Here is a 43,529-nt window from a genome sequence, read left to right as displayed (position 1 = left end):
CTTTGACGATCTTCTCGCCAGGGCTTTTGCGTGTTCCAGTTGTCTGTCTCATCGGCCACTCCTCAGTGGTTATGATGAGCCAACAACACTCTCTTATCAAATAACGCTATTTGGACCCATAAGCGCTGACGTCAGACAGTCAACGTGGCCTCTGTTGCGGCTGGACCGCGAATTTTGAACAGCTACAATGAGGTCGGCGTCGGGAAGATCGAGACGGTCGTTGCGGCTGGACCGCGAATTTTGAACAGCTACAATGCAGACGTGATCGGCGTGGATGATAGACTAGTTGCGGCTGGACCGCGAATTTTGAACAGCTACAATGATTGTACTTATCTGACCGGCGCGGCGGCGGTTGCGGCTGGACCGCGAATTTTGAACAGCTACAATTCTGCTGGCATTGCTGCGATAAAGCGCAGGGTTGCGGCTGGACCGCGAATTTTGAACAGCTACAATATCGCGGCGTTTCGGGGCGGGTCATCCGCAGTTGCGGCTGGACCGCGAATTTTGAACAGCTACAATAATTGTCGTCGAGTGCCGGCGCGGTTTGGAGTTGCGGCTGGACCGCGAATTTTGAACAGCTACAATAATGCGTGGGAGGCTACCTTGCGTTCTAAGTTGCGGCTGGACCGCGAATTTTGAACAGCTACAATCACCGCCCAACTGTTCCAGCGTACCGCCCAGTTGCGGCTGGACCGCGAATTTTGAACAGCTACAATGTCGGCCAAGTTCAGATTGTCAGAGGTCAAGTTGCGGCTGGACCGCGAATTTTGAACAGCTACAATTCTTCTTCCACACGCCAGAATAGTACTTGCGTTGCGGCTGGACCGCGAATTTTGAACAGCTACAATTCAACCGTGTCTCAGCCTATACAACGCCAGGTTGCGGCTGGACCGCGAATTTTGAACAGCTACAATCCGAGGGCTGATAGGATGGCGGCGGTGTGGGTTGCGGCTGGACCGCGAATTTTGAACAGCTACAATCATATCGCGGTTGTGACGTGAACAGAACCAGTTGCGGCTGGACCGCGAATTTTGAACAGCTACAATCGGCGTAGGTAGCTCCACGGTCGCAACAACGTTGCGGCTGGACCGCGAATTTTGAACAGCTACAATGACGATCCTCATCAAAGGCGGCATCAACCTGTTGCGGCTGGACCGCGAATTTTGAACAGCTACAATTAAAGAGCGCAACGGGGTGTACGGCTATATGTTGCGGCTGGACCGCGAATTTTGAACAGCTACAATCAAGTCACCTGCAACCGATACAACCGGCGGGTTGCGGCTGGACCGCGAATTTTGAACAGCTACAATCCTAGCCATGCGCCGAGGCTAATCCCGCATGTTGCGGCTGGACCGCGAATTTTGAACAGCTACAATTGTACCTGCCAGGCGCTGTGACTATGCGACGTTGCGGCTGGACCGCGAATTTTGAACAGCTACAATAGCCGCATTATGCGAAAGATGGGTGGTGGGTTGCGGCTGGACCGCGAATTTTGAACAGCTACAATCGGAGTCTTGCGGGCCGTCTGGACGTCACAGTTGCGGCTGGACCGCGAATTTTGAACAGCTACAATAAGGCGGGCGCGAGCTGGACCGCATGGGGGGTTGCGGCTGGACCGCGAATTTTGAACAGCTACAATGAGAAAATAACACGTCCAGCCTGCACATCTGTTGCGGCTGGACCGCGAATTTTGAACAGCTACAATAATTCAACCTCTGCAAGAGTGCCTTTTTTGTTGCGGCTGGACCGCGAATTTTGAACAGCTACAATGCTGCCGTAGATTTCGATGGCGCGGAAGTCGTTGCGGCTGGACCGCGAATTTTGAACAGCTACAATGTGGGCGGGCAAGCCGAACCTCGTGCGTGCGTTGCGGCTGGACCGCGAATTTTGAACAGCTACAATAGATCCCCCGCTAAGCCTTTGTTATACATAAAGATTAGCGGGACTATGTTCGTAGTTTCCACAGCGAATCGCATCAGAACATCACTAGTTGCTCCGGATTCTTACGGTCGCGCTTGCGGCCCTGATCCGAGAATTGAATAATATCACGATATTGGCGGTCGGTGAAGTTCAAGATCTGGACGTCCCCCGCATCGGGCAAATGCCGCTCGATCCGGTTGACCCGTGTTGCAAAGGCTTCCTTGCCATTAACGAACCGCGTATAGACGGAAAACTGGCTCCGCTCAAAACCCTCGTCCAACAAAAAGTTGCGGAATGCCGTCGCAGCCTTGCGTTGGGGCTTGGTATCAGTCGGCAAATCGAACATTACAAGTATCCACATCAATCTGTATCCTGACAAATAGGTACCAGTATGGGTCATGCGCCTAGCCCCGCGAGCGTCAACGCATCGGGCGGGTGCGGCAGGGCAAGGGCAAGTTTGCCGGCCTCGAAACTTTGCCCCAGCGACGTGGCCAGTTTGATGAGAGCCACCGATACCGGTGTCACGCCATCGCCTAAGGGCAGGTCGGTCGCGATCAGGCGTGCAAGGGTTTGCTTGGCGTTGGTGTCGACCTGAACACCGGAGCGGGCGACGAGCGTTCTGACGGAGCAATCGACAAGCGGGCGGAACGGCTCCATTAGGTCGTCAGCCAGCGCGAAGGCGTTACCACGGTTGGCATGAAACAACCCGATCGTTGGATGTAAACCAGCGGAAACAACAGCCCGCGCCGTGGCCGCGCGCAAGACCGTGTAGCCGTAGTTTAGAAGCGCGTTTTCATCCCCGTGCCCAGCATCGCGGCGAAAGTCCGGCCCCATCATACGCGGCCAGTAATAGCGCGCGGCTTGGGCTTCAATGTTGGTGCTGTCGCCCGACGTGATCTTACGGATCATCATCGACAACGCTGCAGATTTTTCGCCAACTGCATCGAGCGCGGCGGCTTGCATGGCGACCTTTGCGGCAACCACCTGCTTCCAAGCCTGTTTGACAAGTGGCGCTTTCGCCTGCCACTGGGCGCGCATTCGGGCACCCTGCCAATGATGCCCTTCTAGCGGCAGTAAAACGGATTTTGGAGCATGGTTGGCAGCACACAAGACGACTGGTGCCCCACGGTCGGCCAGTTCCGTCAATAGCGACGTCGACCAAGTTGTTCCGTGTGCGTGCACAATCACGGCCGCGATCTGATCCAATTGCGTGCGGCCGATCTCTGTCCCGTTCTCGGAAACCTTCAGGAATCCACGGTCGCGCGACAGGTGTCGCCCGTCAGTCGCGATATCAATGATCTGGTCCACACGTTACCCCTTAACCCCCCCCCGCACGCGAATCGCTAACGCATTGATTATACTGCCGCCCTACCATTTCGCCAAATTCAGGCGTCTATAAAGGCGGCCCAGGATCGCGCAGGCGGCCCATTTCATCCACGATGACTCTGCGTGCTTTAGCTTTGAGGAGGGAGCCCGCCCCCAACTGAATGAGTTTGAAATCATCTTTGGGGTCTCTGTCTCTCGCATCGGCGTTTGCTTCGGTATGAGGCGCAACGAAAATGCTCCCGTTCTGCTTCATTTTCCGCACATAGCCAATAATGGTCTCACCATCCCGCTCAAGCATCACCATGTCACGCTTGAAGATGCGCATTAGCCGCTTCGCCGCCGGATGAGGTTTCTTTTCGGCACCGGACTGGTGTGCCTCGTAGGTTGTCACGACCTGTGGCTTGATCTTGCCATCGGGCAAGCACCAGATTTCATAGCAATGATTGCTGTCGCCCTTGTACGCCTTGTAGGGCCGCCCCTCTTGGTTCGCGACTTCGACACGCGCGCTTTCCTGCAAGGTTTCTTCAAGCCTGACACGGCGCAGGCCGAAATAGGGATTATCGGTGTTATCCGGCAAAATTGGCGAGGCGGCAAAGGCCAGCAGTGCGGCCTCGAACGCCTTGCCGTCCAGCCCACGGGTCACGCGCGCGAGGTGTCTTTGCAGGTCAACATCACGGAGATTTGCTCCCCGTTTGGTGACGGCAACATCGTTCGGGCTAAGCGACGCTAGGGGCTTACGGCTAACGACGGTGCCGTTCTGTCCAATTCCATAGGCGGTGTCGTTGTGCAGTTGGCCAGATGTGCTGTCACGCCCGGATTTGCGCGCGGTCGGGTCGATGCGTCCATGATCGGCGCGGTGGCTAACGATGATCTGCGCGACCTGCGCGCTGACGTCGTCGCGAAAGCCCTCCCATGGTGGTGGAACCGAGCGTGCGACCTCCTCAGCGCCGTTCAGTTCGTCCCGTCGTGCCATGTCGGCAACCCTCTTAATCAGACCACGGTCCGTGGCGGCTACAACGGCGGCGTCAATCGCGTGGTGGCGGTGGTCGGTGCGGTTTTTGGCCTTAACGGTTTGTGCGTCGCTATCGGTCAATACCGTCAATCCATTGAGCCCCCAATGTCGACGCAACGTCTCTGTCAGACGACCCGGCACGACCCAGACATGGCTTTTGCCATCGCCTCCGTCATATAGCGCATCCAAATAAGCCCGCGCGATCCGAGACAGATATTGCGTATCTTTCAAGGCGCGTGCACTGAAATCATTTTCCCCTTCGAACTGCTCCATCGCATCGGGCGCGAAGCGCCAGGCCTTGTTGACGGGCAAGTTCTTGAGGTTGGCGGCAATCGTCTCCCATTGGTCAGTCCCGCCCCATGCCTCCCACGGTGTCTTGTTGGTTTTCTGTCGGTTGGCCTCTTTCAAACAGAGCGTGCGATTGGCGAACCCATCGTCCAAGGTGCGGGAGAATGGAAGTATGTGATCGACGTCTACTTCGGGTGTGAAAATCATGGAAACAGAGATCGGCTGTCCTGTGTATGGGCAACGTCTCGGGCCAATCGCGGGGCCAAGGTCTTCCCAAATTCGAAGCTTCATTCGGTTCGTGCCCGTATTCGGAACGCCCAGTTCTTCCAGCTTCTTGCCTCGCGCAATCGCCGCTTCGGTGTTCTTCTTGATGTCGCGCTGGACGTCTTTTTTCTGATCCTCGGACAGCTTCAGGTCACGGGCCAGTTCCACGACGATCTCGTCCGGCCTGCCATACACCTCGATGATCCGGTTCACCAAGCGGCGCAGCTGGTTCAACCCGATATGCACTGTGGGATTGGTGATACGGCCATATCGCTTCACGTCATCATCATTTGGATCCCCCGTTCCGGGGATGACGTGGCGTTCAAGGATTTCGGCGTAGTATGGCAGGTTTTCCAACGCTTCTCCTGTACGGCCATCCGAATGATGCCATCCGCAGGCAGCAACTGCGGTACCGTAGGTCAAGACATCCGACTCAAGTGCCTCCAAAATCCGCGTGGTCGCCGTCAGGCCCAACCGCCCGTAGCCGTCGGGCAACGGTGCCTTCGCGGTCTCCTCTGCATGGGTTCGATCCAGCCTATGCACATCCATGAGCCAGCGAACCAGATCTGCGTGCTCGGCATCACTCTGCACGGCGCGAATGCGCTGCACCACATCCCACTGACCTGCGCTTTCCAGCGTCGACCACCGCGCGCCGAACCTGTCTGGATGGGATAGGCTGGCGCGTACTGGATCGCAGGCAATCGCATCACGGTTGGCCGTTTCCAGCGTGAAGCTTTGCTCAGGCCGCAGCTTGATCACCTTAGCGAGCGCCTTCAACTTCATCGTCATACCAGAGAGGGATTTCGTTTGTTTCTTGTTGTCCAAGGCATGCACGATCTGGTCCCGCTCCTCGCGCGTTAGCAGGCGCGACGGCTCTCCCCGTGCTGCAACCTTCAGATTATTGACCGTTTCTATCAGGATCCGTCGCTGGTTCAGCGGGTGGGCACTGGGAATGCGTTTGTCGCGCTCAGGAACGTCATGTTGCCCAGTAAACAGACACAGCCCGACTTCCGGCCTCTCCAAAGGGCGTTGGTGAAAGATGATCGTTGCAATTTCGTCGCGCAGATCGTCGGTCAGGACATCTGGTGCGTAATGGGCCTGCGTCGCCCACAGTTTGCCAAACTCCTCAGACAAGTGTTTTCGGTCAGGATAGAAATCATATCCTGCCTCTTCCTTGTCCGCGTTGTCGCGTCGCGCCACGGTCAGCCGCGTGCGCACGCTCGGCACACGCCTGGGGTCAGGGGCAGCAGCACGTCGCATATGTAGGAATTCCCCATAGGTGCGCGCACCCTTGGCCATCATTGCGTGATCCAATCGCGCAGTTGCATCCTTGATCTTGCCGCTTTCGTTGTCGCCTCGGTCCGTCTTGCGGTTGGACTTGAACCCCCGCCGCTGGTTGAGGTGAAACAGCGCACGACCGAGATGTGTAAGCGGTAGCGGTCCGTCTAAACCCCTTGCCCGCAATTCGTAAGGGTCCAACGCTTCAAGCGCCTTGGCCTCGACGGGGTCAGCAGGCATCAGCCCCACCTGCGCCATACGCTTCATCAACGCCGCCTTACGCCGCAGATACCTGTCACGCCGCCGCCGTTGCGCTCGTGCAGCCCTGCGATCCACTGCCAATGACGCCTTGGACTTTGGGTCCCGCCCGTCCGAGAAAATGCGCACGCCACCGTCCACCACCTCGGGAATCTGGCCTCGATTCATGCTATAAAGCCACCAGCCAATGGAATTCGTTCCAATATCAAGACCCAAGCGCATAGGCGCATCCCCACAAAAATGAGGATATTATACACTTGGAGCAGGGGTGCACAATCTAAAAGTGTGTTTGACAACTCGGACAAAATCCAAAATATTACTCCTGTTCAAAATTCGCGGTCGAGCCGTTAACAAGCATTCGATTGCACCACATTGAAGCGCAGGCTACGGCCTGCGCTTTTTGCTTGGAAGAATGTGAACAATTTAATTACCTGGCCTCTGGCGAATTATTAGTGCAATGGGCGTCCAACTTAAGAGTAACTTCGTGGCCCGAAGGTCTTCTAGAAGGTTGAGAGGCTTCAATCTTACTTTTGCAGCGAAGTCCGGTTTCCGTCAATTTCGTGGAAAAGACCTGTTCGCGGACGCAGAATTCTGTCGCTTGAGTTGGGCACGAGCGCCTTTCTTGTAGGGTTTTTCGCGGTTGCTGCCGTGCGGAAAGGATATTGGTCGGTTTGCCGTGGTTCTGGGCGGTAGCGGCGAGGAGGAATTCGTCATTCGCCCCGCATAGGCCACGTAATCGGAGCCTGCTCAGTCCTGGCATACCTCTTTGAGGGCGCGATACCGTGCCGTGCTCTTGCAAGTCGGCCTTCGATTGAGGGAGTTGAGCGCACAAATGCAGTGTCGTCTGACTTCGCCTTTGTCCGGAACACCATTAACCAAACTTGACATCGGGCAGGTGATTAGTGGATTTAGAACAAATAAAGAACATTTAGGATTCCCATGCCAGTTTACCCAGTTGATGAACCCGTCCACATACCATCCCAATCTGTTCGAATTGTCAGCACACCAGTAAGCGCCGGTTTTCCTTCGCCAGCAGGAGATGATCTTGAAGATGAGTGGATTGGACCTGTCCCGCTTTTGTGCCGCCCCAAGTGCACGTTTAGGCCACCTTCCGTTCGAAGGCGACCGGGCTTTTCCAACCTAATGCTGCATGGCGTCTTCGCGGATTGTAGAACCCATTTATATATTCGAAGATCGCCAACTCTGCCTGCCGTCGCGTTTCCCATGACCGCCGCCAGATCAGTTCAGCTTTGATTGTCTTGAAGAACGTCTCGACAGCAGTGTTGTCGTAACAATTTCCCTTCCCAGACATCGACACCTCGAACCCATGCTGGCGCAGGATTTTCTGATAGTCGTGAGAACAATATTGCGACCCGCGATCCGTGAGATGGATGTAGCCCCTGGGCGGTTGCCGGAACGCGATGGCCATCTTCAACGCTCGGATCGCGAGGTCACGTTTCATGCGATTGCTCACCGCCCAGCCGATGAGCCGCCGTGAATGCAGGTCCAGTATCACAGCCAGATACAACCAACCCTCGCGCGTCCATACATAGCTGATATCGCCTGCCCATTTCTGGTTAGGTTGTTTAGCTGCGAAGTCCCGATCCAGAAAGTTCGGCGCGATATCGAACTTGTGGTCGCTATCCGTCGTGACCTTGTGTTTGCGCGTTCGCACCACGGATATGCCGTTCTGGCGCATGAGGCGGCCAACCCGACGGTGCCCAACATCTAAACCGATCTCCTTCAGTTCCTCAGTCATCCGAGGCCGACCATGACTGCTGAGGCTGAGACGCGACTGTTCTTTGATGTGGGCCAGCGCGACCAAATCAGACCGCTGTCTGCGGCTGGCCGGGCGGCTGCGGAAAACACGTAATCTACGTGTGCTGACACCAACGACACTGCATGGACGGTTGGCCGGGAAATGTTCCCTGTGTTCTTCAATGAACCTAAATCTCATTGCTTTAGGCCCGCAAAGAACTGGGTGGCTTTTTTTAAGGTCTCCCTCTCCTCCTTGAGAAGCCGGACTTCACGTCGAAGTCGATCATTCTCTTTGACGAGCTCTAAATCCTCTTTCGAAACCAAATCTGTGTCTCGATGCACCGTGATCCACTTGTTCAGCGTCGACATTCCAATACCCAGATCGTCAGCCATCTGCGTGCGCGTAAGCCCACTTGTCAGCGCGATCCGCACTGCATCTTGGCGGAATTCGTCCCTCCGTTTCAGTCCCATAGTCAGTCTCCTTTGTTGCAGTAAATGCTATCAAAGGAGCGGCACCAAACCGCGACAGGTCCACTGAGCATAATTCGAACAACTCCACACTTCTTTTTAGGGGGGTGAACTGTAAAAAACGTTAAATTCACTCGGGGAAACTACGTGGATATTAATCGCTTTTTGCTTCGATATTTACTTGAAATTCCTGGCAAATGTTGTTTCGTCTCTGCTGATCGCTGAATGACATGTCAGCGCGAAGTTTGGGTGTGTGGACTTGAGGGTATCAACTTGGAGAGATTTGAAATTCCGCTGTTGTTCAACGAGAAGCCAAGCTGGCCCATCCTGCTGGATCCACCGAGCCTTCATTACACCTCAAGCGCTTACATGCGCGCCAATGGCGATGACCCATAACCCATCTTGAACGACCGACTGATCCTGAAGCCAGATATCGACCTCAACCGGTATCGATGTCACGCTGTTCTTGATTGGATCGAGGTTCAGATCGAGGCGATTGGCGTGCACCAAGCGATCAATATCCAGAGGGCGGCAAGCAAGATGCTCGCCGAAAGTGGATCGACGTCCAAAGTACATGTATCTGGACCAACCCGAAGTGGCGGGTATACGGGAAGAAGCTTTATCGTCCGGGTGCAACAACCAGGATTTCGCCATTTGGGGTCTCTCTGCGCAGAGCTTTTGAGAAAGTACCCAACATCTGTCAGATCTGTAGAGGGCTTGGCCACCTTGTTGTGCCTGGACAAATTAGCGCGCTCTTCCTGCAGCCAGTCATGGAGATTATCGGCCAGGGGACGGGAGAGTTCCTGACGGGCGGCAAGCCGGGCATGGGCATCCAGCCCATTGATCTCGCGCTCTATAGCGAAGATGGCGTCGATCCGTTTCCTCGCTTCCAGCGCGGTCGGCGAGATCTGATCGGCCGGTTTGCCCTTGCGGACATTCCCGGCTACATCCGCAAGTTCTCAGAACTTCCGGCGCGCATGTGACCAGCACAGCGCGCTGGTCACGGGGCCCGCATCACGGTCAGCGCGGTAAAGATCGTTGTATCCGCCATGGGCGCCGGCCTGCAGCACGCCTTGCCATCCGGCGAGATGCTGATTGGCATTGGTTGCCGCGCGATCACGGGAGAAGCGAAAGAACGCGGCCGGTGGCACGCCACCATTCCAGGGCTGGTCATCGCGCACATAGGTCCAGAGACGGGCCTTTTTTGCACCGCCCCGCGCCAGGAGCGGCACGGTCGTGTCGTCGCCATGCAGGCGGTGCGCGGCAAGCAAATGGTTCTCGATCAGGGCATGGATGGGCTGCAACGCGACTGTGGCATGCCCGACCAGGTCCGCCAGGGTCGACAGGCTCAATTCGACGCCTTCACGGGCGAAGCGTTCGGCCTGCCGGTTCAACGGCTGGTGCTGGCCATATTTCTCGAAGACCAGCATGGCGATCGGGCTGGGCTCGGCCCATCCGCGCGGGATCGGATGGAACGGGGCCGGTGGCTGGCTGATCTTCTCGCAGGCCCGGCAGGTGAACTTCTCGCGCACGGTCTGGATCACCGTCCACTGCCGCGGGATCACCTCCAGCGTCTCAGTGACATCTTCGCCCATCTTCACGATCCGATCCGAACCACAGCAGGTGCAGGCGGCAGGTGCCTCGACAACAACCCGCTCACGCGGCAGGTGATCAGAGAACGGCTTGCGCACAGGGTGGCGGCGCGTGAAGGCGCGCACCTTGCTGGCCTTTTCAGCCGCCTGTTCTGCGGCCAGGGCATCCTCGGTTGCCGCCGTTTCCAGTTCTTCGAGCTGCAGTTCCAGTTGATCAATCAACCGCGCGCGCCGTTCCGACGAGATGCCGTATTTGTCGCGGCGCAGCTTGGCAATCTCAAGCTTGAGTTCCTGGATCATCGCTTCCGAACAGGACACGACGGCGCGGGTCTGTGCCAGCTCGCTTTCCGCAACCTCTGCGCGGGCCTCCGCAGCGGCCAGGGCGGCGCGTAATCTCGCAAGCTCGGAAGCGGTATTCGACATGGCGGATGTCTATCATCCGTGTTCGAGGGGTGCCAATAAAAACAGGCTTGACGAAAAATTTATCCAGCCTTTGCAGGACGTTGCGTCCAGCGCGGATTGCGCCAGTCGATCCCCTCCAGAAGATAGCCCAGTTGTGCCGCAGAGATCTGCACCGCCTCGTCGGACCGGCTCACCGGCCAAATGAACTTTCCCGCCTCCAGGCGCTTCAGATACAGCGACATACCCACGCCATCATGCCACAGGATCTTGACCAGATCGCCCTTGCGGCCCCGGAAGCAAAAGAGCTCGCCCGCATGGGGATCGCGGCCGAGCCCTTCTTGCACCTACAACGCCAGGGTGTTCATGCCCCGCCTCATGTCGGTGACGCCGCCCGCAATCCACACCTTCACGCCAGCCGGAAACGCGATCATTGCCGATCCAACACTGCCAGAAGCCGTGCAAGTGCTTCGGGCTCCACGCCCACCGGCACGATGAGCCGGTGCCCATTCGGCAGGGCTATCTCAACCTGACAGTCCGGAGGCGGACAGGGATCAACCGGACTTGCCTGCGACGCGGTAGCTCCCTTTGCACGGTAACCGGCGCGAACGGCACCGGGCGAAAGGACCCAAGCTCACCGTTTCGATACTGCCGCCGCCAAGTGGTCAGGAGCGACCGGCAAAATGCCATGCCGTCGAGCTGTGGCTGCCGCTTGTCGGTGGCCGATAAAGCTCTCCTCCACGATGCGCAGTTTATCATCATCTGACCAATACCGGCGGCGATCACCATCGGCAGCGGAAAGAACTTCGATTTGAGGGCGATTATTGAAGTCGGACATAAGGCCGGACTTACCATCGGATCGATCCCGATATCAGGCGGCCGACGCCGGAGCCTTACGATTGTTGATCTCGATCTCCGACCCTTCATTGCCAAGCACGAAGGATCGCTGTGCGGCGATCTTCGTTCCGCTCACGATCGCGCCGTCAGTGGGCAGGAAGCCCGCCACAGGCAGGTCGGCGGACAGTGCCACGCGAGCCGAACCCATGGGCTCGACACGGACGTGCCATATGAACTCCTCAGCGAAGGTTGGGATCGGTGAGGTGTGGCCGTCGTATCCGCCCAAAAGCACCTTGAGATGGGCCCGCCCGCCCGGCAGGGGAACGACAGGCAGGTCTTCGGCCTGAACGGGCATGTATTCGGCTGGCTCTGCCTTATTGCGTGCGGGTAGGTTGATCCAGAACTGAAAGCTGTGCAGTCTGCCGCCGTGTTTGCGCAGATCCGTCGAGATCATTTCGTCATGGACGATGCCGTTGCCCGCCTTCATCCACTGCACCCCGCCATCAGAGATGGTGCCATGCCCGCCCGTGCTGTCGGCATGGGTCAGTGCGCCTTCGAGGACGTAGGTGAAGGTGGCGATGCCCCGGTGTGGATGCGCGAAGGACCCGTCGTGGTCAGGCAACACTCCCGGTGCGATGTCTTTTGGCGGCAGGTGATCGAGGAGCATGATCGGACCTACGAACTGCACCGCTTTGTTGGGCAGGGCGCGGGCGATTGTAAAGGGCCCGACCTTATCGGGCTGGATATCAAGTTGCGATATAACCTGTCTCATTTGTGAACTCCTTGTGCTGATCCAGAAGTAGGGGTGGGGACGACGGATTGAAATTTATATTTTATGCGTATCTATATAAGATATGCTTATGAAGTGGGGATGCAGATGAAGCTGGACCAGTTGAAGGTGCTGCGGGCCGTGGTCGAAAGCGGAACGATCAAATCCGCCGCCGAAAGCCTCAACCGCACCCAGCCGGCGGTGAGCCAGGCCCTGAAGGCGCTGGAATTTCAAACCGGCACCGAGCTCTTCGACCGCTCGGGCTATCGGCTCGAGCTGACGCCGGTGGGCCGACGGGTCTATCTGCAATCCCTGCGGGTACATTCCGAGGCCGAGGATCTGACGCAGTTGGTCCGCCATTTCGAGAAGGGGCAGGAAGAAACCATTACCATCGCCATCGACGCTGCCGCCGACCCGAATGTCATGATGCCCGTGCTGGCCAAGCTTCAGGTCGGCTTTCCCGACACGCGCGTCGTACTTCGTGCCGAGGTCCTGTCTGGTGCCATCGAGGCCGTGCGGTCCGGCGAAGCGGCGCTTGCCTTGGCTCCGGCCATCCCGGTCATGCTGGAAGAGGAAGGGTTCGACTACATGCCTCTGGCCGGTTCGGTGATGCGCAATGTCGCCGCACCAACGCTGCTCGATGCGATGGACGCGCCCCGCACACTGGCCGACCTTCGAAGATTCCACCAGGTGATCGCGCGCGACAGCGGCCAGGCCGCTGGCCTGTTCGACCGCGAGCTTGGCGTTCAGAAGGGACAGAGGCGATGGTATGTCAGCGACCTGCACATGAAGAAGCAACTGCTGGTGGCGGGGCTTGGCTGGGGCCGCCTGCCGCAGCACCTGATCGCCGAGGAACTGGCGCAGGACCGCTTGCGCGATATCGTTCTGCCCCATACCGATCTCAATTTCGAGATCGAGGTTTTCGTCTTTCGCCAACGCAGATCGGCGATGGGACCCGTGGCCACCCACCTATGGAAGGCGTTCGCCGATCAGGCGGCCTGAACCGTCGCGGCGTAATGCGCGAGGAACATGTCAACGCAGTCGGCAATGACGGCACCGGAGTCGAGATCAGCCTTTGCGCCCGGCAGGAACTCGGGCCACATCAGGAAATGCTTGATCATCGGCAGGAGCTGCCCGCCGGCCAAACCCAGTTCGGCCCGCCGCAGCGCGCCGGCCCGCATCGCCGCGCCGATCAGCGTCTGTATCGGGCCGTCCAGCATCGCCGCCTTGGCGAAGAAGGCCTGCGCCAGATCCAGGAAGCCGAAGCGGTCGTACGTCAAGCCTAGTCGAGGAAGGCGGCAGATACCAAGTCTGTCGCCGGGCAGTTGTCGCCGCTGAAGATTCCGGCCCGCATTGTCTTGGATGATGCCGATAAATTTCAAAATTTTGCGCATGGAGAGCGGCTCGTGAAAGGCGTTGGCGCACCGCTTCGGCGTATAAAAGGCGGATTGTATTTTGCGACGGAGGATCATTTTTCCAATGTAGCCGAGGATATCAACCCGCTGCGTCAAACCGTCAAGGTGGATCAACCCTGGTCGCCGTGCATCGAAGACCGACCGCGTCGCCGTATTAGCCGTTGATCAGCCATCAACAGCAAGGCGTAACCCCATCATCTGCCAGCGCTGATGCGGATAAAAGAAGGTGCGGTAGCTTGCCCGCATCTGCTCTTGCGCCGTCGCACAGGACCCACCGCGCATCACCATCTGATTGACCATGAACTTGCCGTTGTACTCACCCAAAGCACCCTCTGGTGCCTTAAAGCCGGGATAAGGCGTAAATGGTGACGCCGTCCATTCCCAGACATCCCCCCAGACACCTGTTCCCGGCATCGGGCGCAGGGTACCCTCGTCAAGGAAATTGCCGCGTATCTGGTGCTGTGCAAAAGCGTGCTCGTGCTCCGCTTCGGTCGGCAGGCGTGCGCCTGCCCAGCGGGCAAAGGCATCGGCCTCGTAGTAACTCACGTGGACTACGGGTGCATCCAACGCGACGGGCTGCGGGCCGCGCAAGGTGAACGTCCACCACTCGTCGTCCTGCCGCCACCAGTAAAGCGGATGCGTCCAGCCTTCCTTCTTGGCAACAGCATAGCCTTCCATCAACCAATGCCGCGGATCGCCATATCCACCGTCGTCCATAAACGCGATCCAATCCCGATTGGTGACAGCACGATCAGCGATGGCAAAGGGATAGACGTAAACCTTATGCCGAGGGCCTTCACAATCATAGGCAAACCCATTTCCGTCATGGCCGATTTCGATCACACCTCCGTCGTGGTGTGACCATGTCAGCGGTACTTCGGCAGTCACTGGCATCGGCTCTGGATCGCGGTAGACGGGCAACAACGGATTGAACGAAAGGCCGTGCAGCAGGTCTGTGACCAGCAGCTCCTGATGCTGCATCTCATGGTGGCAGCCCAATTCGATCAGATCGAAAATTTCCGGTGTGTTGTCTCTTTCAAGGTCGATAAGCTCTGCCATCGCGCCATCAACATGTTCTCGGTAAGCTCTCACGTCTGCGTGGTCAGGCCTGCTGACAAGACCGCGACGGTCGCGTGCATGGCGCGGTCCTGCGGTGACGTAGTAGCTGTTGAACAGAAATGCAAAACGGTCGTCCGGGCTCGTATAATCGGGCAAGAACGGTTTGAGGATGAACTCTTCGAAGAACCATGTGGTATGCGCCAAATGCCATTTTGCAGGAGACGCATCCTCCATTGATTGCAACATCATGTCCTCGGGCAGCAATGGTGACACCAAGTGCGTAGTCCGAGCGCGGGTCCGGTCAAAGAGGGTCGGTACGGAGGGCACTTGCTGTGCGACGGCGTCTATATGGTTCACGATGCGATTACCTGCCTGCAATTATTGGTCCAAGAACACCGGCGATGCAACGCGCAACCTAAAGGATTGGAGATACAGCCGGATATGGTCGGACTGGTAAAACACAGTACGCGTCAAAAAGTTCCGTTCGAACTCAAGTCGGAGTCGTTCAAGTGAGTACCGCTTACTGTGATCCAGGCTGCCCCCACGCGATTCAAAGCAGGGAAGTTGGTCAAAGCAGGGAAGTTGACCAGATCCCGACGGATCCGCCCGCTGCTGGTCGCTCCTTCATATGGAAAACTGCAGTTCATTGACGGGTTCCCGGAAATATCCCCGATCAGGGCTGGTTTTCCCGCGCTTTGCTTACGCAGTCGGGTTGGACACGTCTGGCAATTTCATGACCGCTGCTGGCACGTTGTCCCCGATCGCATGACGCGGTCTTCACGCGGCGTTTCGGTGTTTTGGTGCTGAGATGGGTGCGCAACCCATTGTATACGCGATAGGTCTTATTCGGATTGATCTTCCACCCGGAACCTGAACGGGCAAGGTTGGTATCGCCGGGCCAACATGGCCGACGCGCGCCCGAGGTGCTTTTGAACGCGGCGCTCATCGACCTCTGTTGCTGGCCAGATCCGTGCGCAAGCCGTGGCCGGATAATTCGGAATTCCATTTTTTCAGTCAGTTTGAGAGTGTTCCGCTTTCAGCGCTGTTTGCTTGATGAGGCGGGATACGAACCTGTCAGGCAGGCGGGTTTCTGCGCGGATTGATCGCGTTCCAGCGCGAGAGCCAAAATCTTGACATTTCATGATCCGTCATGATATTTTGATTGTAGAATTTGGAGCTGCGCTATAGCGACCAAAACCCGAGAGAAATTCGCAACCCACGTAAATTCGGAAATTCTGTCCGCAGTGCGTGACCTGACGCAGGACGAAGGGCGGTAGTTGCAAGCTCTGGTGGATAAGGCGCTGAGCGACCTGATCGAAGAGGCGGCGGCGCTGTGGGAAAGCCTCGCGCAAAACCGGCCTTTCGTCGATGGCAACAAACACACAGCTTTCGCTGTCACATATACCTTTCTTGCGATCAACGGCACACGGATCACTGCCGATGCCGAGGACACCTACGCCTTCATTACCGGCCTCTCAGAGACCGACATACACTCACTGGATCAACTGGCCGTATGGCTGCGCGCCAATGTCTCGGTTGATCCGCAACCCGCTCCGAAGTGAGCATACCGGCAGACTGAACTTGCGCCATGTCATCGTCTCATGCCTTTGATCATCGGCTTTCCGGCTTGATCGGTCGCTTTTACGATGCGGCGGCGGACAACGCTTTGTGGGCGGGCATGGCCGATGATGTGGCGGGATCGCTGGAGTCCACCAGTGCCGTGTTGAAGCTCCATGGCGCAGACGACACCGTCCAGCTTCTTGAAAGCACCGTAAATTTGCACGTTTCGGATCGCCAAGAATCCTGGGCGACGCATTGGCACAGGCAAGATTTATGGGTGGAGCGCGCCGCAAGTTTCGGCGTCTCGCGCGTTGTCACCGATCATGATCTCGTCTCGCCGATCGAACAGCGCAAAAGCGGCTTCTATCAGGAGTGGCTGCGCGAACTTGATATTCACCACATGGTTGGTGCCGTTTTTCCGGGTGGCAATGGTGCTCTCGGCGTCCTGGGGGTGCACCGGCCAAAACGGGCGGGTGCCTATGACGACACCGACCGCCATAAAGTCTCGATCCTCCTGCCGCACCTTCAACGCGCAATCTGGCTCGGCCAGCAACTCGCCATCACGGCGGCACGTCAGGCCGTGACCGAAGAGGTGCTCGCGCGGATCGATGCGGGTGTGTTTGCCGTGGATGTGCGGTGTCGGATCATGTCGCTGAATGCGGGCGGTGAGGCTCTGCTGGATGGGGCAAGCGGCCTTGCGGTCTCACACGGCCGCCTGAGACTGCAAGATGGTTTACTGGATCAGTGCATGGCGCAGATGGTACAGACGAGCGTGTCGACCGCATCGGGACACCCTGTGCCGCCAGGGGCCGCCATGGTGGTTCCGCGTGACGGCCGTCTGCCCCTGACGATGATCGTGACACCATTGCGGCCCTCAGGCATAGGCACCCAGACCCAGCCCCTGGCACTTGTCATCGTACGTGACCCGGAAGCGGCCACACTCAGTACAACGGGCTTGCGGGAACTCTTCGGCTTCACGCGGTCGGAAGCGGTGATCGCGCGTGACCTTGCCAGCGGTCTCTCTCTTGACGATGTGGCAGAGCAGCGCGGCATTGGGGCTGCTACCGCTCGCTCGCATCTCAAACGCATCCTCTCCAAAACCAATACGCACAGGCAAGCAGAAGCCGTGGCGCTGATTGCCCGCAGCGTGGCCGCCCTTGATCAACGAACCTGATTTTCTCCCCTGAACTGGGGGCGAAACCAAAGTTTGATCAGCGTATTCTACCGAGATATCGGCCCGCCGATGCGGTGCCGGTCTTTCAAGTCAGGATGGGGGGTGTTGCCATGGGCATGGGTCTTATTCTTCTTGTGGTGCTGGGTGTGGCAGGATTCTTCCTGGCAAAGAAGTTCGGACTGCTGGGGTTGCTTCTCACGCTGGGCAATTCGGGCAGAAGCCGCTTTCGTCGATCTGGATCTGCTGGAGAGACTGTCTTTCGCGTAACCCCAGCACGGCCTTCGCTTACTGCGCTGGCCGCGATTGCAGTGGGTCTGACCTTTCTGATGAACGTGGAGACGCTGGGGATTTTCGCGTTTTTCGGTCTGATGCCACTTACCATGGGGTTGCTTGCCTTCCCGATCGGGGCGCGATACCGGCAATCGGCCACCATCACGATCGCGGATGAGGCGGTCAGCAGTGGCGGTAAATCCTGGGGGCTTGGCGAGATTGCGGATTTCAACGTTCGGCAGGGAAGCCGGATCAATACGGACGAGCCACCACTGGGCATTCATCAAACGCCGGACGGCGGGCTGATCTATGGCAGGTCGTCTTTCGCGATGATGTCGCGCGTACTGAACAGGCGCATGATCGAGCGGTCCTACTTCGTCAGTTTGCGCACGCGCGCGGGTAGCGATGAAACGGTTCTAAGCGGTGGTCTGACGCTCGATTGCGCGCACGCCTTACAGCGCGATCTGCGCGAGGCCGTCTCTACAAATGCCAAGATTTCGATCGGAGGTGTCGCATGAAAACTATACTTACGGTTGCGGTGCTGATCGCGAGCGCCGGGTGCGCAGCGGCCCAGACGAAAGCATTTCCCGTGGTTCAGACAGAGACCGCCTTTCTTGATGTGTGCGAACAGGAACGGGTGCAGCGAGAGCCTGCTTCTGCCCCTTGGGCGCGGGCCGAGTGCCAGATCAAATGGCGATGGGCCCTGGCGGCGGGGCCGATGGCAGATGTCATAATCGCGATGAGCAAAGCCGATGGCGATGCGGCGCAAGGAACCGCTTCCATGTCAGGGTCGGCCATGCCTGCGGGCATTGCCGTATCGCACAATGCGGCGGGCATCCGCTTTGACTGGCAAAAGCCAGGCTCGGAGGGCCATTACAATGTCACCGGTGCCCTGCGCAGTCGTGGTGTCACTCTGCAATCACTCGGTTGCCCACAATACCCCGGTGCATCGATGGGCCGCGAAAAGGTCATGCTGGCGGGCGTGCCTGGCCGTCAGCCTTTTGTCGTTACGGTCTACAGTCGTGCGGCACCGACCGGTTTCGAGCCGGGCGTCTATGAAGTCGATGCTGATTTCAGCGGCAAAGTGCCTGACATGCGCGCGTTGCAGGCTGGCCGCTATCCGGGCGGTGGAGGCCGCGCCTTTGCGGTCGATCCGACCGGATGGGTCGCCGAATGCCCTGATCCGGAATAGACACCGGATCACGTGCTCGTCCTCTGAAAGAGGGCAAGCGGGCGCATGTTCTGCGCCTGTCTCTGCCATGTGGGGCGGGCTGCTCTAGGATGCAGGGTCAGGTGCATGGCGACATCAATGAAAATCGCGACTGGGGAAAAGCCGTTTGGCCTGTTCTCGGGGATGGCGGGCACTCGTATGCTGGCCGCGCGGGACATCATCGGTTCCGGGGCGGGTGATGCCAATCACCTCTTCCATCGGGTGGCCAAGGTCTGTCAGGCGATGTGACATGTCCTCAATGGACTGGGCGATCAGATGCACAACGATGCCTTCGCGTTGCAAATATCCATTCACATGCAGCAAGCGCCCACTCATCACAATGCGCCTGAATTTCTTATATATCTCTGCCCAGACAACAATATTTGACACCCCGGTTTCATCCTCAAGGGTCAAAAATATCACACCGGATGCGGTGCCGGGGCGTTGACGGGTGATGACAAGGCCGCAGACACTGGTGCGGCCCAGTGGCACGTGTTGCAACTGATCATGTGGCGTCAAACCGGGGATCGTAGGGCGCAAAAGCTCCATGGGGTGGGCGCGCAAGGTCAGGCGAGTAGAGAGATAATCCTCAACAACCTCTTCGCCCAGATGCATAGCGGGCAAGGTGACTTCTGGCTCGTGAATGCTTTCGCCATCAACCAGATCATTGAACAGCGGCAAAGGGGTTTGGCTGCGAATGGCTTTCACCTGCCAAAGCGCGTCACGGCGGGTTATACCCATACTAATGAACGCATCGGCTTCAGCCAACCGCTCCAGCACCGCAGGGGCAACACCAGCCCGCAACCAGACGGTTTCGGGGTCTTGATAGCCATTACGCCGCGCGGCCGCGATCCAATTGGCATCTTCTTCGCGAAATCCTTTTATCTGGCGAAAGCCAAGGCGTATGGCAAGCGCTCCATCAGTACGCCGTTCGAGGTGATTGTCCCATTTACTGGCGTTCACACAAACAGGCCGCACTTCAATCTGATGTTCACGGGCATCCCGGACAATTTGGGCGGGGGCATAAAACCCCATCGGCTGGGAATTAAGCAGCGCACAGGCGAAGATTGCGGGATGGTGGCATTTTAGCCATGCCGACACATAGGCAAGCATCGCAAAGGCGGCGGCGTGGCTTTCGGGGAAACCGTATTCACCAAACCCTTCGATCTGGCTGAAGCATTGATTGGCAAAATCCAGATCGTAATCACGCTCCAACATGCCATTTATAAACCGGTCCCTAAAGGTCCCAATAGTGCCCATCTTGCGAAAAGTAGCGAGCGAACGGCGTAGTTTATCGGCCTCTTCTGGGGTGAAGCCCGCGCCAACGACGGCAATTTGCATTGCCTGTTCCTGAAACAGAGGCACGCCAAGGGTTTTACCCAAAACCCCGCGCAGTTCTTCGGAAGGAAAGTTGACGTTTTCGCGCCCTTGGCGGCGATTGATATAGGGGTGCACCATGCCGCCCTGAATGGGGCCGGGGCGCACGATAGCGACCTCGATCACCAGATCATAAAATTCGCGTGGCTGCATGCGCGGCAAAAAATTCATCTGCGCGCGGCTTTCCACCTGAAACACCCCCACTGCATCGGCAACACAGAGCATATCGTAAGTTTTTGTGTCAGCCTGAGGCACGGTTGCGATGCTCAGGTTCAGATGCTCATGCTGCGTCAGAAGATCGAAGCTTTTTCGGATACAGGTCAGCATCCCAAGGCTAAGCACATCGACTTTCAGAATACCAAGGGCGGCGATGTCATCCTTGTCCCATTCGATAAGCGTACGGTCATCCATCGCGGCGTTTTCAATGGGGCACAATTCATCCAGTCGCCCTTTTGTGATGATAAACCCGCCCACATGTTGCGACAAATGTCGCGGAAACCCGATGATCTCGCCGATTAGGCGGATCGTTTGCGCAAGGCGACGATCATTCATGTCAAGGCCCAGCTCGCGAATATGCTCTGGGTCTGCGCCACCATCAGACATGCCCCAAATCTGACCTGAAAGCCTGGCGGTGACATCCTGCGATAGTCCCATAACTTTGCCGACTTCTTTAATGGCGGCACGAGAACGGAAATGGATGACGGTCGCGCAAAGCCCGGCGCGATGGCGTCCATAACGGTGATAAATCCACTGAATCACCTCTTCGCGGCGTTCATGTTCAAAATCGACGTCAATATCAGGTGGCTCGCCCCGATGTTCCGACACAAAACGTTCCACCACCATGGCGATCGTTTCAGGACGGACATCGGTGATACCCAGTAGATAGCAAATGATCGAATTCGCCGCTGATCCGCGCCCCTGACATAGGATTCCCTGCGACCGTGCATATTGCACAATGTCATGCACGGTCAGGAAGTAGGCTGGGAAATCGAGCTTGGCGACAAGTTTCAATTCTTTTTCAAGCAGCGCTTTGACCTTGACGCTGGCCCCATCGGGATAACGGCGTTTCAACCCTTCTCGTGCCAGACGCTCCAGCCGTGCCATGGGGCTTTCGCCATCCGCAATCTCATCTGGGTATTCATAGCTCAGCTCGCTCAGCTCAAAACTACAGCGCACGGCAATTTCCATCGTGCGCCTGATTGCTGCCGGGTGATGACGAAACAACCGCGCCATATCGACATGGCCTTTCAGGCGACGTTCTGCATTTGGGAGCGCACGGGTTCCGATCTGGTCAATTGTGATATGGTGGCGCATACAGGTCAGCACATCCGCCAATTGCTTGCGCTTACTGTGGTGCATCAACACATCGCCCACTGCGACCATAGGGGTTGAGCAGCGCAGAGCCAGATCAGCGCAGGCAGTGAAATAGGCCTGATCGCTGCCATCATATTGCGGGGCTGCGCCCATAAAGACGTGCCCGGGAAATCGGCGCTGAACAGGATGTATATCCCGCTGCGCCGTATCCAGATCACTGGGTATTGCGATCAAGATCATTCCCTTGGCGTGATCCATCAAGTCATTCAGGTCAAGATGACATTCTCCTTTTGATGCGCGTCGTTTACCACATGTTAACAGCCGTGTCAGACGTTGATAAGCTGCACGATCTGTGGGCAGCGCCACCCAGTCAACGCTGCTATTGCGCAGGACTATCCGACAGCCAACAATCAGCTTCGGCAGCTTTTCTGCGGGAATATCATCCTTCAGAACCTTCAACGCGGAATAGGCTCGCACGACACCGGCCAGCGAATTGCGATCCGTGATGGCAATCGCGGCAAGGCCCAAATCAGCGGCACGCATCACCAGTTCTTCGGGGTGAGATGCCCCGCACAGAAAGGTGAAATTGCTGGTGGTACAAAGCTCGGCATAAGTCATGCGAATTCTCCGTGAACAAACCATCCAGGATTTTGCGGCGTGTAAAACAACCACAGCCTGCGCCCTTGTTGCGTTTCGACCCGCCAGTAATCACGTAAGCCAGAGCGCCAATTTTCATCCGCCATCCACCATTCAGGTGCGATGCGTTCCGGCCCTGTGGCACGCCCTGTCGTCAACGTCATGCGACGCCACCGAAAGCGCGGGGGCGGTTGTGGCCCGTCCCCAGTAATGGGTTCAGGGGGGAACAGGCGAATGGGGCGGGGCTGCGCGTGTGTCCATGCATCGTTAGGCGATGAAAATGCCGCAGGGGCACTGATGAAGCTACGTTCGGGTATATGGCTATCAGCGGGCAGGAAGCGCTGAATGTTCTCAAGCCCTATCCGTGCTCCAAGGCGTGTGAGCAGATCGTCAAACTGATCCTTACTGCCGCTTGAAACATGGTTGATCTGTTGCACGGGCTGCTTTTCAACTTGGATTGCCATCAGTCGCAGCTGGTCAATTCCAAATCCCGCATCAACCGTATCAATCCCGCGTTGAAACAGGGGCAAAATACGAGGGGCATCGTGCAAGGCACGGGCCAGCCGTAATTCAACCTCTTGCGTATCCCGATCCACGCGGCGCAGGGACAAGAGCAAGGTCCGCGCTCCGACTCCGTCAAGGGCAAGCTGTTCACAAAGCTTTACCAAAAGACGCTCCACCCCCGCCATCACATCCGCACAAAGACCAATCGGTTCGGGGAAACTCATGCGTACGGCATAATGAGGTGGGGCCTTCAGAGGATTGATATCTTCTGATTGCACCCCAGTCGCTTGGTCTAAACGCAGCAAAAGTTCCGGTCCAAAACGTCGTGCAAGCGGCGCGCGTTCTGTGGCTGTTAGATCGCCAATTGTGCGCAGGCCAAGCCGTTGCAGCGCCACATCCGTTTTACGCTCAATACGCAGCGCTGCGACTGGTAGGGCCGCCAACGCGGTCTGCATGTCATTTGGTGCGGACGTAGTGCCATAATGCGCCAACGCCCACGCCGAACCCCGACTGATACCAAGCCCGATACGCACAGCGATGCCCGCACGCTTCAGACGGTGATGCATGTCTGCAAGCATCGCGGTTTCATCGCCAAATAAATGGGCCGATCCCGTGATATCCAAGGTCAGACCATCAGCGCCCTCCAGCCCAACCCATGGGCAATAACGCGTCGCCCAACGGCGTAATGCGAGCAAAAATCCCTGATCCGCTTTTGGGTTTGCCGGCATGCTATACAGCTCTGGGCAAAAGGCACGGGCATCTGAAAATGGCATGCCTGGGTGGAGGCCCTGCTTTTCTGCTGCTTTATTCAGGCAATAAATCCGATTTGCGTTGCGCTCCATTAGGGTTAACGCAAAAGGTCCCTCTATTGCGCGCGCACGCTGAACCCGATCACTCGCCAGGCGGGGAAACCACAACGATACGATCCGCCGGGTTTGATTTTGTCGCGTCCCATCGAACATACCAATCACACAATGTTCCTGATTTGTTCTTAATAAGGCGCCAGCACATCAGAGTCGAGTCCGCTCGTTCAGGATCAAACATAGGATCACACTGCCAACGGGTTTCGGCAGCATTGCTGCCCATGCCTTCGGGAATGATACACAGTCCGGTTGTTTTCCCGGTTTTCGCAGCCAGTTGCAGCCGTCGTCCGACCGTCAGATTAATCGGTTGATCCAGCTCAATGATGACCAACGATACACTGCCATCGCGCAAGGCTTCCTCCATCACGGTAAGCCCTTCCACCTGATTTTTGACCTGCGCCAATAATGTCTTGGATGGATCATAGTAAGGTAGAAGCCCAATAGGGTGTAATATATCGGACTGCCACGCCTGGCGGACCCAAAGCACACGCGTATGGTTTTGTGCCCCCGAAATGGCAGCGAACTTAAAGGCATTGGCACCACAGGCTTCATGGACACGCGATGTAGCCAATGGAAAACAGATAAGGGGTTTAGGTTGCATGATGGCATATTACCAAAGTGATCTATAAACTTAAACTCGAAGTCCTGTGAGTGCAAAAATACTTAAGCTTACATGCCGCGTTTTTTCCAAAATCTGCATGCGAAATATGTGGTGCCGACTAAGCGAGGGAAAACGCCTTTTGTGAAGGGATTTGAAGTGCCCCAAGATTTGTAGACGCACTGCTTGGTAATTTTGGAACCAAGGAGAGACGGATATGAGCAAGGGAATAGGATTTACGGACGAGTTCAAGCAGGCCGCCGTGGCGCAAGTTGTCGCGTGTGGATATGGAATCAGCGAGGTTGCTGAGCGCCGGGGGATCAGCACCAAGACGAGGCACGACCCGGAACCCTTGTTGCGCGGTTGGCCGCGTTAGCGGGCGTAGCGGCGCAGATCGGCTACAAACGCCGCCCTAGGCGTTATGATGGCAAGTCTACTGCTGCGGTCGACAACACGGTGGATCGTTAGTTCTAGGTCCCTTATCGGCGATTGCCCTGCAAGCGCCTGCCGGGCAATGGATGCACCTAATCGGATCTGGGTAAGACGTGGGGCAAGTCACGCACGGCTGCGCTCTGAATGGGCACCGAATACGTCGCCACCTCATTTCAAACGTGCGCAAGAGGGAACTTTTCAAATGCTGGACAGTTGATCCCCGAAACATTCCGGAAAGGTGTATTATGACTGGCAGAAAAGATGTACCGCCAACGACCACAGACGCAGGTATCCGTGTCCAGAGTGACGAATATTCGCTCAGTGTAGGTCCGGACGGCCCGATCGTTTTGAATGATCATTATCTGTTGGAGCAGATGGCGAATTTCAACCGCGAGAGGATCCCGGAACGTCAACCTCACGCGAAGGGTTCGGGGGCGTTTGGAACGTTTGAAACCACTCAGGATGTCTCTCAATATACCAAGGCCAAGATATTCCAGCCTGGTGCCAAGTGCGATGTCGTCATGCGGTTTTCTACGGTCGCCGGTGAACGAGGAAGCCCGGACACCTGGCGTGACCCCCGTGGTTTTTCCATAAAGATGTACACCGAAGACGGCAATTTTGACATGGTCGGCAATAATACACCGGTGTTTTTCGTGCGTGATCCAATGAAGTTTCAACACTTTATCCGGAGTCAAAAGCGCCGTGCCGACAACAATCTGCGCGATCACGATATGCAGTGGGATTTCTGGACGTTGTCCCCAGAAAGCGCGCATCAGGTTACCTACCTGATGGGGGATCGGGGCATACCCAAGACATGGCGCGAGATGAACGGATACTCCAGCCATACCTATTCGCTGATCAATGCCGAAGGTGAAAAGTTCTGGGTCAAGTTCCATTTTCATACCGACCAAGGTGACGGAAACGCCTATTTTGGCCAAGATGAAGCCGACAAGATGGCGGGTATGGACGGCGATTATCACAGACGCGATCTGTTCAATGCGATCGACAGCGGCGATTATCCCAGCTGGACGTTGAAATGGCAGATCATGCCTTACGAGGATGCCAAAACCTATCGCTTGAACCCGTTCGATCTGACGAAGGTCTGGCCGCACAAGGATTACCCGTTGATCGAGGTTGGCAAACTGCGGCTTGATCGCAACCCGACCGATTTTCACACCGAAATCGAACAAGCTGCTTTTGAGCCCAATAACATGGTGCCGGGCGTTGGATTGTCGCCTGACAAGATGCTTATGGCGCGAGGGTTTTCTTACGCTGACGCACACCGTGCACGTTTGGGTGTGAATTACAAACATATCCCGGTGAACAGCCCACAGTCACCGGTTCACAGCTATTCAAAGGATGGCGCAGGCCGAACGGTAAAGGTCGCAGATCCAGTCTATGCGCCAAACTCCTATGGCGGCCCTGCCGCGCAGCCCGAGCAGGATAGCGATATCGGGCTATGGCAAACAGACGGGGCCCTGGTCCGGCAAGCCTATACGTTACGCGAGGACGATGACGATTGGACGCAACCTGGTATCCTGATACGCGAAGTCATGGACGATGCTGCCCGTGGCCGGTTGGTTGACAACGTTGTCGGGCATCTCTGCGATGGCGTTAGTGAAAAGGTGCTGTTACGCGCCTTTGAATACTGGCGAAACATTGATCAAGACACTGGCGATAAAATCGAAGCCGGCGTGCGTGAAAAGCTCGGAGGAGAATCCAAGGCTCCGGGTCTTGCTTCGGCCAAGAGCATCAGCGGCTGATCACACGTCCATGATTTGAGAAAACGAAAGCGGAGCCTTGGTGCTCCGCTTTTTTCATGTCGGTAATGCGGTTTTTGTTCGTCGGTAAGGATGCGACGCTACCCCGACGAATTCGACGGGTGATCGCGCCACGGCCCCCCCGCGAAAAAGCGAACCCCTGTATCAGCGCCTTCCATTGAAAAGCGTCTATTTATTGATCGAGAACAAAGTCGAAATTCGCCCGACGCGTATTGTGCAGAAGCCGCACCTGAATCAAAGGGAGAATTTCAATGTTACGTAGAGGTTCAGATGAACCAAGTATCCGGAGCTTGGCGGCGCAGAATGTTCCGGCCCAGTTCAATGGTCTGAGCCGGCGCACCCTTCTTGCGGAGTCGGCGCGGATAAGGGTGGGAAGCGTCCTGAGCAGTTCACCGGCCGTCGCGCAGATCGAACCGCCAGCAGACGGGTCACATGTGCGCCCTTCGGCCAGTCTGGGAAGCCGGATTTACAGCGCCAACCCCGATCACCCCGGACGCGCGGATATAAGTGATAACCCGGCGAATGTGCCGCCCCCCACTACCCGTTGCGGGCCAAGGTCGGCGAAACGGTGCGGATCTATTTCGGCGCGGGCGGCCCGAACTATACGTCGGCCTTCCATGTGGTCGGGGGGAATCTTTGGCAAGGCTTGCCTGCACGGTTCGCTTCTCTCACCTCCGCTGGACAAGCGTCCGAACCATCGTCGTGGCCCCAGGCGGCTGGGGGATCGTTGAACGCAAGTGCGAGGTGCCGGGGCGCGACGTCAAAGCTTGATGACTGAACCAACTAACGAAGGACATACCTATGGTTTACCACGATTATGACCTCACCGATGCGCAACTCAATCAGCGCGTTGATCGACGCTCGTCTTGGAAATCGCAACTCAAGACCAGCGCGATCATCGCGCTTGCGGTCTTGCTGTTCCTGACGGGTTTTGGGGCCGCTCTCATCTTTTGGCCGATATTGGATTTCTGGCCTTATGACTGTTGGGCAACCCCTTGATATAGCGTTTTGCATATGCGGCGGGCAGGGGGCTCCGGTTCCCGTCCCGTATCCGCAAGCCGGGTTCAGAACCTGCTTGCGGAATTTTCTGTCAGTGCTCGGCCCCTCGGATCGCGCGATAGGCGTGCCATGTCCCGTGGCCAAGGATGGGAAACACGATAATCAGCCCAATGAAGCCAGTGGCAAGTGACGCCAGAAACAACGTCAGCACGATCAGCCCCCAAGCGAGCATGGCGGGCAAATTATTCCAGACCAAAGCGACGCTGAGGCCCATTGCCGTCAGCGCATCCGTGCGTTCGGCCAACAGCATTGGCATCGCAAAGACACTGATCGAAAACGAGAACGCCGCGAACAGCGCGCCGACCAGGCCACCGACCAGCAAAAGCGACCAGCCTGTGGGTGTTGTGAACAACATCGGTACGATTTCGTCCGTACCGGGAAACGGTACAACGCCAAAAAACAACGCCCAGATCAGTACCGCGGCGCGCAACCACAAAAGCATCAACCCAAGCAGAAGCACCCCCATGAACCACGCTTGATATTCAGATCTCGGGCGGACAAGCAACATGCGCAGATAGGTCGGATGCCTGCCTGCTTCCAGTATTCGGCTCTTTTCATAAAGTCCGCTGGCAATGATCGGTCCGATCACCATAAAGCCAGCGAGAACGGGAAACAGGGCATATTCGTAGTTGAACAGAAACAACGCCCAAACCAACAGGGTTGAAATCGCATATACGCCCACCCCATAAAGCAGGCTTGGCACCGGGTTGGTCCACAGATCCGACCACCCTAGTCGAAGCCACTGCAACGCGGTGCGCCAAGGCAGATTACGGGCGCGGGCGTTGTCGCGCGGCAATGCGGGAACAACATCGGGAATCGCACCGCTTGCGTTTGTGGCGGGCCGGTTTGCACGGTGGTGTGGACCGCGTGTGCGACCGCTCAGCATGATGGTTTCGCCGCGCGCAAGGCAGCGGTGCCTTCTGCAAGTGGGTGCAAGGCGCAATCGGGTTCGGAAGAAAAGGCGACGGCGATGAGGTGCGCGTTGGCACCAATGAACAGCGCGGTGACCAAGCTGCCGGTCGCAAAGGCAAAAAGGCGTGGCCCCGTCCAGAAACGCGTTTGGTGAATTGCGGTCATTTTACAGTGTCCTGTCGTACGTGTTGAAGATAGACGGTGATGATCTTGCGTTCGGTTTCCGTCAGACGGTCCTCCCAAGCAGGCATCCAGCCTTGGCGGCCTCCCCAGATCGTCCGGAACATCGCTTCGTCATCTCCGCCGTAGATCCAGAAACCGTCGCTAAGGTCAGGTGCCCCGGCGTCCGGATTGCCGGTGCCGTCATTGCCGTGGCAGCTGGTACAGTTGGTTGCGAAAATTTCGGCACCCGCCGCAATCGTGTCCGCAGGGGATTTGGCCCCAGAAAGCGATTGGACGTAATCGACGACCATCCGGATATCGTTGCGCGGTAACAGACCGTCACGCCCGAATGCAGGCATCTGGGCCCAACGGGTATCGGGGTGGGGCGCGTTTATCCCGACGCGAAGTGTTTCCATCACCGTGTCGGTGTCACCGCCCCACAGCCAAGCCCCATCTATCAGATTTGGGAAGCCCAGCCCGCCGGTTGCTTGCGCGCCGTGACAGCCGGCACAATTATCGCCGAACAATTGAGGACCAGTATCACTCACGCGTGCGAACAGTTCAGGATCCCCGAGGATTTCATCGGCCGACAGCGATTTGATCCGCTCACCCCAAACAGCGCGGTCGCTATTCGCGGCGACAACCTTCTTTGCGACTTCCTCGCGCTGGTCTAAGCCAAGGATACCTTTGGTGGAGGTCGTGACCAACGGCCATGCTGGCAGCAAAACCCAGACGGCCAACGCCCAGAGATGTGTCACGATGATAAAGAACCAGACCACGCGCGGTACCCGCGTATTCAATTCCGTGATGCCGTTCCATTCATGCCCGGTGGTTTGATGCCCGGTAAGCGGGTCGCGGTCTTTTACCGACATGAACTGTCCTCCTTGTGCTTCGTGGGGGCACATGCCGGGCCGCCTTCATCATTTAAAATGCTGTTTGCCGCCGTATCGAATCGCTCGCCCAGCGATGGCCAGAAAGCGTAGGCAGTTATCCCTATGGACAGGGCAATAAGCCAGAACAGACCGAACGATTTGGCTAAACCCACAAGAAGCTCGTGAGATAACTCCATTGGTTATTCCTCCGGCTGCGGTTGAATTTGTTGTGGCAGGTCGGTGAGGCGGCCCAGGATCTGCAAATAGGCGACAAGCGCGTCCATTTCAGTCACCATGTCGGACCGCCCGTCAAAGGTGCGTACGGCAGTTTGTTGGCCGTATCGTTCAACTACCCCGTTCACACCGTCAGAGTCTGGCCGGGCTTGCCCAACGGCATCACCCGCTGCGTTTTCAATCATGTCGTCCGTGTATGGAACACCCACCATCCGCAACGCCCAAAGCCGATCGGGCAAGCTGTCGGTTTCAAGCTGCGCGTCCAGCAAAAACGCATAGTGCGGCATGATGGATTCGGGTACCAATGCGCGGGGATCGACCAGATGTCGGACCTGCCAGTCATCGGAATATTTCTCTCCGACACGGGCCAGATCAGGCCCGGTCCGTTTCGACCCCCAAAGCATCGGGTGGTCATACTGGCTTTCTACTGCCAGCGAATAAGGACCATACCGTTCGACTTCATCGCGCAGCGTGCGGATCATTTGACTGTGGCAGGCATAGCAGCCCTCGCGAATATATATGTCGCGTCCCGCTTGCTCCAGAGGGGTGTAAAGGCGCATATCCGGGTCAATCTCTACCGTGTCGTCAATCGTGAACAGCGGCGCGATCTCGACAAAACCGCCGACACCGGCTGCCAAAATGATTCCGAATGTAAGTGCCATGGAGTGACGTTCGACCCGATAATGAGTCCTTGCCTGCAACTCGAAAAACTTTGCGAAGGGTTTGAGTATGGTTTTGATCATGGGGTTACTCCGCGACCGGCAACACCGGCTCCGTGGCTTTGGGTGATGTCGGATGGTCCAGTTCCCGGTTCTGGTTCGGCACATGGCGTATCGTCATGATGACGTTCCAAAATCCGATGCAGGCCCCGGTGACGAACAGCAGCCCCCCCAGCGCCCGCGCAACATAATATGGATGCATCGCAATCAGCGTGTCGGTGAACGAAAAGCGCAGCGTGCCGCTTTGTGTATAGGTTCGCCACATCAGCCCTTGGGTGATGCCGCTGTTCCACATTGCGAAAACGTAAATAACCGTGCCAGCCAGCGCCAACCAAAAGTGCCACTCGACCGCCTTTGCTGAATACATCCTTTCGCGGTGCCACAGCACTGGCGTCAGGGCATAGATCGACCCGAAGGTGATCAGCGCGACCCACCCCATGGCACCGGCGTGAACATGCCCGATGGTCCAGTCCGTATAATGCGAAAGAGCATTCACCGGGCGGATTGCCATGAATGAGCCTTCGAACGTGGACAGTCCGTAGAAAACCGCCGCCACCATCATGAACCGCAACGTCGCGTCGTCGCGAACCTTGTGCCACGCGCCATTCAACGTCATCAGCGCATTGCCCGCGCTTGCCCATGAAGGGATCAACAGCATCACAGAAAACGTCATCCCCAAGGTTTGCACCCAATGGGGAAGGGCCGTGTAATGCAGGTGGTGCGAACCCGCCCAGATATAGAAAAACGTGATCCCCCAGAACGACAGGATAGACAGCCGATAGGAATAGATCGGACGTTCGGCCCGCTTGGGCAGGAAGTAGTACAGCATCCCCAAAAAGCCGGAGGTCAGGAAGAAAGCCACTGCATTGTGACCATACCACCATTGCGTCATCGCGTCCTGGACGCCGGAAAAAGCTGAATAGCTTTTTGCGCCGGCAAGGGACGCGGGTATCGCAAGGTTGTTGACGATATGGAGCACGGCAACGACCAGAATGAAGGCCAGATAGTACCAGTTGGCCACATAGATATGCGGTTCGTTCCGGCGTGCGAGCGTGCGTATATACAGCACGAAATACGCCACCCACACGACAACAAGCCAGATATCGGCATACCACTCGGGTTCAGCGTATTCCTTGGATTGGGTCACGCCCATCAGATAGCCGCTGGCGGCGATGATGCAGAACAGGTTGAAACCTAACAGAACAAACCACGGCGTGACCTGATCTGGCATTCGGGCACGGCTGGTTCGTTGCATGGTGTGATACGATGTCGCGATCAATGCATTTCCGCCAAAGCCAAATATGACACCTGACGTATGCACGGGGCGGATCCGCCCGAAGCTGGACCAGGCAGCATCGAAACGTAAACCGGGCCACGCCAGTTGCGCCGCGACCCAGACACCTATTCCCATCGCCACCACCGCCCAGACCAGCGCAAGAACGATGCCTACTTTGGTGGGGTCGTCGTAGTAGGACGTTGTGCGATCTTCCGTGGGTTCCGGGTGATACAGAGCGTTGGCCACCATGAAAAACACCACGGCGCTGAAGGCCAGGATAATCCAGCCCTGAGCGCCCATCACATCGGTGCGCCCGACGATGGCCATGGTCAGCCCGATGACCACGCCCATGCCCGAGATCAGCATTGCGCTGGTGCGTTCAGTACCTGTCAGGTTGGACATCATGAGGGGGTCTCCTTTAGTTTGGCAGGGGCCTGCACATTTTGCGCAGGCAGGGGCCGATCATCATCAAAGAGGATGCGTTCGGCATCGCCGGACAGATCCTCGTATTGGTTGCTGCGCAGGGCCCAGAAGAACGCGCCCACTCCGACGATGCCCATCAGCAACGTGACAGGGATAAGAATGACCAAGATCGTCATGCTGGCACCTGAACGGGGTCGCGCGACGCTGCTGCACGAGGGCCGCGCCGTTCCATCTTGTTGAGCCGCAGGGCGTTCAGGGTGACAACGATAGACGAGCCCGACATTGCCAGAGCCGCGATCAGAGGCGTCACCATCCCGGCAGCAGCCAGTGGGATCGCGATGCAGTTGTAGGCGATAGCCAGCGCAAAGTTCTGTCGAACAACAACCGCGGTATCGCGCGCGACTTGCCATGCGACCGGTACCGCATCCAGCCGGTCGCGCAGGAACACAAAATCCGCCGCGGTGCGCCCTGCGTCCGAGCCGCTGGCAGGTGCCATCGACACATAGGCCGCCGCCAACGCGCCGGTATCGTTCAGCCCGTCGCCAACCATCAACGCCCGGTGACCCTTGCCGCGCAGCGCGTCGAGCATCGCTATCTTTTCCGCCGGTCTGGTGCTGTGCCGCACGTTGGAAATACCGACCAGACCTGCGATATTATGCACACGGTCCGCGATATCACCGGACAGCATGGTGACAGGAACGCCGGATCGTTCGAACATTGCGACAGCCTCTTTGGCACCGGGGCGTAGCGTTTCGGTCAGACCGAAGGAAATCGGTTTGTCGCCCTCAAAGCTGAATGCCGGGCTTACGGTGGTGCCTGGACGGTTTGCGATTTCTGCCACCCAGTCTGCCCGGCCCAGCCGTGCGCGACGGCCCCCGATACTGCCTTGAATGCCAAAACCGGGCACCTCGGTTACATGGTGGATATGCGCTGGGCGATCCGCCATACTCGTAACAATCGCGCGTGCCGCGGGATGGACGGAATGAAGCGCCAATGCCTTTACAGCTGAACGCACCCCCGGGTCAGAGGGTACAACACCGACAATCGGCGTCCCTGTGGTTATCGTGCCGGTTTTATCAAATACCACCCGGTCAACTGCCGCCAGCCGCTCCAACGCCGCGCCGTCTTTCATCAAGACGCCCATGCGCATCAAGCGTCCGGCGGCCACAACATGCGTCACCGGCACTGCCAATCCCAGGGCACAGGGACATGTGATGATAAGAACGCTGATGGCAACAAAAGCCGAAGCCTGCCAGTCACCGCCGGTCATGATCATCCAGCCTGCAAAGGTGGCAAGCGCCAGGATGTGGACGACAGGGGCGTAAAGTCGTGCAACCCGATCGGCGATGCGGACATAACCCTCGCGCCCGTTCTCTGCGGCGGCCTGCATATGCATCATCTGCGCCAGAAACGATTCACCGGCGCTCCGCAGCACACGGACCTCGATCCGGCCGGTCAGGTTGAGCGTTCCCGCCTCGAGCGTATCGCCGGGCTTTGCCGTCACCGGCATTGCTTCACCGGAGACAAGAGAGCGGTCGATATCAGTTGCACCGGCAACGACAACCGCATCGGTCGGTAGAGGTTCATTCGGACCGACCGACAGGATTGCATCGGGTGCCACGTCCGTCAGGCGCACATAGGCAAACCGCCCATCGTTCTGACGTACCATTGCGCCGCGCGGTATCAACCGCGCCAGCCCCGTGACCGCACTGCGGGCCCGTTCCCGCATCAGGTGGTCAAGGTGCCGCCCCGCCAGTAGAAAAAACAGCAGCGTGACTGACGCATCGAAGAAAACATGCTCGCCGCCACGAAGGGTCTCGGTCAGACTAAGCACAAGCGCCAATATCACGCCAAGCGTAATCGGTACGTCCATGTTGGTTCGCCCGGCGCGCAAGGCATTCAGGGCGGATACAAAGAATGGTCGCCCCGCATAAATCACCACGGGCACCGCGATCATGGCCGAGACAAGATGAAACGTATCGCGGGTTTGCCCTTGGGCACCTGACCAGACACCGACCGACAGCAGCATGATGTTTGCGGCCCCGAAACCTGCAATCGCCATGGCGCGCAACAGAAGCCGCCCCGTGGCGTCGTCGGGACAACTATCGCCATCACTCAGTTCGGTTGGAACGGCATCAAAGCCAAGCTTGGCAAGGTCATCGACGATCAACGCTGGATCTGCGTCCGATCCGGCAAGAGTGACACTCGCCTGGCGCAAAGTCAGATTGACCCGAACCGATACCACATCATCGCGCGCGTTCAACGCGCGTTCAATTGATGAAACGCATCCGCCACACGTGATGCCGGGTAGCGAAAAGACGATGTGACCGTCCCCATTGCGCAGGGGCCGGATGCGGGCTCGGGTCTCGGCACGTTCCAAAGATCCGGACACGGGGCGCGCGGTTGCTGCACTATCGTCGGATCGGGTGTTCAGCATCGTTTCTTTTCCCAGGATCTGATTTTTGCCGCCTGCCTGTCGACGATATGCGGCGTGTGAAACCACCCATGCCACGAGCTGACTGAGGCAAGTTTGATTTGGATCAAGGTTTTTCGCGATTTGCAGCGTAGGTTGCCCGGTACTTTTCAAACCATACCGCGACAAGGAGCACAGAGAAACTCATGCCGCGCAGGCCCGAATGCGTCTATCTTGAAGGGGCATCTGTGTTTGATGCCTGTATCCTGGCGCAGTTTGACCTGTGCCGAAGGCTGGAAACTTTGGCCGATTCACTGCCGTCGCAGGTCGACACCTGGGCCGCTATGATCCTTACAAAACAGCTTCAGACGACACTGCTCCGTTGTCATCGGCTTGAGGAAAGGGTGGTTTTTCCTTTGCTGCTCAGGAAAGATTCAAGGATCCAAACGGTGCTTGATCGGCTTCGACAAGAACATCAGGAAGACGAAGACCACGCCCGCGACATACACGACTCTGTCCATGCATTCGTCACGGCGGCCCACAGGCAGGATGCGGAAAGGCTGGGGTATATGCTGCGGTGTATGTTCATGCCGTTGCGCAGACACCTGGCGTTTGAATGTGATTATGTACTGCCTATTTTAAGGCCCACCGCATCGCAATGATAATCAGGCCCCCGACGCCAACTCCAGAGCAGAGATATCGCACACCGTCACGCTACGGTTCTTTTGAATCGTGATAATCCCCGCTTTCCGAAGATGCGATAACTGCCGGCTGACCGTTTCAATCGTCAGTCCAAGAAAATCGGCGATATCGGCCCGCCTTAAAGGGATCTCGAACGTGCCAGAGAACCCGGCCGCATAAGGATCGACGTGCCGACCCAGCAACAGCAGAAAAGACGCGACTTTTTCGGCAGCGGTTTTTTGACCCAAAATCATCATCCATTCGCGCGCGTCATCTAGTTCGCGAAGCGCCTGCTCATGAAGTCTATGTTCCAGTCCCGGCGACTGGCGCACCATCTCTTCCAATGCGGACCGTGGAAACAGGCACAGGCGAACGGTGCTTGCCGCCTCGGCGCTGACATCGCTGCTTTCGGCAAAGGGACGACCTAAAAAATCCGGCGCGAATTGAAGGCCGACGATCTGCTGACGGCCGTCCGGTAACAGTTTGGTTAGCTTGACCACCCCGCTCAGGATGTTGGCATATCCATCGATCTGTACACCGGCTGCGATCAACTCGGTACCCGGAGCCACCTCCCGCCGCCCAGCCTGACGCCCAAGCCGCAGCAATTGATCAGGCTCAAGCGCCCCGCAGATTCCCCCATGACGGGCCTTGCAGGCCAGACAAAGCACGGGGATTTCGGAATTATGAATATCCATCCGCATTGCAATTGTCCTTCTGGCTTCGGTCGCCGGTACAGTTTGCCGAGGAATAGCCCATTTCTTCAAGGTATGCGCCCCTCAGCAACAAGAGGTACCGTTTTTTCAATGCACAGGGGTTTTGCCTGCCAACCGCTATCTTGCAAGGCACAGGTGTCACATCAGTTTGCGAATTCGCAAGGTGCCCATGCTTTATCAGTGTATTTATACACCGATGCAGAGCGAAATGACAGTATCACCCCAGTTTATCACCCCAGTTTCACGATCCGGTACCGACATCTGCGGACAAAAGAAAGGGTCGAGGTCAAGGTCGTTGCGACCTCTTGTGTGAACCATGCAGGATTTAGCGTGGCGATGGTTTGAAACGCGTCGGCGGCAAGTGATTTGCCACCGCGTCCATATCTAGCCATTCGGGAACCGGAGCGGCCTTGACTGCTACGCCCAGCCATCGGACGGCGCGCGGGTTACCCGTCATTATGCAGATATGGTTGGCTTCGCGAATAAAGCCCCGAAATGCAGCGCTTAGCCTGTGACCATACGGAACGGGGACATCCAAACTGCCGTGCGCGAAAGGCTAGTTGTTCAAAATGCGCGCAAGCCGCCTGATCCGCAGCGCCCGATTTAGCTCTCCCCCAAAGATCAGAAGCAGTGCCGCGAGATACATGAAATAGAGCGCGGCGATGATACCGGCCATGCCGGCGTAGTAACTGGCGTAGGTGCCAAAATTCTCGACGTAGTACGAGAAGGCACCCGCAAGCAGCGTCCATGCGACCGCGGTGAAGACCACGCCCGGCCAAAGGTTGGAAAAAACGGTGCGGCGCGCCGGCAGCAAGACATGCGCGGCGAAAAGCACGACGATAAAGATGGTGGCGGATGCTGGAAATCGGATCAGCCTGATAGAAACCGCCGCCGGGTCAAAGCCGGGAATGAGCGCATGCAACCAGGAGCCGGCGCGCGGCGCCAGCACCAAAAGATAGCCGACCAATACAAGCGCCAGGCTGGCAAAGACGACCATGGCAATCTGGACACCGAACAGGACGAGAGTTGACCGGGTTTCGCGAAGCCCATAGGCGCGATTCAACCCGATACGCACACTGTCGACGCCGCCGACCGCGAACCATATCGTCAGCAGGATACCGATGCTGAGTATCCCGCCCCGTGGCACGGTCATCACCTGCTCGACCTCGGATATGATCGGTTCGATCAGCGGCGGGGGCACGATGGCTATCAGAAAATCGATGAGGTTTTTGGCCATTGACCGATCGCCGATGAAAGCCGTCATCGCGCTCGTAAAAATCAGGAACGGAAACACGGCAAGCAGCGACCGAAAGGCAACGTTGCCCGCCAGTCCAAAGGCGTCGTCGCTCCAAAGTCTCAGGGTGGCTTCTTGCAGGACGGCTCGCATCGCGCGCAAGCCCCTGCGGTGGAACAGGTCTTCCGGATTGGGGCTGAGCACCCCATGGGTCATGACGATCTCGCGTCTTGGGTCGGGGTCAGATTCGGCCTTCATGCGCCGCCCGCTTATTTAAAGATACTCTCACTGTTGATGTCACTCGCAACTAACGCGGTATTATCACCGAGATTTCAACCGCTCAATCGTTATGCTTTGTTCGTCAATGGGTGGTCAATGCCAGTGTCCACTTCCGTTTCTGTTTTCTAGCTCGGCGCTGGATTGGACGCGACAGCGATCATGGCTCGGTTTCCGACGGCCTGCATCCGACTTTCATCAATCGTGTTTCATCCATCGTGCGGCCGATGGCGGGGATTGTCCCGGAAATGACGGGTACTGCATCCAGATTGAACAGTCGGGCGCGGTGTCAGAGAATGGATTTTTGGCCGAAACCTGAGTGCCATGCTACCTGCCGCCCGGCTGATAAATATCCGCCGAAACCGGGTGGAAAAACCGCATAGGCCGCGCCTCGGTCACCGGCAGTCTACGAACTCTGTCCGAAGCTCGACCGATTTTACTATTTTTATGTTAGGGCTTAAATTCAACCGGCGATCTGGCTAGGTACTTCCACCAACCTTAAAAGGGCGTCCCCATGGCCACCAAGACGATGCTGCACCCGCGTAATCAACACCGAGACGGGTACGATTTCGCGCGTCTGGTGGCAGATACACCTGACCTCGCGGCATCTACGACCACTAACCCTGTCGGTCAAACGACGATAAACTTTCAAGATGCAGGCGCCGTCCGAATGCTGAATCGTGCGTTGCTAAAGACTTATTACAACATTGATTTTTGGGATATCCCGGCCAGTTATCTATGCCCTCCGATCCCAGGTCGCGCCGATTATATCCATTATTTGGCGGACTTGCTTGCCTCCGGCAATGATCAGGGAATCCCGCGTGGGCCCGGTATCAAAGCGCTCGACATAGGGACCGGTGCCAGTTTAGTGTACCCCCTGATTGGCCAAAGCGAATATGGCTGGCACTTTACTGGTGTCGACATAGACCTCGCCGCCATCAGGGCAGCCAAGCAAATATGTCACATCAACAAGCTAAAAATTGACGTTAGACGTCAAAATATCCGCGAGAATATATTCAAAGGAGTGATCGGCCCTCAAGAGATGTTTCATGTCACCCTCTGCAACCCGCCTTTTCATGGTTCCCTCGAGAAAGCGACTAAAGGTACCCAACGCAAATGGAGCAACCTCGGCAAGGGACATTCCAGAAAACTCAACTTTGGCGGTCAGAATGCCGAACTTTGGTGCCCGGGTGGCGAAATAAGGTTTATCGCTGGCATGATTGAACAGAGCAGGGAGTTCGCAAAACAGTGTCTGTGGTTTAGCTCGTTAGTATCCAAAAAAGATAATCTTCAGCCACTCCGTAGAATTTTGAAGAAAGCGCGAGTTGCCGACCTTAGGGTAGTCGAAATGGCGCAGGGCCAAAAGACAAGCCGTTTCATTGCATGGACATACATTAGAAAAGATGAGCGAACCTTGTATTTGAACAAGGTCGGCAAATCAGCGGATGGCCGTCTCTCCGGATAAGACATCCGCCTCACTCTGTCGCTGGCGGTTGGCCATGACGCATGTGACGTTTTCCCGAGCGACCGAGGATCATCGGTTGGCACCAATGACATAGCGCTGAGGGTATGGCCGATTTTCACACCAAAGCTCGCCCTTATCTTGTTTCTCACGGGCGCAGCACGGGCAGAGCTTTGCGGTCATTCAAGAATGACCGCTTGATTTACCGTAAACTTAAACGGCATTCGGATCAGCCACGCCATCAACGACGCTTTCAAGATGCCAGATTTTTGAGACAATCTGCCAGCCCGCGTCGCCTTTTACAAAGCCAAGATGATCGACAAAAACATTCTTATGCGCACGTATACGAATTTTGACGGTGGCACTTATGGGCGACAAATAGTCGATCATGAGAATTTCGGCATCGCGCGCCTGTCCAACGCTTGCCGGTGACGTCCGAGTGCCAACATCCTTGACAAAGCTGTCGATGGGTTCTGCAAACACGGTGCCGTTGTCTGCGTCAAACAAGCTTGATGCGGGGTGGAACACGGCCGATAGTTTTTCCGTGTTACACTCATGAATACCGTCGAAATAGATTTCAACGGCGTTGATAAGATCGGTAGTAGCGGTCACGATAAGCTCTCCATTAATGCCTATGCCTTGCCATCTCGCGGGAAGTATCGGTTCTGGCATGATGACCGGACGTGTATTCCCTACGCATTCACGATCTACCCTATAAAATAAAGGCTGTGAATCCATAATGCTCCGCTGGACATACAATCCGATCTAAGCCCTGAACCTCCCCAGCTTTAGGTGAATTCCTTGAGGTTATCGCACTGCTGTCCAACGTCGGACCGCCCGTAGCCGGGGGGGTGAGGGTGATGTGGGTCGTCTTCCGAAAGCGACTTGTTGCAAGGAGCCCCGCTCTTGCCTAAGCACGTTTGCAGGTTACTTAGTAAACGAGGGAGCGTATATGCTTGTGAACATGAACAAACGGCTGACGTTCCTTTCCGTCGGGGGGGAGGTTGCGTCACTGATCAAGGTACGCAGTTGGCATGGGCATCCCTTGGGCGCGCCTCAGGACTGGTCGCAAAGCCTCAAGACGGCGCTTCAGATCATATGGGCGTCCCCCTCGCCAAGTTTTATCTGCTGGGGGTCTGACCAGTTTCTGTTTTACAATGATGCCTTTGCATCCCTGTTGGGCGCGGCCCATCCTGAGGCGTTGGCGCAACCCGCTGAACAGAGCCTCGGGGGCATGTGGCCTGACCTGGCTCCGGCCCTCGGGCAAGTTGTTGACCGGGGTGAAGCAGCGCGCCTGACGACGACAATCCCGTGCGCTTCGGGTCGTCAGTCCGCTCAGGGTGCGCTGACGCTCACCCCGTTGGCAGATGATCAAGGGCAGTCAAGCGCCGTTCTTTGCACCGTCCTCGACACGCAGCCCGAACAATCCAATGCAGAGGAGTCCGGGGACCTGCAATCCTTGCAGCACAAGCTGCTGGAACTGACCCTTCAGGAACAGCCGCTGAATTTGGTCCTGAATGAGGTGATGCGTGCGGTTCGGACGTTCATCGGCCACGGGTCGCCCTGTTCGATCCTTTTGGCCGACAAGGAAGGCCGCAAGCTCTTTCACGGTGCTGCAATCGGACTGCCAGAGGCATATACCAACGCCATCGACGGGGTAGGGATTGGGCCGAACGACGGATCTTGTGGGACCGCCGCCTATCGCAAAGCCCCTGTCGTCGTGGGCGACATCGCCAAGGATAGTTTGTGGGCGGATTATCGGGACGCGGCGCTTGCGCACGGCCTGCGCGCCTGTTGGTCGCACCCCATCGTCGGGACCGGGGGCACGGTCCTTGGGACATTTGCCATCTACAGGCATCAGCCCGGTTTGCCCACCGCGCGCCAAGAAGATTTTCTTGATCTGGTGGCGCGGATCACCGCGCTGATCCTCGAACGGTATTCGGCCCAGGAAGAGCTCAATGGCCAAAAACGGCTGCTTCAAACGTTGAACAGTACCGGGGCCGGAGTCGCGGCCGAGTTGGATCAAGACGTATTGGTTCAAATGGTCACCGACGCTGGCGTCGAGCTGACCGGCGCGAAGTTTGGCGCGTTCTTCTACAATGTCACCGATGCGGCGGGTGAAAGCTATATGCTCTATACCCTGTCTGGCGTCGACAAGTCGGCCTTCAGCAATTTCCCGATGCCGCGCAACACCGGGGTCTTTGCACCGACGTTCGCCGGTGATGGTATCGTGCGATCCGAAGACATCACCGCGGATTCGCGCTATGGCCAGAACGCGCCTTTTCGCGGCATGCCAGAAGGCCACCTGCCGGTGCGCAGTTATTTGGCCGTCCCGGTGGTCTCGCGGTCGGGCGAGGTTCTGGGCGGATTGTTTTTCGGCCATGACAAAACCAGCCAGTTCTCGGTGCATCACGAAAAACTCATGGACGGGCTTGCGGGCCAGGCCTCTATCGCGCTGGACAACGCACGCCTCTATCGCTCAGCGCAAAGCGAGATCGAGGTGCGGCGTCGCGCCGAAGAAGAGCTGATCCAGATCAAGAGTGATCTGGAACTGGCGCAGGAACGAGTCGAGTTGGCCCTGGAGGCGGGTGCGATCGTCGGCACGTGGATCTGGGACATCCGGTCCGATATCGTCACTGCCGATGACCAGTTTGCACGGGCCTTTGGGCTGCCGGTCGACCGCTGCCGAGAGGGGATGCCATTTGACGATGTGGCGGGGTCGATCCACCCCGAAGACTGGGATGGGGTAAAATCCCGGTTCGAGGCCGCTGTCCAAACCGGCGGGACCTACAGAGCTGAATACCGGTCAAAGCATGCGGATGGATGCTATCGCTGGGTAGAGGCCAGCGGGTATTGCGAACATGACAGCGAAGGTCGGGCGATCCGTTTTCCGGGTGTTCTGATGAATATCGAACAGCGCCGCCAGATCGAAAGCGATCTCAAGCGCCGCGAAGCTGATCTTGCGCTGTTGCTGGATGCCACGGCCGACGGTTTCTATGCCGTGGACAAAAAGGGATATACAACCCGATGCAACGCGGCGTTCCTGCGTATGCTTGGTTTTGAAAATGCAGACGATGTCATCGGCAAGCAGTTGCACGACATCATCCATCATTCATACGCTGACGGCTCTCATTACCCGCATGAAGATTGCCCGATCTACCAGGTGGCGTCGTCCGGTGAGATGGCGCATGTCGACGATGAGGTGTTCTTTCGGACGGACGGCACGCCCTTCCCGGTGGAGTACTGGGTGCGCCCCGTAGTCTGGCAAGGCGAATTGCAGGGCGCAGTCTGCAACGTTGTTGACATCAGCGAACGGAAACGTGCCGAAGACGCACAAAAGCTGCTGATGCGCGAACTGAACCACCGTGTGAAAAATCTGTTCTCAATCACCGCCGGGATGATTAAAATGACTGCCCGGCACGTGGACAGCGTGGAGGAAATGTCGTCGTCACTGACGGGCCGGGTACTGGCGCTTGCCCGGGCGCATGAATTGATCAGCACTTCGATCGCCTCACACCAAAACCACGAGGCCCCCAGCAGCCTTGAAAAGTTGATAGAGGTGGTGATGGAGCCGCATGTAGAGGGCAGGCCAGGGGTGCTTGAACTCGTTGGGCCCCCGGTTGAACTTGGACCCACGTCCACGACAGGGTTTGCGCTCATTCTGCACGAATTGGCAACCAACGCCGCAAAATACGGTGCCCTTTCGGTGGCACCGGGGAAGCTGTGCATTACCTGGGACCTCGTCGGAGACCTGTTGACGTTGGATTGGCAGGAAACCGGTGGGCCGGAATTGGCAGGGCCGCCGGTGCAGAATGGCTTTGGCAGCCAGCTCGCGCGGCTAAGCGCGACCGGACAGCTGGGCGGTGGGATCGAACATGTTTGGCATCCGAGCGGCGTAGAGGTTCACCTGACCGCCGCACGTGATCGTCTGATTCATTAAAGTGAGGAGCGTTTCTATGTCCGCAGCCGATCAATATCTCGCTGGCCTGAAGGTTCTGATCGTGGAGGACGAACCCTTCATTGCGCTCGATCTCGCGTTCGGTGTTGAGGACGCAGGCGGAATCCCCTTGGGACCGGCCTCGTCTGTCGCGCAGGCGTTAAAGCTGATCGAAGACGCGCTGCCGGACGCAGCCATCGTCGATGTTGACCTGCCCGACGGAAAAATCGGCCCGGTGCTGGCCGCGCTTCGCCCCATGGTGCCGGTCGTCGTGCACACCGGCGTGGGTCTGCCGGAGCTCCTGCGCAAGGCTCATCCTGAACTGCTTGTGTGCACCAAACCGACCACTCCTTCCGAATTGGCCCGGCGGCTAAGTGCCGAGATATCCCAGCACTCGCAAGGCGAGGAGAGCTGACCTGAAGACGGGTTCGGCCGGGTCGGCGTCTGGCAGGAGCGTAGCCAGCATCAAAGCCGGTCACGCCCCGGGACGCGACAGTATGGTCTTGTCGTGATTTCAATGAACAAAGAATCCCAAAGACCCCAGGGATGGCACGTATCCTGATCCGCAGATGGTGGGCACAGATGCGGTCAAATAAGGTATCGTGACCGCGCACCGACCAGACACAAAAAAACGGCTTAGGGCGCTATGCCGCTAGGGTCAGGACACATAGCCAGAAGATGACGACGGCTGCGAGTGCGATGGCGGACAGGAAGACCTTCGGGCATCTGTCGTACCGGGTTGCAACGCGCCTCCAATCCTTCAGCCTGCCGAACATGATTTCGATCCGGTTGCG

The 43,529-nt window shown here is 57.2% G+C and carries 38 protein-coding genes, 1 pseudogene and 1 CRISPR repeat array; of the genes and pseudogenes, 12 read left to right on the top strand and 27 right to left on the bottom strand.

Annotated elements, in window-relative coordinates; translation table 11 throughout:
- Positions 1 to 153: 153 nt before the first annotated feature.
- A CRISPR array of direct repeats spans positions 154 to 1,902; the repeat unit is 36 nt; unit sequence GTTGCGGCTGGACCGCGAATTTTGAACAGCTACAAT.
- Positions 1,903 to 1,975: 73 nt separating this feature from the next.
- From cas2 to AC13DE_RS16660, 9 genes and pseudogenes are all read right to left on the bottom strand, one after another.
- The gene (cas2, locus tag AC13DE_RS16700; RefSeq protein ID WP_483048474.1) at positions 1,976 to 2,320 is read right to left on the bottom strand and encodes a CRISPR-associated endonuclease Cas2; all 345 of its coding nucleotides are present in this window, start codon (positions 2,318 to 2,320) and stop codon (positions 1,976 to 1,978) included.
- Entirely contained in the window at positions 2,317 to 3,228 is a 912-nt protein-coding gene (gene cas1, locus AC13DE_RS16695; protein ID WP_483048473.1) for a type II CRISPR-associated endonuclease Cas1, read from the bottom strand. The genes cas2 and cas1 overlap by 4 nt, the downstream gene beginning before the upstream one ends.
- An 85-nt stretch (positions 3,229 to 3,313) precedes the next feature.
- Entirely contained in the window at positions 3,314 to 6,568 is a 3,255-nt protein-coding gene (cas9, locus tag AC13DE_RS16690; protein ID WP_483048472.1) for a type II CRISPR RNA-guided endonuclease Cas9, read from the bottom strand.
- Positions 6,569 to 7,445: 877 nt separating this feature from the next.
- Positions 7,446 to 8,575, bottom strand: a protein-coding gene (locus AC13DE_RS16685; protein ID WP_483048471.1) for an IS3 family transposase whose coding sequence is annotated in 2 segments (ribosomal slippage) — positions 7,446 to 8,344 and positions 8,344 to 8,575 — 1,131 coding nt in all. Because the reading frame shifts where the segments join, the coding sequence is not laid out codon by codon here.
- Positions 8,576 to 8,929: 354 nt separating this feature from the next.
- Positions 8,930 to 9,226 (bottom strand): hypothetical protein, encoded by a 297-nt coding sequence (locus AC13DE_RS16680; RefSeq protein ID WP_483048477.1) that lies wholly within the window; start codon positions 9,224 to 9,226, stop codon positions 8,930 to 8,932.
- A 62-nt stretch (positions 9,227 to 9,288) separates the two neighbouring features.
- Positions 9,289 to 10,587 (bottom strand): annotated as a pseudogene (tnpC, locus tag AC13DE_RS16675) (IS66 family transposase); the annotation flags it as partial.
- Positions 10,588 to 10,646: 59 nt separating this feature from the next.
- Positions 10,647 to 10,910, bottom strand: a complete 264-nt coding sequence (gene tnpB / locus AC13DE_RS16670; protein ID WP_483048470.1) for an IS66 family insertion sequence element accessory protein TnpB — start codon at positions 10,908 to 10,910, stop codon at positions 10,647 to 10,649.
- 287 nt (positions 10,911 to 11,197) lie between these two features.
- Positions 11,198 to 11,401, bottom strand: coding sequence for a transposase (locus AC13DE_RS16665; RefSeq protein WP_483048469.1), 204 nt, complete (start codon positions 11,399 to 11,401; stop codon positions 11,198 to 11,200).
- 33 nt (positions 11,402 to 11,434) lie between these two features.
- Positions 11,435 to 12,172 carry a pirin family protein gene (locus AC13DE_RS16660; RefSeq protein WP_483048468.1) on the bottom strand — a complete coding sequence of 246 codons (738 nt, stop codon included), beginning with the start codon at positions 12,170 to 12,172 and terminating at the stop codon, positions 11,435 to 11,437.
- A 99-nt stretch (positions 12,173 to 12,271) separates the two neighbouring features.
- Here AC13DE_RS16660 and AC13DE_RS16655 point away from each other — a divergent pair, with 99 nt between their 5' ends.
- Entirely contained in the window at positions 12,272 to 13,171 is a 900-nt protein-coding gene (locus tag AC13DE_RS16655) for a LysR family transcriptional regulator (protein ID WP_483048467.1), read from the top strand.
- Here AC13DE_RS16655 and AC13DE_RS16650 read toward each other — a convergent pair.
- Both AC13DE_RS16650 and egtB read right to left on the bottom strand, forming a co-directional pair.
- The gene (locus tag AC13DE_RS16650; RefSeq protein WP_483048466.1) at positions 13,159 to 13,698 is read right to left on the bottom strand and encodes a TetR/AcrR family transcriptional regulator C-terminal domain-containing protein; all 540 of its coding nucleotides are present in this window, start codon (positions 13,696 to 13,698) and stop codon (positions 13,159 to 13,161) included. The two genes, AC13DE_RS16655 and AC13DE_RS16650, sit on opposite strands and share 13 nt — an antisense overlap.
- A 51-nt stretch (positions 13,699 to 13,749) precedes the next feature.
- Positions 13,750 to 15,000, bottom strand: a complete 1,251-nt coding sequence (egtB, locus tag AC13DE_RS16645; protein WP_483048465.1) for an ergothioneine biosynthesis protein EgtB — start codon at positions 14,998 to 15,000, stop codon at positions 13,750 to 13,752.
- Positions 15,001 to 15,920: 920 nt separating this feature from the next.
- On the opposite strand from egtB, the gene AC13DE_RS16640 reads away from it, so the two are divergent.
- From AC13DE_RS16640 to AC13DE_RS16625, 4 genes are all read left to right on the top strand, one after another.
- Positions 15,921 to 16,205, top strand: a complete 285-nt coding sequence (locus AC13DE_RS16640; protein ID WP_483048464.1) for a type II toxin-antitoxin system death-on-curing family toxin — start codon at positions 15,921 to 15,923, stop codon at positions 16,203 to 16,205.
- Positions 16,206 to 16,231: 26 nt separating this feature from the next.
- Complete coding sequence (locus AC13DE_RS16635) at positions 16,232 to 17,377, top strand: helix-turn-helix transcriptional regulator (protein WP_483048463.1); 1,146 nt, start codon at positions 16,232 to 16,234, stop codon at positions 17,375 to 17,377.
- Between the two features lie 110 nt (positions 17,378 to 17,487).
- Positions 17,488 to 18,165, top strand: a complete 678-nt coding sequence (locus AC13DE_RS16630; RefSeq protein WP_483048462.1) for a hypothetical protein — start codon at positions 17,488 to 17,490, stop codon at positions 18,163 to 18,165.
- A complete protein-coding gene (locus AC13DE_RS16625) occupies positions 18,162 to 18,839 on the top strand; it encodes a hypothetical protein (protein WP_483048461.1) in 678 nt (225 codons plus the stop codon). The genes AC13DE_RS16630 and AC13DE_RS16625 overlap by 4 nt, the downstream gene beginning before the upstream one ends.
- 114 nt (positions 18,840 to 18,953) lie before the next feature.
- Here the strand turns inward: AC13DE_RS16625 and AC13DE_RS16620 are convergent, their stop codons facing one another.
- Genes AC13DE_RS16620 through AC13DE_RS16610 form a run of 3 tightly spaced genes read right to left on the bottom strand, consistent with a single transcriptional unit; the run spans position 18,954 to position 23,954 of the window.
- The gene (locus tag AC13DE_RS16620) at positions 18,954 to 22,166 is read right to left on the bottom strand and encodes an error-prone DNA polymerase (protein WP_483048460.1); all 3,213 of its coding nucleotides are present in this window, start codon (positions 22,164 to 22,166) and stop codon (positions 18,954 to 18,956) included.
- Positions 22,163 to 23,650, bottom strand: a complete 1,488-nt coding sequence (locus AC13DE_RS16615; RefSeq protein WP_483048476.1) for a Y-family DNA polymerase — start codon at positions 23,648 to 23,650, stop codon at positions 22,163 to 22,165. Before AC13DE_RS16615 ends, AC13DE_RS16620 begins: the two co-directional genes overlap by 4 nt.
- Positions 23,580 to 23,954, bottom strand: coding sequence for a hypothetical protein (locus AC13DE_RS16610; protein ID WP_483048459.1), 375 nt, complete (start codon positions 23,952 to 23,954; stop codon positions 23,580 to 23,582). The genes AC13DE_RS16615 and AC13DE_RS16610 overlap by 71 nt, the downstream gene beginning before the upstream one ends.
- A gap of 412 nt (positions 23,955 to 24,366) precedes the next feature.
- On the opposite strand from AC13DE_RS16610, the gene AC13DE_RS16605 reads away from it, so the two are divergent.
- The 3 genes from AC13DE_RS16605 to AC13DE_RS16595 all read left to right on the top strand — a co-directional run bounded on the left by AC13DE_RS16605 (position 24,367) and on the right by AC13DE_RS16595 (position 27,361).
- Positions 24,367 to 24,525, top strand: coding sequence for a transposase (locus AC13DE_RS16605; protein ID WP_483048458.1), 159 nt, complete (start codon positions 24,367 to 24,369; stop codon positions 24,523 to 24,525).
- Positions 24,526 to 24,826: 301 nt separating this feature from the next.
- Positions 24,827 to 26,344, top strand: a complete 1,518-nt coding sequence (locus AC13DE_RS16600; protein WP_446298174.1) for a catalase — start codon at positions 24,827 to 24,829, stop codon at positions 26,342 to 26,344.
- 819 nt (positions 26,345 to 27,163) lie between these two features.
- On the top strand, positions 27,164 to 27,361 hold the full coding sequence (locus tag AC13DE_RS16595) for a hypothetical protein (RefSeq protein ID WP_483048457.1): 198 nt from the start codon (positions 27,164 to 27,166) through the stop codon (positions 27,359 to 27,361).
- Between the two features lie 91 nt (positions 27,362 to 27,452).
- Here the strand turns inward: AC13DE_RS16595 and AC13DE_RS16590 are convergent, their stop codons facing one another.
- From AC13DE_RS16590 to AC13DE_RS16555, 8 genes are read right to left on the bottom strand one after another with little or no spacing between them, the layout of a single operon-like run.
- Positions 27,453 to 28,307, bottom strand: a complete 855-nt coding sequence (locus tag AC13DE_RS16590; RefSeq protein ID WP_483048456.1) for a DUF2189 domain-containing protein — start codon at positions 28,305 to 28,307, stop codon at positions 27,453 to 27,455.
- Positions 28,301 to 28,498 carry a hypothetical protein gene (locus tag AC13DE_RS16585; RefSeq protein ID WP_446313709.1) on the bottom strand — a complete coding sequence of 66 codons (198 nt, stop codon included), beginning with the start codon at positions 28,496 to 28,498 and terminating at the stop codon, positions 28,301 to 28,303. Before AC13DE_RS16585 ends, AC13DE_RS16590 begins: the two co-directional genes overlap by 7 nt.
- Positions 28,495 to 29,367, bottom strand: coding sequence for a cytochrome-c oxidase, cbb3-type subunit III (gene ccoP, locus AC13DE_RS16580; RefSeq protein ID WP_483048455.1), 873 nt, complete (start codon positions 29,365 to 29,367; stop codon positions 28,495 to 28,497). Before ccoP ends, AC13DE_RS16585 begins: the two co-directional genes overlap by 4 nt.
- Positions 29,358 to 29,564, bottom strand: a complete 207-nt coding sequence (locus tag AC13DE_RS16575; protein ID WP_483048454.1) for a cbb3-type cytochrome c oxidase subunit 3 — start codon at positions 29,562 to 29,564, stop codon at positions 29,358 to 29,360. The genes ccoP and AC13DE_RS16575 overlap by 10 nt, the downstream gene beginning before the upstream one ends.
- A gap of 3 nt (positions 29,565 to 29,567) precedes the next feature.
- The gene (gene ccoO, locus AC13DE_RS16570) at positions 29,568 to 30,344 is read right to left on the bottom strand and encodes a cytochrome-c oxidase, cbb3-type subunit II (RefSeq protein ID WP_483048453.1); all 777 of its coding nucleotides are present in this window, start codon (positions 30,342 to 30,344) and stop codon (positions 29,568 to 29,570) included.
- Positions 30,345 to 30,348: 4 nt separating this feature from the next.
- Positions 30,349 to 32,001, bottom strand: coding sequence for a cytochrome-c oxidase, cbb3-type subunit I (gene ccoN, locus AC13DE_RS16565; protein ID WP_483048452.1), 1,653 nt, complete (start codon positions 31,999 to 32,001; stop codon positions 30,349 to 30,351).
- Positions 31,998 to 32,195, bottom strand: a complete 198-nt coding sequence (gene ccoS / locus AC13DE_RS16560; protein ID WP_483048451.1) for a cbb3-type cytochrome oxidase assembly protein CcoS — start codon at positions 32,193 to 32,195, stop codon at positions 31,998 to 32,000. The genes ccoN and ccoS overlap by 4 nt, the downstream gene beginning before the upstream one ends.
- A complete protein-coding gene (locus AC13DE_RS16555; protein WP_483048450.1) occupies positions 32,192 to 34,456 on the bottom strand; it encodes a heavy metal translocating P-type ATPase in 2,265 nt (754 codons plus the stop codon). Before AC13DE_RS16555 ends, ccoS begins: the two co-directional genes overlap by 4 nt.
- Positions 34,457 to 34,638: 182 nt before the next feature.
- Between AC13DE_RS16555 and AC13DE_RS16550 the strand changes: the two genes are divergently transcribed.
- Positions 34,639 to 35,094, top strand: a complete 456-nt coding sequence (locus tag AC13DE_RS16550; RefSeq protein ID WP_483048449.1) for a hemerythrin domain-containing protein — start codon at positions 34,639 to 34,641, stop codon at positions 35,092 to 35,094.
- A 3-nt stretch (positions 35,095 to 35,097) separates the two neighbouring features.
- Here the strand turns inward: AC13DE_RS16550 and AC13DE_RS16545 are convergent, their stop codons facing one another.
- The 3 genes from AC13DE_RS16545 to AC13DE_RS16535 all read right to left on the bottom strand — a co-directional run bounded on the left by AC13DE_RS16545 (position 35,098) and on the right by AC13DE_RS16535 (position 37,318).
- The gene (locus tag AC13DE_RS16545) at positions 35,098 to 35,814 is read right to left on the bottom strand and encodes a Crp/Fnr family transcriptional regulator (protein WP_446298162.1); all 717 of its coding nucleotides are present in this window, start codon (positions 35,812 to 35,814) and stop codon (positions 35,098 to 35,100) included.
- 242 nt (positions 35,815 to 36,056) lie between these two features.
- Entirely contained in the window at positions 36,057 to 36,218 is a 162-nt protein-coding gene (locus AC13DE_RS16540) for a hypothetical protein (RefSeq protein ID WP_483048448.1), read from the bottom strand.
- 164 nt (positions 36,219 to 36,382) lie between these two features.
- On the bottom strand, positions 36,383 to 37,318 hold the full coding sequence (locus AC13DE_RS16535; RefSeq protein ID WP_483048447.1) for a YihY/virulence factor BrkB family protein: 936 nt from the start codon (positions 37,316 to 37,318) through the stop codon (positions 36,383 to 36,385).
- Positions 37,319 to 37,850: 532 nt separating this feature from the next.
- On the opposite strand from AC13DE_RS16535, the gene rlmF reads away from it, so the two are divergent.
- Positions 37,851 to 38,801, top strand: coding sequence for a 23S rRNA (adenine(1618)-N(6))-methyltransferase RlmF (rlmF, locus tag AC13DE_RS16530; RefSeq protein WP_483048446.1), 951 nt, complete (start codon positions 37,851 to 37,853; stop codon positions 38,799 to 38,801).
- A 210-nt stretch (positions 38,802 to 39,011) separates the two neighbouring features.
- On the opposite strand, the gene AC13DE_RS16525 is transcribed toward rlmF, so the two are convergent.
- Positions 39,012 to 39,410: a nuclear transport factor 2 family protein gene (locus AC13DE_RS16525; RefSeq protein WP_446298158.1), complete on the bottom strand. Its 399-nt coding sequence runs from the start codon at positions 39,408 to 39,410 to the stop codon at positions 39,012 to 39,014.
- Positions 39,411 to 39,750: 340 nt separating this feature from the next.
- Here AC13DE_RS16525 and AC13DE_RS16520 point away from each other — a divergent pair, with 340 nt between their 5' ends.
- Together AC13DE_RS16520 and AC13DE_RS16515 are read left to right on the top strand one after the other, a co-directional pair.
- The gene (locus AC13DE_RS16520) at positions 39,751 to 42,738 is read left to right on the top strand and encodes a GAF domain-containing protein (RefSeq protein WP_483048445.1); all 2,988 of its coding nucleotides are present in this window, start codon (positions 39,751 to 39,753) and stop codon (positions 42,736 to 42,738) included.
- Between the two features lie 16 nt (positions 42,739 to 42,754).
- Positions 42,755 to 43,150: a response regulator gene (locus tag AC13DE_RS16515; protein ID WP_446313697.1), complete on the top strand. Its 396-nt coding sequence runs from the start codon at positions 42,755 to 42,757 to the stop codon at positions 43,148 to 43,150.
- A gap of 229 nt (positions 43,151 to 43,379) precedes the next feature.
- Here the strand turns inward: AC13DE_RS16515 and AC13DE_RS16510 are convergent.
- On the bottom strand, positions 43,380 to 43,529 hold a 150-nt coding region (locus AC13DE_RS16510), incomplete at its 5' end, for a transposase (protein ID WP_483048475.1).

It is taken from the genome of Sulfitobacter sp. L-8 (assembly GCF_056859255.1).
Note: the sequence above shows the minus strand (reverse complement) of the source record. Positions and strands in the feature narration are given on the sequence as shown.

Coding starts and splice junctions, on each gene's coding strand:
- cas2 (WP_483048474.1), bottom strand. CDS start 2,320: ATGACCCATACTGGTACCTATTTGTCAGGATACAGATTGATGTGGATA.
- cas9 (WP_483048472.1), bottom strand. CDS start 6,568: ATGCGCTTGGGTCTTGATATTGGAACGAATTCCATTGGCTGGTGGCTT.
- AC13DE_RS16680 (WP_483048477.1), bottom strand. CDS start 9,226: ATGGCGAAATCCTGGTTGTTGCACCCGGACGATAAAGCTTCTTCCCGT.
- AC13DE_RS16665 (WP_483048469.1), bottom strand. CDS start 11,401: ATGTCCGACTTCAATAATCGCCCTCAAATCGAAGTTCTTTCCGCTGCC.
- AC13DE_RS16660 (WP_483048468.1), bottom strand. CDS start 12,172: ATGAGACAGGTTATATCGCAACTTGATATCCAGCCCGATAAGGTCGGG.
- AC13DE_RS16655 (WP_483048467.1), top strand. CDS start 12,272: ATGCAGATGAAGCTGGACCAGTTGAAGGTGCTGCGGGCCGTGGTCGAA.
- AC13DE_RS16635 (WP_483048463.1), top strand. CDS start 16,232: ATGTCATCGTCTCATGCCTTTGATCATCGGCTTTCCGGCTTGATCGGT.
- AC13DE_RS16630 (WP_483048462.1), top strand. CDS start 17,488: ATGGGCATGGGTCTTATTCTTCTTGTGGTGCTGGGTGTGGCAGGATTC.
- AC13DE_RS16625 (WP_483048461.1), top strand. CDS start 18,162: ATGAAAACTATACTTACGGTTGCGGTGCTGATCGCGAGCGCCGGGTGC.
- AC13DE_RS16620 (WP_483048460.1), bottom strand. CDS start 22,166: ATGACTTATGCCGAGCTTTGTACCACCAGCAATTTCACCTTTCTGTGC.
- AC13DE_RS16615 (WP_483048476.1), bottom strand. CDS start 23,650: ATGTTCGATGGGACGCGACAAAATCAAACCCGGCGGATCGTATCGTTG.
- AC13DE_RS16605 (WP_483048458.1), top strand. CDS start 24,367: ATGAGCAAGGGAATAGGATTTACGGACGAGTTCAAGCAGGCCGCCGTG.
- AC13DE_RS16600 (WP_446298174.1), top strand. CDS start 24,827: ATGACTGGCAGAAAAGATGTACCGCCAACGACCACAGACGCAGGTATC.
- AC13DE_RS16595 (WP_483048457.1), top strand. CDS start 27,164: ATGGTTTACCACGATTATGACCTCACCGATGCGCAACTCAATCAGCGC.
- AC13DE_RS16590 (WP_483048456.1), bottom strand. CDS start 28,307: ATGCTGAGCGGTCGCACACGCGGTCCACACCACCGTGCAAACCGGCCC.
- AC13DE_RS16585 (WP_446313709.1), bottom strand. CDS start 28,498: ATGACCGCAATTCACCAAACGCGTTTCTGGACGGGGCCACGCCTTTTT.
- ccoP (WP_483048455.1), bottom strand. CDS start 29,367: ATGTCGGTAAAAGACCGCGACCCGCTTACCGGGCATCAAACCACCGGG.
- AC13DE_RS16575 (WP_483048454.1), bottom strand. CDS start 29,564: ATGGAGTTATCTCACGAGCTTCTTGTGGGTTTAGCCAAATCGTTCGGT.
- ccoO (WP_483048453.1), bottom strand. CDS start 30,344: ATGATCAAAACCATACTCAAACCCTTCGCAAAGTTTTTCGAGTTGCAG.
- ccoN (WP_483048452.1), bottom strand. CDS start 32,001: ATGATGTCCAACCTGACAGGTACTGAACGCACCAGCGCAATGCTGATC.
- ccoS (WP_483048451.1), bottom strand. CDS start 32,195: ATGACGATCTTGGTCATTCTTATCCCTGTCACGTTGCTGATGGGCATC.
- AC13DE_RS16555 (WP_483048450.1), bottom strand. CDS start 34,456: ATGCTGAACACCCGATCCGACGATAGTGCAGCAACCGCGCGCCCCGTG.
- AC13DE_RS16550 (WP_483048449.1), top strand. CDS start 34,639: ATGCCGCGCAGGCCCGAATGCGTCTATCTTGAAGGGGCATCTGTGTTT.
- AC13DE_RS16545 (WP_446298162.1), bottom strand. CDS start 35,814: ATGCGGATGGATATTCATAATTCCGAAATCCCCGTGCTTTGTCTGGCC.
- AC13DE_RS16540 (WP_483048448.1), bottom strand. CDS start 36,218: ATGGCTAGATATGGACGCGGTGGCAAATCACTTGCCGCCGACGCGTTT.
- AC13DE_RS16535 (WP_483048447.1), bottom strand. CDS start 37,318: ATGAAGGCCGAATCTGACCCCGACCCAAGACGCGAGATCGTCATGACC.
- rlmF (WP_483048446.1), top strand. CDS start 37,851: ATGGCCACCAAGACGATGCTGCACCCGCGTAATCAACACCGAGACGGG.
- AC13DE_RS16520 (WP_483048445.1), top strand. CDS start 39,751: ATGCTTGTGAACATGAACAAACGGCTGACGTTCCTTTCCGTCGGGGGG.
- AC13DE_RS16515 (WP_446313697.1), top strand. CDS start 42,755: ATGTCCGCAGCCGATCAATATCTCGCTGGCCTGAAGGTTCTGATCGTG.